The sequence below is a fragment of the Allobosea sp. P4_C6 genome (assembly GCF_056402015.1).
On record NZ_JBFUIF010000028.1, the window covers coordinates 1 to 54,388 of the forward strand.

General features: G+C 67.1%; 57 protein-coding genes and 1 pseudogene (1 of these 58 cut by a window edge). 31 read left to right on the top strand and 27 right to left on the bottom strand.

The features are described from left to right. Positions 1-402: 402 nt before the first annotated feature. Together AC1DVA_RS18895 and AC1DVA_RS18900 are read left to right on the top strand one after the other, a co-directional pair. Complete coding sequence (locus tag AC1DVA_RS18895) at positions 403-2,424, top strand: peptidoglycan DD-metalloendopeptidase family protein (RefSeq protein ID WP_476806887.1); 2,022 nt, start codon at positions 403-405, stop codon at positions 2,422-2,424. A gap of 115 nt (positions 2,425-2,539) precedes the next feature. Then, positions 2,540-3,457, top strand: a complete 918-nt coding sequence (locus AC1DVA_RS18900; RefSeq protein WP_265050857.1) for an AEC family transporter — start codon at positions 2,540-2,542, stop codon at positions 3,455-3,457. 5 nt (positions 3,458-3,462) lie between these two features. Here the strand turns inward: AC1DVA_RS18900 and gluQRS are convergent, their stop codons facing one another. Continuing rightward, positions 3,463-4,359 (bottom strand): tRNA glutamyl-Q(34) synthetase GluQRS, encoded by an 897-nt coding sequence (gene gluQRS, locus AC1DVA_RS18905; protein ID WP_265050858.1) that lies wholly within the window; start codon positions 4,357-4,359, stop codon positions 3,463-3,465. 74 nt (positions 4,360-4,433) lie between these two features. Here gluQRS and AC1DVA_RS18910 point away from each other — a divergent pair, with 74 nt between their 5' ends. Further along, a complete protein-coding gene (locus AC1DVA_RS18910) occupies positions 4,434-5,093 on the top strand; it encodes a DNA-3-methyladenine glycosylase family protein (RefSeq protein ID WP_476806929.1) in 660 nt (219 codons plus the stop codon). Positions 5,094-5,102: 9 nt separating this feature from the next. Here the strand turns inward: AC1DVA_RS18910 and AC1DVA_RS18915 are convergent, their stop codons facing one another. Further along, complete coding sequence (locus AC1DVA_RS18915) at positions 5,103-5,882, bottom strand: HpcH/HpaI aldolase family protein (RefSeq protein WP_476806888.1); 780 nt, start codon at positions 5,880-5,882, stop codon at positions 5,103-5,105. Between the two features lie 278 nt (positions 5,883-6,160). Then, positions 6,161-6,484, bottom strand: coding sequence for a DUF1476 domain-containing protein (locus tag AC1DVA_RS18920; protein ID WP_265050861.1), 324 nt, complete (start codon positions 6,482-6,484; stop codon positions 6,161-6,163). A 321-nt stretch (positions 6,485-6,805) separates the two neighbouring features. On the opposite strand from AC1DVA_RS18920, the gene purC reads away from it, so the two are divergent. The 4 genes from purC to purQ all read left to right on the top strand — a co-directional run bounded on the left by purC (position 6,806) and on the right by purQ (position 9,252). Further along, complete coding sequence (gene purC, locus AC1DVA_RS18925) at positions 6,806-7,600, top strand: phosphoribosylaminoimidazolesuccinocarboxamide synthase (protein ID WP_199092193.1); 795 nt, start codon at positions 6,806-6,808, stop codon at positions 7,598-7,600. A gap of 41 nt (positions 7,601-7,641) precedes the next feature. After that, the gene (locus AC1DVA_RS18930; RefSeq protein ID WP_265050862.1) at positions 7,642-8,226 is read left to right on the top strand and encodes a hypothetical protein; all 585 of its coding nucleotides are present in this window, start codon (positions 7,642-7,644) and stop codon (positions 8,224-8,226) included. A gap of 84 nt (positions 8,227-8,310) precedes the next feature. Beyond that, the gene (gene purS, locus AC1DVA_RS18935; protein ID WP_257735086.1) at positions 8,311-8,553 is read left to right on the top strand and encodes a phosphoribosylformylglycinamidine synthase subunit PurS; all 243 of its coding nucleotides are present in this window, start codon (positions 8,311-8,313) and stop codon (positions 8,551-8,553) included. Between the two features lie 3 nt (positions 8,554-8,556). Beyond that, positions 8,557-9,252, top strand: coding sequence for a phosphoribosylformylglycinamidine synthase subunit PurQ (purQ, locus tag AC1DVA_RS18940; RefSeq protein WP_476806889.1), 696 nt, complete (start codon positions 8,557-8,559; stop codon positions 9,250-9,252). Between the two features lie 98 nt (positions 9,253-9,350). Here the strand turns inward: purQ and AC1DVA_RS18945 are convergent, their stop codons facing one another. The 4 genes from AC1DVA_RS18945 to AC1DVA_RS18960 all read right to left on the bottom strand — a co-directional run bounded on the left by AC1DVA_RS18945 (position 9,351) and on the right by AC1DVA_RS18960 (position 11,243). After that, positions 9,351-9,944: a DsbE family thiol:disulfide interchange protein gene (locus AC1DVA_RS18945; protein ID WP_476806890.1), complete on the bottom strand. Its 594-nt coding sequence runs from the start codon at positions 9,942-9,944 to the stop codon at positions 9,351-9,353. Further along, on the bottom strand, positions 9,941-10,129 hold the full coding sequence (ccmD, locus tag AC1DVA_RS18950) for a heme exporter protein CcmD (RefSeq protein ID WP_476806891.1): 189 nt from the start codon (positions 10,127-10,129) through the stop codon (positions 9,941-9,943). Before ccmD ends, AC1DVA_RS18945 begins: the two co-directional genes overlap by 4 nt. Then, on the bottom strand, positions 10,126-10,887 hold the full coding sequence (locus AC1DVA_RS18955; protein WP_476806892.1) for a heme ABC transporter permease: 762 nt from the start codon (positions 10,885-10,887) through the stop codon (positions 10,126-10,128). Before AC1DVA_RS18955 ends, ccmD begins: the two co-directional genes overlap by 4 nt. Positions 10,888-11,003: 116 nt before the next feature. Further along, complete coding sequence (locus AC1DVA_RS18960; RefSeq protein WP_265050867.1) at positions 11,004-11,243, bottom strand: hypothetical protein; 240 nt, start codon at positions 11,241-11,243, stop codon at positions 11,004-11,006. A 211-nt stretch (positions 11,244-11,454) separates the two neighbouring features. Between AC1DVA_RS18960 and AC1DVA_RS18965 the strand changes: the two genes are divergently transcribed. Next, positions 11,455-11,682: a hypothetical protein gene (locus AC1DVA_RS18965; RefSeq protein WP_476806893.1), complete on the top strand. Its 228-nt coding sequence runs from the start codon at positions 11,455-11,457 to the stop codon at positions 11,680-11,682. Between the two features lie 2 nt (positions 11,683-11,684). Here AC1DVA_RS18965 and ccmB read toward each other — a convergent pair whose 3' ends face one another. Together ccmB and ccmA are read right to left on the bottom strand one after the other, a co-directional pair. After that, on the bottom strand, positions 11,685-12,353 hold the full coding sequence (gene ccmB / locus AC1DVA_RS18970) for a heme exporter protein CcmB (protein ID WP_476806894.1): 669 nt from the start codon (positions 12,351-12,353) through the stop codon (positions 11,685-11,687). Then, the gene (gene ccmA, locus AC1DVA_RS18975; RefSeq protein WP_476806895.1) at positions 12,350-12,973 is read right to left on the bottom strand and encodes a heme ABC exporter ATP-binding protein CcmA; all 624 of its coding nucleotides are present in this window, start codon (positions 12,971-12,973) and stop codon (positions 12,350-12,352) included. The genes ccmB and ccmA overlap by 4 nt, the downstream gene beginning before the upstream one ends. 219 nt (positions 12,974-13,192) lie before the next feature. On the opposite strand from ccmA, the gene acnA reads away from it, so the two are divergent. The 11 genes from acnA to AC1DVA_RS19030 all read left to right on the top strand — a co-directional run bounded on the left by acnA (position 13,193) and on the right by AC1DVA_RS19030 (position 23,802). Next, entirely contained in the window at positions 13,193-15,892 is a 2,700-nt protein-coding gene (gene acnA / locus AC1DVA_RS18980) for an aconitate hydratase AcnA (protein WP_476806896.1), read from the top strand. Positions 15,893-16,098: 206 nt separating this feature from the next. Continuing rightward, complete coding sequence (locus tag AC1DVA_RS18985) at positions 16,099-16,380, top strand: acyl carrier protein (RefSeq protein WP_476806897.1); 282 nt, start codon at positions 16,099-16,101, stop codon at positions 16,378-16,380. A gap of 131 nt (positions 16,381-16,511) precedes the next feature. Next, the gene (locus tag AC1DVA_RS18990) at positions 16,512-16,976 is read left to right on the top strand and encodes a 3-hydroxyacyl-ACP dehydratase FabZ family protein (RefSeq protein ID WP_265050872.1); all 465 of its coding nucleotides are present in this window, start codon (positions 16,512-16,514) and stop codon (positions 16,974-16,976) included. Continuing rightward, positions 16,973-18,118, top strand: a complete 1,146-nt coding sequence (locus tag AC1DVA_RS18995) for a beta-ketoacyl-ACP synthase (protein ID WP_476806898.1) — start codon at positions 16,973-16,975, stop codon at positions 18,116-18,118. The genes AC1DVA_RS18990 and AC1DVA_RS18995 overlap by 4 nt, the downstream gene beginning before the upstream one ends. An 11-nt stretch (positions 18,119-18,129) precedes the next feature. Then, positions 18,130-19,410, top strand: coding sequence for a beta-ketoacyl-ACP synthase (locus AC1DVA_RS19000; RefSeq protein WP_476806899.1), 1,281 nt, complete (start codon positions 18,130-18,132; stop codon positions 19,408-19,410). Continuing rightward, positions 19,407-20,153 (top strand): SDR family NAD(P)-dependent oxidoreductase, encoded by a 747-nt coding sequence (locus AC1DVA_RS19005; RefSeq protein WP_476806900.1) that lies wholly within the window; start codon positions 19,407-19,409, stop codon positions 20,151-20,153. Before AC1DVA_RS19000 ends, AC1DVA_RS19005 begins: the two co-directional genes overlap by 4 nt. Before the next feature lie 56 nt (positions 20,154-20,209). Then, a complete protein-coding gene (locus AC1DVA_RS19010; RefSeq protein WP_476806901.1) occupies positions 20,210-20,458 on the top strand; it encodes a CopG family ribbon-helix-helix protein in 249 nt (82 codons plus the stop codon). Next, positions 20,455-20,739 (top strand): type II toxin-antitoxin system RelE/ParE family toxin, encoded by a 285-nt coding sequence (locus AC1DVA_RS19015; RefSeq protein ID WP_476806902.1) that lies wholly within the window; start codon positions 20,455-20,457, stop codon positions 20,737-20,739. Before AC1DVA_RS19010 ends, AC1DVA_RS19015 begins: the two co-directional genes overlap by 4 nt. Before the next feature lie 15 nt (positions 20,740-20,754). Next, positions 20,755-21,777 (top strand): zinc-binding dehydrogenase, encoded by a 1,023-nt coding sequence (locus tag AC1DVA_RS19020; protein WP_476806903.1) that lies wholly within the window; start codon positions 20,755-20,757, stop codon positions 21,775-21,777. A gap of 211 nt (positions 21,778-21,988) precedes the next feature. After that, complete coding sequence (locus tag AC1DVA_RS19025) at positions 21,989-22,969, top strand: lipid A biosynthesis lauroyl acyltransferase (protein WP_476806904.1); 981 nt, start codon at positions 21,989-21,991, stop codon at positions 22,967-22,969. 68 nt (positions 22,970-23,037) lie between these two features. Further along, on the top strand, positions 23,038-23,802 hold the full coding sequence (locus AC1DVA_RS19030; protein WP_476806905.1) for a DUF1223 domain-containing protein: 765 nt from the start codon (positions 23,038-23,040) through the stop codon (positions 23,800-23,802). A 34-nt stretch (positions 23,803-23,836) separates the two neighbouring features. Here AC1DVA_RS19030 and AC1DVA_RS19035 read toward each other — a convergent pair whose 3' ends face one another. The 3 genes from AC1DVA_RS19035 to AC1DVA_RS19045 all read right to left on the bottom strand — a co-directional run bounded on the left by AC1DVA_RS19035 (position 23,837) and on the right by AC1DVA_RS19045 (position 25,947). After that, positions 23,837-24,442: a TPM domain-containing protein gene (locus AC1DVA_RS19035; RefSeq protein ID WP_476806906.1), complete on the bottom strand. Its 606-nt coding sequence runs from the start codon at positions 24,440-24,442 to the stop codon at positions 23,837-23,839. Next, positions 24,442-25,236: a TPM domain-containing protein gene (locus AC1DVA_RS19040; protein ID WP_476806907.1), complete on the bottom strand. Its 795-nt coding sequence runs from the start codon at positions 25,234-25,236 to the stop codon at positions 24,442-24,444. The genes AC1DVA_RS19035 and AC1DVA_RS19040 overlap by 1 nt, the downstream gene beginning before the upstream one ends. A 108-nt stretch (positions 25,237-25,344) precedes the next feature. Further along, positions 25,345-25,947: a LemA family protein gene (locus AC1DVA_RS19045; RefSeq protein WP_476806908.1), complete on the bottom strand. Its 603-nt coding sequence runs from the start codon at positions 25,945-25,947 to the stop codon at positions 25,345-25,347. 126 nt (positions 25,948-26,073) lie between these two features. On the opposite strand from AC1DVA_RS19045, the gene ggt reads away from it, so the two are divergent. After that, entirely contained in the window at positions 26,074-27,810 is a 1,737-nt protein-coding gene (gene ggt / locus AC1DVA_RS19050; protein ID WP_476806909.1) for a gamma-glutamyltransferase, read from the top strand. A gap of 151 nt (positions 27,811-27,961) precedes the next feature. Here ggt and AC1DVA_RS19055 read toward each other — a convergent pair whose 3' ends face one another. The 3 genes from AC1DVA_RS19055 to AC1DVA_RS19065 all read right to left on the bottom strand — a co-directional run bounded on the left by AC1DVA_RS19055 (position 27,962) and on the right by AC1DVA_RS19065 (position 30,491). Beyond that, the gene (locus AC1DVA_RS19055; protein WP_476806910.1) at positions 27,962-28,441 is read right to left on the bottom strand and encodes a hypothetical protein; all 480 of its coding nucleotides are present in this window, start codon (positions 28,439-28,441) and stop codon (positions 27,962-27,964) included. Between the two features lie 5 nt (positions 28,442-28,446). Next, the gene (gene rlmN, locus AC1DVA_RS19060; RefSeq protein WP_476806911.1) at positions 28,447-29,676 is read right to left on the bottom strand and encodes a dual-specificity RNA methyltransferase RlmN; all 1,230 of its coding nucleotides are present in this window, start codon (positions 29,674-29,676) and stop codon (positions 28,447-28,449) included. 215 nt (positions 29,677-29,891) lie between these two features. Next, on the bottom strand, positions 29,892-30,491 hold the full coding sequence (locus tag AC1DVA_RS19065) for an invasion associated locus B family protein (RefSeq protein ID WP_476806912.1): 600 nt from the start codon (positions 30,489-30,491) through the stop codon (positions 29,892-29,894). 180 nt (positions 30,492-30,671) lie between these two features. On the opposite strand from AC1DVA_RS19065, the pseudogene AC1DVA_RS19070 reads away from it, so the two are divergent. After that, positions 30,672-31,644: pseudogene (locus tag AC1DVA_RS19070) on the top strand (NADPH:quinone oxidoreductase family protein). Between the two features lie 6 nt (positions 31,645-31,650). Here the strand turns inward: AC1DVA_RS19070 and AC1DVA_RS19075 are convergent. Continuing rightward, positions 31,651-31,986 (bottom strand): YkvA family protein, encoded by a 336-nt coding sequence (locus AC1DVA_RS19075; protein ID WP_476806930.1) that lies wholly within the window; start codon positions 31,984-31,986, stop codon positions 31,651-31,653. A gap of 217 nt (positions 31,987-32,203) precedes the next feature. Here AC1DVA_RS19075 and AC1DVA_RS19080 point away from each other — a divergent pair, with 217 nt between their 5' ends. Further along, entirely contained in the window at positions 32,204-32,989 is a 786-nt protein-coding gene (locus AC1DVA_RS19080) for an SDR family NAD(P)-dependent oxidoreductase (RefSeq protein WP_476806913.1), read from the top strand. A gap of 3 nt (positions 32,990-32,992) precedes the next feature. Here the strand turns inward: AC1DVA_RS19080 and AC1DVA_RS19085 are convergent, their stop codons facing one another. From AC1DVA_RS19085 to ftsY, 4 genes are all read right to left on the bottom strand, one after another. After that, positions 32,993-33,706: an RES family NAD+ phosphorylase gene (locus tag AC1DVA_RS19085; protein ID WP_265050890.1), complete on the bottom strand. Its 714-nt coding sequence runs from the start codon at positions 33,704-33,706 to the stop codon at positions 32,993-32,995. Then, a complete protein-coding gene (locus AC1DVA_RS19090) occupies positions 33,703-34,116 on the bottom strand; it encodes an MbcA/ParS/Xre antitoxin family protein (protein ID WP_476806914.1) in 414 nt (137 codons plus the stop codon). The genes AC1DVA_RS19085 and AC1DVA_RS19090 overlap by 4 nt, the downstream gene beginning before the upstream one ends. 200 nt (positions 34,117-34,316) lie before the next feature. After that, entirely contained in the window at positions 34,317-34,952 is a 636-nt protein-coding gene (locus tag AC1DVA_RS19095) for a septation protein A (protein ID WP_476806915.1), read from the bottom strand. Then, a complete protein-coding gene (gene ftsY, locus AC1DVA_RS19100) occupies positions 34,949-36,223 on the bottom strand; it encodes a signal recognition particle-docking protein FtsY (protein ID WP_476806916.1) in 1,275 nt (424 codons plus the stop codon). The genes AC1DVA_RS19095 and ftsY overlap by 4 nt, the downstream gene beginning before the upstream one ends. A 157-nt stretch (positions 36,224-36,380) precedes the next feature. On the opposite strand from ftsY, the gene AC1DVA_RS19105 reads away from it, so the two are divergent. Further along, positions 36,381-37,040, top strand: a complete 660-nt coding sequence (locus tag AC1DVA_RS19105) for an RluA family pseudouridine synthase (RefSeq protein ID WP_476806931.1) — start codon at positions 36,381-36,383, stop codon at positions 37,038-37,040. A gap of 86 nt (positions 37,041-37,126) precedes the next feature. Here AC1DVA_RS19105 and AC1DVA_RS19110 read toward each other — a convergent pair whose 3' ends face one another. The 4 genes from AC1DVA_RS19110 to AC1DVA_RS19125 all read right to left on the bottom strand — a co-directional run bounded on the left by AC1DVA_RS19110 (position 37,127) and on the right by AC1DVA_RS19125 (position 39,971). Then, complete coding sequence (locus AC1DVA_RS19110; protein ID WP_265050894.1) at positions 37,127-37,423, bottom strand: 4a-hydroxytetrahydrobiopterin dehydratase; 297 nt, start codon at positions 37,421-37,423, stop codon at positions 37,127-37,129. Continuing rightward, the gene (thpR, locus tag AC1DVA_RS19115; RefSeq protein ID WP_476806917.1) at positions 37,420-37,992 is read right to left on the bottom strand and encodes an RNA 2',3'-cyclic phosphodiesterase; all 573 of its coding nucleotides are present in this window, start codon (positions 37,990-37,992) and stop codon (positions 37,420-37,422) included. Before thpR ends, AC1DVA_RS19110 begins: the two co-directional genes overlap by 4 nt. A 206-nt stretch (positions 37,993-38,198) precedes the next feature. Continuing rightward, positions 38,199-39,254, bottom strand: a complete 1,056-nt coding sequence (locus AC1DVA_RS19120) for an aldo/keto reductase (RefSeq protein WP_476806918.1) — start codon at positions 39,252-39,254, stop codon at positions 38,199-38,201. 81 nt (positions 39,255-39,335) lie between these two features. Beyond that, complete coding sequence (locus AC1DVA_RS19125; RefSeq protein ID WP_476806919.1) at positions 39,336-39,971, bottom strand: arylesterase; 636 nt, start codon at positions 39,969-39,971, stop codon at positions 39,336-39,338. A 153-nt stretch (positions 39,972-40,124) separates the two neighbouring features. Between AC1DVA_RS19125 and AC1DVA_RS19130 the strand changes: the two genes are divergently transcribed. The 4 genes from AC1DVA_RS19130 (at position 40,125) to AC1DVA_RS19145 (ending at position 45,067) form a co-directional block, all read left to right on the top strand. Beyond that, positions 40,125-40,826, top strand: a complete 702-nt coding sequence (locus tag AC1DVA_RS19130; RefSeq protein ID WP_476806920.1) for an ABC transporter ATP-binding protein — start codon at positions 40,125-40,127, stop codon at positions 40,824-40,826. Between the two features lie 2 nt (positions 40,827-40,828). After that, entirely contained in the window at positions 40,829-43,414 is a 2,586-nt protein-coding gene (locus AC1DVA_RS19135) for an ABC transporter permease (protein WP_476806921.1), read from the top strand. 219 nt (positions 43,415-43,633) lie between these two features. After that, a complete protein-coding gene (locus AC1DVA_RS19140) occupies positions 43,634-44,407 on the top strand; it encodes a Bax inhibitor-1/YccA family protein (protein ID WP_265050899.1) in 774 nt (257 codons plus the stop codon). A gap of 108 nt (positions 44,408-44,515) precedes the next feature. Beyond that, positions 44,516-45,067 (top strand): N-acetyltransferase family protein, encoded by a 552-nt coding sequence (locus AC1DVA_RS19145; protein WP_476806922.1) that lies wholly within the window; start codon positions 44,516-44,518, stop codon positions 45,065-45,067. A gap of 10 nt (positions 45,068-45,077) precedes the next feature. Here the strand turns inward: AC1DVA_RS19145 and AC1DVA_RS19150 are convergent, their stop codons facing one another. Then, positions 45,078-45,446 (bottom strand): DUF2794 domain-containing protein, encoded by a 369-nt coding sequence (locus tag AC1DVA_RS19150; RefSeq protein ID WP_265050901.1) that lies wholly within the window; start codon positions 45,444-45,446, stop codon positions 45,078-45,080. A 360-nt stretch (positions 45,447-45,806) separates the two neighbouring features. Continuing rightward, positions 45,807-46,355 (bottom strand): peroxidase-related enzyme, encoded by a 549-nt coding sequence (locus tag AC1DVA_RS19155; RefSeq protein WP_476806932.1) that lies wholly within the window; start codon positions 46,353-46,355, stop codon positions 45,807-45,809. A gap of 178 nt (positions 46,356-46,533) precedes the next feature. On the opposite strand from AC1DVA_RS19155, the gene AC1DVA_RS19160 reads away from it, so the two are divergent. Together AC1DVA_RS19160 and AC1DVA_RS19165 are read left to right on the top strand one after the other, a co-directional pair. Further along, positions 46,534-51,381 (top strand): NAD-glutamate dehydrogenase, encoded by a 4,848-nt coding sequence (locus AC1DVA_RS19160; RefSeq protein ID WP_476806923.1) that lies wholly within the window; start codon positions 46,534-46,536, stop codon positions 51,379-51,381. A gap of 14 nt (positions 51,382-51,395) precedes the next feature. Then, on the top strand, positions 51,396-51,590 hold the full coding sequence (locus tag AC1DVA_RS19165; RefSeq protein WP_265050903.1) for a Trm112 family protein: 195 nt from the start codon (positions 51,396-51,398) through the stop codon (positions 51,588-51,590). 175 nt (positions 51,591-51,765) lie between these two features. Here AC1DVA_RS19165 and AC1DVA_RS19170 read toward each other — a convergent pair whose 3' ends face one another. After that, positions 51,766-53,013 carry a ubiquinone biosynthesis hydroxylase gene (locus AC1DVA_RS19170; RefSeq protein ID WP_476806924.1) on the bottom strand — a complete coding sequence of 416 codons (1,248 nt, stop codon included), beginning with the start codon at positions 53,011-53,013 and terminating at the stop codon, positions 51,766-51,768. A 119-nt stretch (positions 53,014-53,132) separates the two neighbouring features. Here AC1DVA_RS19170 and tesB point away from each other — a divergent pair, with 119 nt between their 5' ends. Continuing rightward, positions 53,133-53,999, top strand: coding sequence for an acyl-CoA thioesterase II (gene tesB, locus AC1DVA_RS19175; protein WP_476806925.1), 867 nt, complete (start codon positions 53,133-53,135; stop codon positions 53,997-53,999). 238 nt (positions 54,000-54,237) lie between these two features. Continuing rightward, on the top strand, positions 54,238-54,388 hold the 5' portion of the coding sequence (locus AC1DVA_RS19180; protein ID WP_265050906.1) for a P-II family nitrogen regulator. Its footprint extends 188 nt past the window's final position; only the first 151 of its 339 coding nucleotides appear in the window; its start codon is at positions 54,238-54,240; its stop codon lies off the right edge, out of view.

Genomic DNA, 54,388 nt, shown 5'->3' on the forward strand with positions numbered 1-54,388 from the left:
TGGCGACTTTTCGGTGCTTTTGCAGATTCCCTTCGACACAGGGCTCGGCTCCCCGCTTCGGCCCCGCGTCGGGAGATTGCCTCTCGCGACGCCCACATGGAGAATTGAGCAATCGCCTCTTCGGACAGCGCCGTAGTTCGAGCTGGATGTCGCTTGGATTGATTGAAAAGCGCGCGCTTGCGTACGCGTGTCGCGAAGGGGAGCCCACGCAGCGCTTCCCAAAACAGCCGCAATCTGCCCGCACAGGAGATCGTCCACGGCTGAACGGATTGATTCCCGCTGCCGGCACGGGCATGGTCTTGGCGCGCTTTCGTCAGGACGCGTTCAAGGCATCTTCGCTGTGGCGGAGTTCGCTATCGAGGTTTCAAGACACCCCGCACGCAGCATAGCCCGCTCCGAGACATGAACGCCCATCCCGAGTTCGCACAGCCGCTCGAGCCGCTCTCCCCGGAGTCAGCGGCCCTGCTCGTCGATCTCGGCATCGAGCCGCCGATCCAGCCGGTCGATTCGCGCCATCAGCCGCTCGACCGACGGGGCGTCTCGCTGCGCTGGCTCTTCGCCTGCGCGCTCGTCGGCTCCTGCGGCGCGGCCTTGCTGGGCGCGGCGATCCTCGTCGCCATGCGGGGCGACACCAGCTACCCCGAGCAGCCCGAAACCGTCGCCGTCCGCTCATCCTCGGCGGCGGGGGAAGGCGGCGGCGCGCGCAAGGCTGACAAGTTGGTCGCCGATCAGCCGATCATGTCGGCGCGCCATACGCTGCGTGCACCGATGTCCCAGAAGGTCGGCAACCGCGAGGTTATCCGCGTGCGCCCCTTCGTCCGACTTGCATCGGACCTGTCGCTGACCACCGGCGTGTATGCGAGCAACATCCCGCCCTTCAATCCACTTCGCCTTTTCGCCGAAGGCGGACAGCCGGAAGAGCGGTATGCCGAGCCGGCCCAGGATATGCCCGACGCCGACGTCACCATCGTCAAGCGCGATCTCGGCGACATTGTCATCCCCGCGGGCAAGCCGCAGCTGAGCGACACCGACGTCATCTCCCAGATCGAGGAAGAGCGCGCGAACCTGGCCAATTCGGGCCGCCAGCGCGCCCTGCCGATCCCGCCGCAGCTGATGCTCAGCCGCACCCTGACCGGCGGAGCTGTCGGTGGCGGCGATATCCTCGCCTATGCGCCGGCAACCGATACGCGCTTTTCCGGCATCGAGGTCCGCGTCGTTCCCGAGAACGTCACCAACGCGCCGAAGACGCCGATTCCGGCCTCCCGCGAACCGCTCGTCGAGGACAAGCTGGTGATGGCCAAGCGCGGCGAGAACTTCGAGCAGGTCATGCGCGGCACCGGCGCCACGCCCGAGCAGATCCGCACCATGATCACGGCCTTCGGCGGCAAGGTCCGGACCACCGCCCTGCCCGACGGCCAGGTCCTTCAAGTCCTCTACGCACCCGGTCCGCGCCCCGGCGATGCGCGCCAGATCATGCGTGTCTCGCTGCTGAGCAACGGCCAGCCGGATGGCATGATCGCCATGAACGACAAGGGCGCCTTCGTCGCCGTCGACCTGCCGCGTCAGAATCTGGCCATCCCGCGGCCGCAACGGCAGGAGACCGAGGAAGAGGACGAGAATGAGGGCGCCGGTGGCGCACGACTCTATGAGAGCCTCTACGAGACCGGCGCGCGCCACGATCTCCCGCGGCCGCTCATCGACGAGCTCGTCCGCATCTTCTCCTACGATCTCGATTTCCAGCAGCGCGTCCATGGCGGCGACAATCTGGAGGTGATCTTCACCGAGGAGGACGAGGGCGAGCGGGCCGAGATCCTTTCCGCGTCGCTGACGGTGAATGGCGAGACGCGCCGGGTCTTCCGCTACCAGGCGCCGGATGACGGGCTGATCGAGTATTTCGACGACGAGGGCAAATCGCTGAAGAAGTTCCTGCTGCGCAAGCCGATCGCCGATGGCGAGCTGCGCTCGGGCTTCGGCATGCGCTACCACCCGATCATGCGCTACTCGAAGATGCATACCGGCATCGACTGGGCCAACCGGATCGGTACGCCGATCCTCGCTGCCGGCAACGGCGTCGTCACCAAGGCGGGCTGGTCCTCAGGCTACGGCAAGCACACCGAGATCCAGCACGCCAACGGCTACGTCACCACCTATTCGCACCAGTCGAACTTCGCCTCCGGCATCGTGCCCGGCGCCAAGGTCCGCCAGGGCCAGATCATCGGCTATCTCGGCTCGACCGGCCTCTCGACCGGCCCGCATCTGCATTACGAGGTGCTGGTCAACGGCAACTTCGTCAATCCGATGAAGATTCGCGTGCCCCGCGGGCGTGAGCTGCAGGGTCCGACCCTCGGCGAATTCAAGCGCCAGCGCGACGAGATTCGCGGCCTCATCGAGAAGGCGGGCGGAGCTGTCGCACAGTTGCGCTGAGCGCATGCCCGCCTGGCAATCGGGCGCTCGCCACGCTTCTGCCGCTTGACACCATCGCCTTGAGACGACACCGCCTGATCAGGCGCCTTTCTCTCGTGATGCGGGTCCCCCGCCGATGCTCGCTTCCCTTCTCGTCGTCCTGCCCGTCTTCGGACTGATCGGCCTCGGCTATGTCGCGCGCTGGACGAAGCTCCTGCGCGAAACGACGGGCGAGGGCCTGTCCGATTTCGTCTTCGTGCTGGCCGTTCCCTGCCTGCTGTTCCGGACGCTGGCCAAGGCGGACATTCCGGTGACCCAGCCCTGGGGCTACTGGATCGCCTATTTCGCGGGGCTCGCGGTGGTCTGGGCGCTGGCGATGCTGATCGCCAGCAAGTTCTTCGCGCGGAAGGGGCCGGAGCTGGTGGTCTCCGGCTTTGCCGCCGCGCAGTCGAACACGGTTTTCGTCGGCGTCCCGATGATCCTGAAGGCCTATGGCGATGCCGGCGCGGTGCCGCTCGGCCTTCTGCTCGCCATCCATCTTCCCGTGACGATGACGGTCGCGACGCTGTTGGCCGAAGGCCGCTCCGCCTCGGTGCCGCAGCTGATCAAGCGGCTCTTCACCCACCCGATCATCATCGGCATTCTCCTCGGCTCCGCCGTGCGCCCTTTCATCGGCCTGATTCCGGAGCCGGCCTGGACGCTGGTCGATCTGCTGGCGGGGGCGGCCGTTCCCTGCGCGCTAATCAGCCTCGGCATCGCCATGCGCCGCTACGGACTGGAATCGGGCCTCGCCCTCCCGGCCGTGCTGAGCGGGCTGAAGCTCGGCCTGCACCCGCTGCTGGTCTACTGGCTCGCGACGAAGGTCTTCGAGATGCCGGCCCATTGGTCCGGCGTCGCCGTGCTGTTCGCGGCCTGTCCCTGTGGCATCAACGCCTATCTCTTCGCCGAGCGCTACCGGCAGGGCGTCGCCGATGCGTCGAGCGCGATCACGCTTTCGACGCTGCTGTCGCTGTTCACGACCGCGGCGTGGCTGACCTACCTCGGCGTCGGCTGATTCGTTCAGGCGAAGCCGAGCCGCCGCCGGATTTCGGCCGGCCCGACGCCATCTGCTCTCAGCTCCGCGAGGCTTTCCGACCGCCGGCTCTTGGCGAGCTTGCGCCCGTCATCGTCGAGCAGCAGGCGATGAAAATGATAGAGCGGGGTCGGCAGCCCGAGCACGCGCTGCAGCACGACATGGATATCGGTCGCGGCTTCGAGGTCGCGGCCGCGCACGACATGCGTCACGCCCTGCAAGCCGTCGTCGACGACGACCGCAAGGTGATAGCTCGTCGGCACGTCCTTGCGCGCGAGCACGACATCGCCCCAGCGCCCGGGCCTGGCCGGTGCGACCTGGCTGGAACCTGCAGCGTCGAAAACCGTGTAGCTCAACTCCTCTCCGGCCAAAGCGATGGCGCTGGACATATCGAGGCGCAGCACATGCGGCTCGCCGGCCGCGACGCGCATGGCTGCTTCGTTTGGATCCAGTACCTTGCAACGGCCGGGATAAAGGGGCGCGCCATCGGGATCGAGTGGCCAGGGCGGCCCGGATGCCGCTTCGCGCTCCATCACTTCGGCACGAATCTCCTGCCGCGAGCAGAARCAGGGATAGACCAGCCCACGCGCCTGCAGGACACCGAGAGCCTCCGCGTAATCGTCGAAATGCTGCGATTGCCTGCGGACATCCGGCTCGAAGGCGATCCCGAGCCAATCGAGGTCCGCGACGATCCCTTCGACGAATTCCGGCCTCGAGCGGGTGAGATCGATATCCTCGATCCGCAGCAGGAGATGCCCGCCCACCTGCCGGGCAAGCGCCTCGTTGGTCAGCGCCGAAAGGGCATGGCCGAGATGCAGCCTTCCGTTCGGGCTCGGCGCGAAGCGGAAGACCGGCTTGCCGGAATCGGGTGGAATGGACGCCATCGACCCTGTCTAGGGATTGCCATGCCGCGCGCCAAGCGGCTCCCTCGCTGCTGACGCAACCCGGCTCCTGCGCCATCAAGGCTCTCGTCATGACCGAACGAATCACCTGCGACAGCGACCTCGAAGAAGGCATGGCAGCTCTGGCCGCGATGCATCCGCATTGGAACGCCATCGTCGCGCGCACCGGCCTGCCCCCGCTCAGGTTGCGCGAAGGCGGCTTCCCCGGCCTCGCCGCCATCATCGTCTCGCAGCAATTGTCGGTCGCGAGCGCCCGCGCCGTCTGGAACCGCTTCGAAAGCGTCTTCGTCCCGTTGACGCCGGAACGGGTGCTGGCTGCGACCGACGACGATATGCGCCTCTCCGGCCTGTCGCGGCCGAAACAGCGCACGCTGCTCGCCCTCGCCGCCGCGCTTGCCGAGAAGCGCTTCGCCTTCGAGGCGCTCGAGCTGGCAACGCCGGAAGAGGTCCACGCCCGGATGACGGCGATCTCCGGCATCGGCCCGTGGACGTCCGATGTCTATCTGCTGTTCTGTCTCGGCCATCGCGACGGCTTCGCTGCCGGCGATCTCGCCATTCAGGAAGCCGCCCGCCATGCCTTCGGCCTCGCGGAGCGGCCGAAGCCGGTGGAGCTCCAGGCCATGGCGGAGGCCTGGCGGCCCTGGCGCGGCGTCGCGGCGCGATTGCTCTGGGCCTATTACGCCGTCCTGAAGCGCCGCGAGGGTATCAACGCCTGATAGCGCGCTCTAGCTGCGCACGATCTTCAGGGCCGTCTGCGTCGCCGCGCGCAGCAGGGCCGAATCGCTCATCACCGTGACCATGCGCGCGCCCATGGCCAGACCCTGCTTGGCGCGCTCGGCCGTCGCCGCATAGAGCGCGACCGGCTTGTCGACGGCGGAAGCCCGGGCGACGACGTGCTTCAGCGCCGCGTCCACTTCGGGCGCAGTCGCATCGACTTGCGCACCGCCGGACAGCGCGATCGACAGATCGGACGGTCCGACAAACAGGGCGTCGATGCCGTCCAGAGCGAGGATGTCGTCGACGATCGCCATCGCCTCGCGCGTCTCGATCATCGCGAAGGTCATGGAGAAGCCGTTGGCCGCCTTGAGATAGGCGTTCTGGTCGAGGCCGGAGGCGATCAGGCCGCCATAGCTGCCCCAGCTGCGCTCGCCCATCGGCGGATATTTGGCATAGGCGGCGAAGCGGCGCGCATCCTCCATGGTGTTGATCATCGGCGCGATCACACCGGAAACGCCGGAATCGAACAGCTTCGAGACGTTCTGGAACTCGCCGACCGGAATGCGCGCAAGCGCCGGCTTGCCGGCCGCATTGATCAGCGGGATCGCGCGGATGACTTCGCCCAGCGTGATCGGCCCGTGCTGCATGTCGAGCGTGATCGCGTCGAAATCCTCCTGCGCCAGGATCGCCGAGATCGAGGGATCGGGCAGGCCGCACCAGGCCGAGACGACGCTGTCGCCCTTGGCGAAGCGGTCGGCGAGGGAAGAGAGGACGGTGGGTTTGGCCATGGTGCGTTCATCCGTTCAAAGCCCGCGCTTCAGACGGCGCGGCGGCTGATGCACGTTGGACCGGCCCGGCCCGGAAATGCAAACGGGCGCCCATGCGCCCGTTTCAGAGACGTCCTGCGTCTGCCGGGATGCGCCCGGAGCCCGATTGAGAATTCGCTGCGGAGAGACAAATGGCGGCGTCTTCGAGAACCGGAGCGGAGCGTACCGGAGTACGTGAGCACCGGAAGCGCAGAAAACGCCGTCAGTTGGCCGCCGCAGTAGAATTCTCGATCAGTCTCTCAGCGCCCGGCCTGAATGTCCTCGGCCGCCTTGATCAGCAGCTCGGTCATCACCGTGCGGATCTCGGTGTCGGACGCGTTGACGTTGGCCAGCACGAAGTCGTTCTTGACCTTGCGCACCACATCCTCGTCGCCGGCCTCCTCGAAATCGGCAACGACGACAGACTTGGCATAGGCATCCGCATCGGCACCGCTCTTGCCGAGCTTCTCGGCGGCCCAGAGCCCGAGCAGCTTGTTGCGCCGGGCGGTCGCCTTGAAGCGCAGCTCCTCGTCATGGGCGAACTTGTTCTCGAAGGCGTCCTTGCGCTGATCGAAGGTCGTCATGCGGCGTCCATATCCTCTCGCGGGCGGGAATTCCTGTATGTCCGACCATATAGGGTGTCGGCGCGGCGAGAGCCAGCCTCCCCGCCGGTTTCAGCCGCGCTTAAGCCTTCTGGAGCCTCCGAAAGGCGTTTTGTTGCGTTTGCGGCCGAGACACTCCATATAGCAGGCGCTGCGGGTGCCTTCGGGCACCCTATGCACAACCGGCGCCTGTGCCGGCCCGAAGATCGATCCCCATGGGATCGCCGGGTTGTGCTACAAGACCGACAGTTCAGGGGCCAAGATCCCGCCGCGACCTCATCGCGTCCAGAGAAGGGCCGACCTTTGGATTTCCTCAAGCCACGGTACATCCCCATGAATCGCCGCCGTCGCATCTACGAAGGCAAGGCGAAGGTCCTCTATGAAGGACCCGAGCCCGGTACGCTGATCCAGCATTTCAAGGATGACGCGACCGCCTTCAATGCCAAGAAGCATGAAGTGATCGATGGCAAGGGCGTGCTCAACAACCGCATCTCCGAGCACATCTTCTCGAATCTGAACGATATCGGCGTGCCCACGCATTTCATCCGCCGGCTGAACATGCGCGAGCAGCTCATCCGCGAGGTCGAGATCATCCCGCTCGAAGTCGTGGTGCGCAACATCGCCGCCGGCTCGCTGGCGACCCGCCTCGGCCTCGAGGAGGGCACGCAGCTGCCGCGCTCGATCATCGAGTTCTACTACAAGAACGATGCGCTCAACGACCCGATGGTCTCGGAAGAGCACATCACCGCCTTCGGCTGGGCCACGCCGCAGGAGATCGACGACATCATGGCGCTGGCGATCCGCGTCAACGACTTCCTCTCCGGCCTCTTCCTCGGCGCCGGCATCCGCCTCGTCGATTTCAAGATGGAGACCGGCCGGCTCTGGGAAGGCGAGATGATGCGCATCGTCGTCGCCGACGAGATCAGCCCGGATTCGTGCCGGCTCTGGGACATCAAGTCGAAGGACAAGATGGACAAGGACCGCTTCCGCCGCGACATGGGCGGCCTGATCGAGGCTTACTCGGAAGTCGCCCGCCGTCTCGGCATCCTCGGCGAGAACGAGAACCCCGGCCCGACCGGACCGCGCCTGGTGCAGTGAGCGTCGTCACCCGGCCACAATCGCAGATGAAGCGGGAGCGCATGCGCTCCCGTTTTCATGTCGCGACCCTGATTCTCGCTGCCGGCCTGCTGCTCGCCGGCTGCACGAACCAGTTCGGCGCCGGGATCGCCGACCTGCCGGCCTCGGAGGGCTGGAACCGGCTGCCGATCGGCTCCTGGGTGCTGAATGACGGGCTGGAAGCCCGCGCGATGGTTTTCTGCCCGCGCGAAGCTTGTGTCCAGCAGGGCTTCGCCGCGGTGATCGCCCTTGAAGGTGAACAGGCCAGGCAGATGGAGCAAGCCCTGTCCGAAAGCCCGGCGCGCCTTGGACAGGCCTTCGCCCAGATGGCGGCAGCGAAGGCGGCCGAACGCCGCAAGGCCCAGCGGAACCAGAAGAGGAAGGCCGAGCCGAAGGCGGCCCGCAGCGCGACGGATGTCGCCCGGTTCGATTCGGCGGAAGCGCGCGGCATCCTCGTCACCATCCGCTCGCTCGATACGCCCGGCCGAGAGGCCGTCACCGCCATCCTCTATGCCCGCGAGGCCGACAAGCTGGTCGTCGCGCTCGCCATAAGCGACAGGGCGGACGCCGCCCGCCGCGACGCGGAAGCCGCCTGGCGCAGCCGCTGATTCACGTGAAACGGCGGGAAACGGTTGAGCCCGCCCCGATTCATCGTTAAGGCACGCCCCAACAACGCTCGTCCGGAGATCCCCATGAAAGCCCGCGTCACCGTCACCCTGAAGAACGGCGTGCTCGATCCGCAGGGCAAGGCGATCGAAGGTGCGCTGAAGTCGCTCGGCATCGACGGCGTCGATTCGGTTCGCCAGGGCAAGGTCTTCGACATCGAGCTCTCGGGCTCGGACAAGGCCGCCGCCGAGGCCGCGCTCAAGGCAGCCTGCGACAAGCTCCTCGCCAACACCGTGATCGAGAACTATCGCGTCGAGATCGGAGCCTGAGCGATGAAGGCCGCCGTCATCACCTTTCCCGGCTCCAACCGTGACGGCGACGTCGCCAAGGCGCTGAAGCAGGCCGGCGCCGAAGTCGCCCATGTCTGGCACGGCGATACCGAGCTGCCGGCCGGGACCGATCTGGTCGTGCTGCCGGGAGGCTTCTCCTATGGCGACTATCTGCGCACCGGCGCCATCGCCGGCCGCGCCCACATCATGGACGCAACCCGCGCCCACGCCGCCCGCGGCGGCTATGTGCTCGGCATCTGCAACGGCTTCCAGATTGCCTGCGAGGCGGGCCTTCTGCCCGGCATCCTCGTGCGCAACGCGCATCTGAAATTCGTCTGCAAGCGCCAGCACCTCACGGTCGAGCGCAACGACACGCCCTATACCCGCGCCTATGCCAAGGGGCAGGCGATCGATGTCTGCATCGCACATGGCGAGGGTAACTACATCGCCGATGCCGAGACGCTGGCACGCCTTGAGGGCGAGGGCCTCGTCGCCTTCCGCTACGCCGATGCCGACGGCAAGGTCACGGCCGAAGCGAACCCGAACGGCTCGCTGAACAACATCGCCGGCATCTATTCACCCAGCTTCAACGTGCTCGGCCTGATGCCGCATCCCGAGAATCTGATCGATTCGCTGGTCGGCGGCACCGATGGGCGCGGCCTGTTCGAGAGCCTCGTCTCCAGCCGCAAGGCGGCCTGAAGAGCGTCATTCTCGGGCTCGCCCCGAGAATTTCTTCCAGAAGAGACCGCCTGTTTCGGCATGAGATGCTCGGGTCGAGCCCGAGCATGACGCGCTGATCAACGCGCCTTCAGCGCCCGCGCGAGCAACTTCGCCGCAGCCGCCTGGTCGAGCGGGCCGACATGCTTGTCCAGGATGCGCCCGTCCGGCCCGATGACGAAGGTCTCGGGCACGCCGTAGACGCCCCATTCGATCGCCGACCGCCCGCTGCGATCCACGCCGACGGCCGAGAACGGGTTGCCGAGCGCGCCGAGGAAGCGGCGGGCATTCTCCGCCTCGTCCTTGTAGTTCATCCCGACCAGCGCGACCTTGCCCTGCTTCACGGCGTCCGTTTCGGCGAGGCCAACGAGCACGGGATGCTCGACCCGGCAGGGCGCGCACCAGCTCGCAAAGACGTTGACCAACGTCGCCCGCCCCTTGGCCAAGTCGGCATTGCCGAAGGCCGGCACCGGCTGCCCGTCGCGCTGCAGGCCTTCCAATGGCGTGAGCGTGATCGCGGGGGCGGCGCGCCCGACCAGCGCGGACGGAACCTTGCTGGCATCGCCCGAGAACAGGCCGATGCCGAAGACGATCGCCAGCGCGCCGAAGATGATCAGCGGCACGAGGAAGACGAGCGGCGAACGGCGCGGAGGCAGGGCCTCGATCTGGCTCATGATGCCTCCCGGCCCGAGCGGCGGCGGCCAGCTCCGCGCTGCTCCAGCGCGTCGAGCGCGCGCTTCTGGGCGCGGTGATCGCGCAGGATCGCCAGCGTCAGCCCGGCGAGGATGATCACGGCCGCGCCATAGGATGCGAGGATGAAGCCGACATGCGGCCCGAGGCTGTCCGTGAGTGCGGTCATGCCGGCACGCCCTGCGATGCGAGCCGGTCGAGCCGCTCGGCTTCGAGGATCGTCAGCGTCCGCACGCGCCGGCGCATGATCTCGGCGCGCATCGCGACCATATGCAGCGCCAGCGCGAAGAGGGTGAAGCCGACGGCGAGGATCAGCAGCGGCCACAGCATGGAGGGATGGATCGTCGGCCCGCCCAGTCGCAGCACCGACGCGGGCTGGTGCAGCGTGTTCCACCAATCGACCGAGAACTTGATGATCGGCACGTTGACGAAGCCGACCAGCGTCAGGATCGCGACGGCGCGGGCAGCCCGCGACGGCTCGTCCAGCACGCGCCAGAGCGCGATGATACCGAGATAGACCAGCAGCAGCACGAGGACGGAGGTCAGCCGCGCATCCCAGACCCAGTATGTGCCCCACATCGGCTTGCCCCAGAGCGCGCCGGTGATCAGGCAGACCAGCGCGAAGCAGGCGCCGATCGGCGCCGCCGCCTTCTGCGCGACATCGGCAAGCGGGTGGCGCCAGACCAGCGTGCCGAGCGCCGAGAGCGCCATCAGCGAATAGAACATCATCGCCAGCCAGGCGGCCGGCACATGGATGAACATGATCCGGATCGTCTCGCCCTGCTGGTAATCGGCTGGCGCCACGAACCAGGCGAGATAGAGACCGACACCGATCAGCAGCAGCGACGCCCCCGCCACCCAAGGCAGGACCATTGTGGAAAAGCGCATGAAGCGCGTCGGATTGGCCAGATCGATCAGGCGTTGCATGGCGTCGCGGAGCGTCGTTATCGCAGGAAACCGCGTCGAGCGGACGCGGCCCTGATCTAGCAATCGCCTCGGTCCCGCGCAATCGGCCGCATCGGCGCTGCGACAATCGGGCTGAATCAAGCCTCTTCGTCGGACGAAGCTTCAGCTCCCCGGCGGTCGACAATGCCGAATTCCTGAGAACGGACACCTTCGCCCGCGAGGTCGAAGCCCTCGGCCGCGAGCCCGCGCCGCAACAACTCACGCACGGCCGCAGCTCTGCTCGGCATGCGCTTTTCGAAGCGCCAGTTTTCCAGCGCTCGCAGCTCTTCCTGGCTCAGCATCACCTGCAGACGCTCGGCGCGTTCGTCTTCCATCATCTTACTGCGACCACGTCGAATGAGTAAGTGATGTTAACAACGCAGGCGGCGTGGATGCAAGCGCTGACGCTTGCGGTGCGCCCGCCTCAGTCGGCGCCGATTCGGCCAGTTTCTAATTTTGCTAAGTTATTGAATATAATGATTTGTTGTCAGTTCTTGGCTTGCTTGGCGGACCTGTCTGGGCTAAACCTCGCTCGTTAGGAGAGCGATGATGTTGATCAAACTGTCGGATGACATGCAGCGCGCCGTGGAGCTGAAGGTGCGCAGCCGTATCGACGAGACACCCGTGCTCGACGTGAACGCCACCGCCGAGGAAATCCGCATGATTTTCGCAGAGCGCAACGTGGCGCGTGAGGACATAGCGGCCTCCGTCGCTCAGTTCGCAACGCAATGCGGCTTCCCGATCGCGTTCGTGGCGCTGGCGCCGCCCCGCGACTGAGCCTACTCGCTCGATCTCAGCGCCGCAGCCGCGGCGACTGTGCCAATCACGACAGCCGCGAGCGAAATCGCGCACAGGATAAGGAAGGGCGTCAGGAACGGCACCGTGCCGCCCTGCGCCGCGTTTGCCGCCGAAACCGCGAAGATGAGCACCGGCACGGTCAGCGGTGCCACCAGCACCGGCACGATCAGCCCCCCGCGCCTGAGGCTTGCGGCGAGCGCGGCGCCGGCAGCGCCGATGAAGCTGAGCGCCGGCGTGCCGACCAGCAAGGTCGCGATCAACGGCAGCACGCCCTCGCCCGGTAACGCCACGAGCAGGCCAAGCAGCGGCGAGACCAGCGCCAGTGGCAGCCCTGTCGTCAGCCAGTGCGCCAGCCCCTTGGCCAGCACCGCCAGTTCGAGCGGCAGCGCCGAGGCACGGATCAGGTCGAGCGAGCCGTCTTCCTCGTCGCTCTGAAACAGCCGGTCGAGCCCGATCAGCACCGAGAGCAGCGCGCCTAGCCAGAGAATCGCCGGCCCGATCCGCGACAGCAGATTGAGATCGGGCCCGAGCGCGAAGGGGACGAGCACCACCAGAGTCAGGAAGAAGACGAGCGCCAGCTCGCCCCCGCCGCCGGCCCGCGACGCCAGCGCAAGATCGCGCCTGAGGATGGCAAGGAAGGCGCGGTTCATGCGCCGATCCTGAGTTCGCGCGCGCCGTCGAGGCCGAGCGGACCGTGCGTCGCCGCGAGGATAGCGCCGCCCGCGAGCAGATGATCGCGCATCAACCGGGCAAGCATGGTCTGGGAGGCCGCATCGAGCGCCGACATCGGCTCGTCGAGCAGCCAGTAGGGCCGGCGCGAGACCAGAAGCCGCGCCAGCGCCACGCGCCGCCTTTGCCCCGCCGACAGGTAACCGACGGGCAACTCGGCCGCGTGAGCGAGGCCGACCGTCGCCAGCGCCTCCCTGGGCGTCAAGGCATCGTCGCCGAGCACCGCCTGGGCGAATACGAGGTTCTCCTGCGCCGTCAGCGCCGTCTTGAGTCCGTCGCGGTGGCCGACGAGATGCGAGACCTCGGCCAGATCGGGCTCCTCATCGCCACCCTCGAGCCGGATGCTCCCGCCATCGGGCCGCAGCCGGCCGCACAACATCGCGATCAGGCTCGACTTGCCGGCGCCGTTGCGGCCGGTCAGCGCGATCGCCTCTCCGGGACCGAGATCGAAGCTCAAGCTCTCGAAGATCAGCCGGCCGCCACGGCGGCAAACGAGATTCTCGGCGCGAAGGCGTGTCGGAGGGAACGAATCTTGCGTCAAGGCAGCTCTGCCGCCCATGCATGCGACCACATTTCGTTCATCTAGCGCGCTTCTTGGAATTGCTCTATAGAACCCGCGGCTACGCCGCACGCCGATCCGGCGCGGGGCTCGGGCACTCCCGAGGCGGCGCGCGCGTCATGCGCATTAGGCCTTCGAACGGCGCTGTCCGCAAGGGCATGCCGGTCGCGACCGCAACCCCTTGATCAGGATCAAGCCCGAATGGCCTCGCTCGACTCATTCAAAGCCCGCAAGACGCTCACCGCCGGCGGCAAGACCTACACCTATTATTCCCTTCCCGATGCCGAGAAAAACGGCCTGCCGGGCATCTCGAAGCTGCCCTTCTCGATGAAGGTGCTGCTCGAGAACCTGCTGCGCTTCGAGGACGGCCGCTCGGTCACGAAGTCCGACATCGAGAACTTCGTCGGCTGGCTCGACGACAAGGGCAAGGCCGGCAAGGAGATCGGCTTCCGCCCCGCCCGCGTGCTGATGCAGGACTTCACCGGCGTGCCGGCGGTGGTCGACCTCGCCGCGATGCGCGACGGCGTCAAGGCGCTCGGCGGCGACCCGCAGAAGATCAACCCGCTCGTCCCGGTCGACCTCGTGATCGACCACTCGGTTATCGTCGACGAGTTCGGCTCGCCCAAGGCCTTCGCCCGGAACGTCGAGCTCGAATACGAGCGCAATGAGGAGCGCTACAAGTTCCTGAAATGGGGCCAGGGCGCCTTCGACAATTTCCGCGTCGTGCCGCCCGGCACCGGCATCTGCCACCAGGTCAATCTCGAATACCTCTCCCAGACCGTCTGGACACGTAACGAGACGATCGACGGGCAGGAGGTCGAGGTCGCCTATCCCGACACCCTCGTCGGTACCGATTCGCACACCACCATGGTCAACGGCCTCGCCGTTCTCGGCTGGGGCGTCGGCGGCATCGAAGCCGAGGCCGCGATGCTCGGCCAGCCGCAGTCGATGCTGCTGCCCGAGGTGATCGGCTTCAAGCTGACGGGMTCGCTCAAGGAAGGCATCACCGCCACCGACCTCGTGCTGACCGTCACCCAGATGCTGCGCAAGAAGGGCGTCGTCGGCAAGTTCGTCGAGTTCTTCGGCCCCGGCCTCTACAACCTGACGCTGGCCGACCGCGCCACCATCGSCAAYATGGGCCCGGAATATGGCGCMACCTGCGGCTTCTTCCCGGTCGACACCGAGACGCTGGACTACCTGACGACGACCGGCCGCAAATCCGACCGCATCGCGCTGGTCGAGGCCTACAGCAAGGCGCAAGGGCTGTTCGCCACCCCCGAGACGCCCGATCCGGTGTTCACCGACACGCTCGAGCTCGATCTCTCGACGGTGCAGCCCTCGATGGCCGGCCCGAAGCGTCCGGAAGGCCGCGTCGATCTCGGCGCCGTCGCCAAGGGCTTCGCCGCTGCGATGGAGACCGACTACAAGAAGGGCGCCGAGCTTTCGCGCCGCGTGCCGGTCGAAGGCGAGGATTTCGACCTCGGCCATGGCGACGTCGTCATCGCCGCGATCACCTCCTGCACCAACACCTCCAACCCCTCGGTGCTGATGGCGGCGGGCCTGCTCGCCCGCAAGGCCGTCGCCAAGGGCCTGACGGTGAAGCCCTGGGTCAAGACCTCGCTGGCGCCCGGCTCGCAGGTCGTGGCGGAGTATCTGGCCAAGGCCGGCCTCCAGGAGGACCTCGACAAGCTCGGCTTCAACCTGGTCGGCTTCGGCTGCACCACCTGCATCGGCAATTCCGGCCCGCTGCCGGCGCCGATCTCGAAGACGATCAACGAGAAAGGCCTGATCGCGGGCGCCGTCATCTCCGGCAACCGCAACTTCGAAGGCCGCGTCTCGCCGGACGTGCAGGCGAACTACCTGGCGTCGCCGCCGCTGGTCGTCGCCTATGCGCTCGCCGGCTCCGTCCAGATGGACCTGACGACTCAAGCCATCGGCCGCGGCTCAGACGGCAAGGACGTGTTCCTCAAGGATATCTGGCCCTCCAACAAGGAGATCCAGGACTTCATCCAGCAGAACGTCACCCGCGCGATCTTCGAGGCCAAATATGACGACGTCTTCAAGGGCGACGAGCATTGGCAGGCCGTGAACGCGCCGACCTCCGAGACCTATGTCTGGGACGACGACTCGACCTATGTGCAGAACCCGCCCTATTTCCGCGGCATGGGCAAGCAGCCGGCGCCGATCACGGACATCAAGGGCGCCCGCATCCTCGGGCTGTTCGGCGACAAGATCACCACCGACCACATCTCTCCGGCCGGTTCGATCAAGGCGGCCTCTCCGGCCGGCGCCTATCTCACCGAGCATGGCGTCGCGGTTGCCGACTTCAACCAGTACGGCACGCGCCGCGGCAACCATGAGGTTATGATGCGGGGCACCTTCGCCAATATCCGCATCCGCAACCACATGCTTGGCCCGAACGGCCGCGAGGGCGGCTACACCATCCACAACCCGTCGAAGGAAGAGCTGCCGATCTACGACGCCTCCATGCGCTATCAGGAGGAGAAGGTCCCGCTGGTGATCTTCGCCGGCGTCGAATACGGCAACGGCTCCTCGCGCGACTGGGCGGCCAAGGGCACCAACCTGCTCGGCGTCAAGGCGGTGATCGCCCAGAGCTTCGAGCGCATCCATCGCTCGAACCTGGTTGGCATGGGCGTGGTCCCCTTCACGCTGGTCGAAGGTACGAGCTGGGCCTCGCTCGATCTCAAGGGCGACGAGTTCGTCACCATCCACGGTTTGGCGAACGTCAAGCCGCGCCAGATGATGGAAGCCGAGATCACCTATGCCGACGGCACGGTGAAGAAGGTCCCGATCCTCTGCCGCATCGATACGCTGGACGAGATCGATTACTACAAGAATGCCGGCATCCTGCATTACGTGCTGCGCGGCCTCGCCGCCTGAGCACGATCACACGGCACTGAAACGGATCATGGCCGGCGCAAGCCGGCCATGACGCATGGGGCCTTGGCCCCGGTTGTCCTCGCGCCCGCTGCAGTGTAAGGGGGCGGTCCAGTCATCCACGGCGGAGGCTTGGGGCAGGCGCTGGCGATGTAGCCGCGCTCGGATGTCGTCCGCCATCATCGACAAGAGACGGGAGCACCCGCAGCATGTCCGCCAYGTTCGAGACGGTCGCCGGCATCATTTCCGAAACCTGCGATATTCCGCGCGAGAAGATCACGCCGCAGAGCCACGCGATCGACGATCTCGGCATCGATTCCCTCGCCTTCCTCGACATCGCCTTCGCGATCGACAAGGCTTTCGGCATCAAGCTTCCGCTCGAGCAGTGGACGCAGGAGGTCAACGAGGGCAAGGCGCCGGCCGAGCAGTATTTCGTGCTCGAGAACCTCTGCAAGCGCATCGACGACCTGGTCGCCGCCAAGAAGGCGTAAGGCCGAGGTCGAGGCTGCCGGACTTGAGCCGGCGCCCCGCTCCCGATAGAGCATAGGGCCGCTGTGCGGATCGTTCCGATCCGTACCGCGGCCGCGTGCCGTTCTGGCGCGCCCAGCTGGTCAAGGATCGCATGCGCCTCGAATATTTCGACATGATCGACAGGGTCGTGACCTTCGATCCGTCGCAGAAGCGCATCGTCACGCGCTCCACCGTGCCCACGCAGAGCCCGGTCTTCGAAGGACACTTCCCGGGCCACCCGCTGGTGCCGGGCGTGCTGCTGACCGAAACCATGGCGCAGGCTTCGGGCTATCTCCTGCTCGGCCTCAACGGCCTCACGCAGATGCCGTTCCTGATGACCGTCGACAAGGCCCGCTTCCGCACCTTCGTCGAGCCGGAAACCGAGCTGGAAGCCAGCGCCGAACTCGTCATCGAGGGTTCGGGCTATGCGGCGACCAAGGCGAAGCTGACGAGCGGCGGCAAGCCGATCTGCGATGCCGAATTGCGCTTTCGCCTGATGCCCTTCCCCGCCGATATGCGCGCGCTCATGCAAAGCCGCATCGACGCCATCGGCCTGACGCCGGAGCCTGCGCGATGACCAGCGCCCTACCCCGCCGCGATGTGGTCATCACCGGCATCGGCATCGCCTCCAGCCTCGGCGAAGGCGTCGAGGCCCATGCCGCCGCGCTCGCTGCCGGCGGCCCGCCGGTCGTCGAGACCGAGGCGTTCAAGCCATATCCGGTCCATTCGCTGAAGGCGCTGGAGCTGGACAAGCAGATCCCGAAGAAATCCGACCAGCGCCAGATGGAGCCCTGGCAGCGCCTCGGTGTCTATACCGCCGGGCTCGCGCTCGATTCCGCCGGTCTGAAGGACGATCCCGCGGCCAAGAGCGAGCTGCAGGTCATCGTTGCCGCCGGTGGCGGCGAACGCGACCATGCCGTCGATTCCGCCATCCTGAGCGGCCTGCGCGGTGCCAACGAGCCGGGCGCCTTTCTCAACGAGCGGCTGATGGGCGATCTCAGGCCCACGCTCTTCCTGGCCCAGCTCTCGAACCTGCTGGCCGGCAACATCGCCATCGTCCATGGCGTCACCGGCGCCTCGCGCACCTTCATGGGCGAGGAACAGGCCGGCGTCGACGCGATCCGCACCGCCCATGCCCGCATCGCATCGGGCCAGTCGGACGTGATGCTCGTCGGCGGCGCCTACAACGCCGAGCGCCGCGACATGCTGCTGCTCTTAGAGCTCGGCGGCTATTTGCGCCATGGCAGCTTCGCCCCCGTCTTCGAGCGGGGCGACGCACCGGGCCTCATCTCCGGCAGCGCCGGCGCCTTTCTCGTGCTTGAAGCAGCCGAGCGGGCCGCGGCGCGCGGCGCCAAGGCCTATGCCAGGCTGAGTCATGCTGGCGCCGCCCGCAGCCGTCGCGCAGCGGGCACGGTCGAATCCGCTTTGACGAAGCTCGTCGGCGAGTTCGGCACCATTGGCCCCGACAGCCTTGCCATCTCCGCCGCCACCGGCTGCGCGGACATCACGGGCGAAGAGGCGGCAGCGCTCGTCAAGGCGGCTCCCTCCGCCAGACGCATCGCCGCCGGCGACCTCGTCGGCCATGGCATCGAGGCGGCCTTCCCCGTCTCGGTCGCGCTGGCGGCAATCGCCCTGTCAGCCGGACAGGCGAAGGAAGCCGTGGTGACCGGGGCCGGTCACTGGCGCGGCGAAGGCGCCGCGCGCCTGGTTCAAGCGTAGAGGTCGAAGCCATGAGCACGCATCGTGACGCCAAGGGTCGCCCGCTCGTCGCCGTCACCGGCCTGGGCATCGTCACCTCGCTCGGCCAGGGCAAGGACGCCAACTGGCAGGCGCTGACGGCCGGCAAATCCGGCATCCACCGCATCGAACGCTTCCCGACCGAGGCCCTGCGCACCACGATCGGCGGCACCGTCGATTTCCTGTTCGATGGCTCCTTTACTGCCCCCCAGCTCTCCGAGAAGCTCGCCACATTGGCGGCCGAGGAGGCTGTCGGCCAGAGCGGCATCGCAAAGGCCGGCGATTTCCCGGGCGAGCTCTTCATGGCCGTCCCGCCCGTCGAGATGGAATGGCCTCAGAAGCAGGAGCTCGCCCAGTCCATTGACGGCGAGGTCGACTATGACGGCCTGCTGCGCACCGCCGCCACCGGCAAATACGCCGCGATGCACGAGCTCTTCGTGTTCGGCGGCGTCGCCGACCACATCGCCGACCGTTTCGGCACCAGGGGCTCGCCGATCTCGCTCTCGACCGCCTGCTCCTCCGGCGCGACAGCGATCCAAATGGGCGTCGAGGCGATCCGCCGCGGCGAAACTGAAGCCGCTCTCTGCATCGGAACCGACGGCTCGATCCACGCCGAGGCGCTGATCCGCTTCTCGCTGCTCTCGGCGCTCTCGACCCAGAATGACCCCGCCGAAGGCGCGGCCAAGCCCTTCTCGAAGAACCGCGACGGCTTCGTCATGGGCGAAGGAGCCGGCGCGCTGGTGCTGGAGGATTACGACCACGCGCTGGCGCGCGGCGCCACCATCCTCGGCATCGTCGCCGGCTGCGGCGAGCGTGGCGACGGCTTCCACCGCACGCGTTCGAGCCCGGACGGCAAGCCCGCCATCCTCGCCATGCAGGACGCGCTGGCGGATGCGGGACTGACGCCCGACGATGTCGACTACATCAACGCCCACGGGACATCGACGCCCGAGAACGACAAGATGGAGGCGATGAGCTGCGCCGCCGTCTTCGGCGAGCGCATGGCGAAGCTGCCGATCTCCTCCAACAAGTCGATGATCGGACACACGCTGACGGCGGCGGGCGCGGTCGAGGCGGTGATCTCCTTCCTGACCATCGCCAACGGCAAGATTCCGCCGACGATCAACTATGCCAATCCCGACCCGGCGATCACGCTCGATGTCGTGCCGAACACGGCCCGCGACGCCAAGGTGCGCACCATCATCTCCAACTCCTTCGGCTTCGGCGGCCAGAACACCTGCCTCGTGCTGACGGCGCCCCCGGAGGCGGCATGACCAGGATCCTCGTGACGGGCGGCGCCAAGGGTGTCGGCGCCGCGATCGTGCGCGCGCTGGCCACAGCCGGCCACGATGTCGATTTCACCTTCCGCTCTTCCGCCGACCAGGCGAAGACGCTGGCGAAGGAGATCGCGACGGCCCATCCCGGCCGCACGGTGACCGCGCTGCCGCTCGATCTCTCCGACAAGGCGGCGCTCGACACCTTCTGCGAGGAGCGCGAAGGCGAGAGCTATTTCGGCCTGATCCATAATGCCGGCCAGCCCTATGATTCGCTGGCGGCGATGATGGCGCAGGACAAGGCCGAGGCCGCGATGCAGGTCAATTTCTGGGCCTTCACCCGCCTGGCCAAGAGCCTGATGCGCAACATGATCCGCGCCAGGGCCGGGCGCATCGTCGCCATCGGCTCGGTCGCGGCGCTGCGCGGCAACCCCGGCAACGCGGCCTATGCCGCCTCCAAGGGCGCGCTGATCTCCTATGCGAAGACTCTTGCCGTCGAGACCGGCAAGCGCGGCGTCACCGTCAACGTCATCGCTCCGGGCTTCGTCGACACCGACATGATGGCGCCCTACGCCGCCTATCGCGACAAGATGCAGGCGCAAATCCCGGCCGGCCGCTTCGCCAAGCCGGAGGAGGTCGCGGGCCTCGCCGCCTTCCTGATGAGCGAGCCCGCCGCCTATATCACCGGCACCGTGCTGCCGATCGACGGCGGCGTGACGGCGCATCTCGGCGTGCATCGCTAAGTTCGACTTGCACGGGCAGTTCTGCTAGGTTCATGATGAACCGGAGAGAACCATCCATGACGGCTGCCTTCACTATCCGCCTCGACGACGAAATGCTGGCCAAGCTCGATTCGCTTGCCGCCGATACGGATCGCTCGCGCAACTGGATCGCGGCGAAGGCGATCGAGAGCTATGTCGAGCTGAATGCCTGGCAGATCGAGCAGATCAAGGCCGGCCTTGCGGAAGCCGATCGCGGTGAGTTCGTCAGCGAGGCCGATCTTGATGCGATCGAAGCCGAGATTCAGGCCAAGATCGACCAGCAATGAATATTGTCTGGACACCGAGAGCCCAGCGTAACCTGCGCGATACGGCACGCTATCTGACGCAGTTCAATCCATTCGCAGCGTTGTCCGCGATCCGCACGATTCGCATCGCGCCGAAGCAACTTCTGCATCACCCCGCCAGCGGGCGGCCAGGACGGATTGACGGAACCCGCGAACTCGTCGTCGGCGGAACTTCGTACATCTTGCCGTACCGTGTCCATCAGGACGCCATCGAAATCCTCGCGGTTCTCCATACCTCCCGGCAGTGGCCGGACAAGCTCTGAAAGACCGATTGCCCGATGCGCTCCCTCCAGCTTCATGGTGACCGCGATCTCCGTCTGGAAGAGATCGAGCCGCCGCCGCCGCCCGCACCCGGCGAGGTGCAGATCCGCATCAAGGCGGTGGGCTTGAACTATCTCGATCTCTGGGGCTTTCGCGGCATGGCCTTCGCCAAACGCAAGATGCCGCAGGCGGCAGGCGTCGAGGCAGCAGGCGAGATCGTCTGCGTCGGCGAAGGCGTGGCCGGCTTCGCACCGGGCGACGTTGTCACCGCCTATGGCGCCGACACCTGCGGCCAGTGCAAGGCCTGCCGCGAGGGCCGCGACAATCTCTGCGAGAACGTCGCCGGCATCATGGGCTTCCATATCGACGGCTTCGCCCGCGAATTGCTGAACCGCCCGGCGCGGCTGACGATCAAGGCGCCGAAGGGCGTCTCCTTCGAGGACGCCGCCTGCGCGCCGATCGGCTTCGGCACTGTCCAGCACATGCTGTTCGACAATGCCAGGCTGGAACCCGGCGAATCCGTGCTCGTCCATGCCGGCGGCTCGGGCATCGGCACCGCCGCGATCCTGATGGCCAAGGCGATCGGCTGCACGGTCTACACCACCGTCGGAGACGATGAGAAAGGCGCGAAGGCCAAGGCGCTCGGCGCCGACCACGTCATCAATTATCGCGAGGACCGCTTCGAGGGCGTCGTCCGCAAGCTCACCGGCCGCAAGGGCGTCGATGTCGTCTTCGAGCATGTCGGCGCCGATACCTGGAACGGCTCGCTGCTCTGCCTGAAGCGCGGCGGCCGGCTCGTCACCTGCGGCGCCACCTCCGGCCCCTCGGCGACGATCAACCTGATGCAGCTCTTCCAGCAGCAATACCGCATCACCGGTTCCTTCGRCTGCCGCATCGAGAATATCGCCCAGTCGCTGGAGAAGATGGCCGGCGGCATGAAGCCGGTGATCGACTCGGTCTTCCCGCTCGCCGAATTCGAGAAGGGCCTCGCCCGGATCGAGGGCCGCAAGGTCTTCGGCAAGGTCGTCATCGCCTTCTGAACGACGCCTCCGCCCAGCCAAAGACTTGACGGCAGCGCTTTCCTGCCCCAGATCGCCCCTCTCAAGCCCGGCCTAGCTCTCGGACGGGCGAGCTAGAGCATTTTCAAGCGAAGTCGATTCCGGTTCGCGTGAAGAAAATGCGACCAAACGAAGGGACACAGCAGGTGTGCGTTGCGCAGAAACGCGGACCTGCTCTGGAGCTGGACCGACCTTGAAACGATTGAAGGCAATCGCCGCGCGCGCCGGCGCGGCGGCGATGATCGGCGTGATCCGCGCGCTGTTCGCATTCCTGCGCCTGCTCGGCCCCGAACGCTCCAGCGATGTCGGCGGCTGGCTGCTGCGCACGGTGAGCCCGCTGATCCCGGTCAACCGCGTCGCGCTCGCCAATATCCGTTCGGCCCTCCCCGAGAAGGACGAGGCGGAGGTGAAGCGCATCGCACGCGGCGCCTGGGAGAATCTCGGCCGCACGGCCGCCGAATACGCCCATCTCAAGACGCTGTTCGATTACGACCATGACAACCCCGACAGGCCCTCCCGCGTCGAGGTCGAGGGTATCGAGCACTTCATCACGCTCAAGGAAGACGACAGGCCCGGCCTGATCTTCTCGGCGCATCTCGCGAATTGGGAACTGCCGGCGATCTGCGCGGCGACCTACGATCTGGAGACGACGGCCGTCTTCCGTGCCCCCAACGATCCTGCGATTGCCGCGATCGTCCACGAAATCCGCTCCGGCGCCATGGGTGGACTCGCCGCGGCCAAGCAGGGCGCCGCCTTCGCCATGCAGGGCGTGCTGGAAAAAGGCGGCCATCTCGGCATGCTCATCGACCAGCACTTCACGCGCGGCGTTGTGGTACCTTTCATGGGCCGTCCCGCGCTGACCAATCCGATCATGGGCAAGTTCGCCCGCCGCTTCGATTGCCCGGTCCATGGCGTGCGCGTCATCAGGCTGCCGAACCAGCGCTTCCGCATCGAGCTGACGCCACCGCTCGACCTGCCCCGCGATGCCGCTGGCGAGATCAACGTTCAGGGCGCCATGGCGATGATGACGGCGGTCGTGGAGGGCTGGGTGCGCGAACACCCGGAGCAGTGGCTCTGGATGCATCGCCGCTGGCGACCCAATATGATTTCTGCCGCTGCGCTGGCCGGTTTCGATCACGCCCGCGCGACCATGCCCGTTTTCAAGGCAACGTGATTTCCCTCTGCGACCAATTGCTGGCTTTGGTAACCTCCGGAAAATAAATCGCCCTCAAAGTCGAGTTCATGTTCTCCGTCCTCAGCCAATCCGCTGCGACTATCGCGTTTCTCGTCCTCGGCATGACGATTGCCCAGGCGCAGACGGCTGCGAAATCGCCCAAGGCCGTGATCGAGCTTTTCACCAGCCAGGGTTGCTCATCCTGTCCGCCTGCGGATGCGCTGGTGGTCGAGCTGGCGAAGGACCCCGAGCTGATCGCGCTGACCCTGCCGGTGACCTATTGGGACTATCTCGGCTGGAAGGATACGCTCGGCAAGGATTCCTTCGCGAAACGCCAGAAGTTCTACGCCAAGGCGCGTGGCGACGGGCAGGTCTATACGCCCCAGGTCGTCATCAACGGCGCCGCTCACGCGATCGGCTCCGAGAAGGCGGAAATCGAGAAGGTGGTGAACCAGCTGGCCGTGACCGGCTTCGCCGCGAAACTGGCCCTGAAAGAAGAGAACGGCAGCCTTCAGATCAGGATCGCGCCGACAGGGAGCACGAGCGAGGAAAAGGCCGGCGTCTGGATCATTCCGACGACGCGCCAGGCGACGGTTCCGGTCACGCGCGGCGAGAACCAGGGCAAGACCCTGGCCTACGCGAATGTCGTGCGCGGCATGGTGCGCGTCGGTGACTGGAACGGCCAGGAAGCGACCATCACCGCGCCGCTGACGGCGTTGCAGGCACCGGAGGCCGATGGCTACGTCGTCATCATCCAGGCCGAACGGCCCGGCAAATACGGCATGATGCCGGGCGCCATTCTCGGGGCCGCCCAGGGTCTGGCCTCGCGCTGACGCTTGCGCCCGATCCTTCCGATCAGGCTGTCCCTCAGAGCAGAATGACCTTGTTCGACAGCTCGTCGACATCGCCGGGCACCGGCGGAACATGCTGCGCCAGCACCGCGCCGACCCCGTCGACCGCCTTGATCAGCCCCTCGGCCAGCCTGTCCTCGCGCGCCGCGGCCAGCAGCGGCTCGATGATGCCGCGCCAGGTATCCGCAGCGACCAGTCCGTCGATTCCACTATCCGCCAGCACCTCGGCATAGCGCTCCTGCAAGGCGATGTAGAGCAGCACGCCGGTGCGCCCTTTGGTCCGAGTCAGGCCGCGCGCCGTGAACTCCCGCAGCGCCGCCTCATGCGCCCGCCGACGCTTGACGAAGCCGGGAACGAAGCGGCCGCCACGCCCGTACCAGAGCAGCGCGCCGAGCAGCACCGCCGCGCAGAAGAGCTGGATCATGAAGATGCGCTGGGCGCTCATCACCGTCATCGAGAGCAGCGGCCACGGCACGAACAAGGCCAGCGTCAGAGCCATCATCACCGGCACGTTGCGATAGCTCGACGCCGCCCGGTCGATCACGACGACGATCTCGCCGGCCGTCTGCAATTCGGCGCGGCGCACGGCCTCCGCGATCGCATCCCTGTCCGCATCGTCCATCACCAGTCTCCCGAAGCTCCGCCGCCGCCGGAGGAGCCGCCACCGCCCGAGAATCCACCGCCGCCGGAACTCCAGCCGCCCCCGCCGCCGCTCCAGCCCGAGCCGGAACCCGTGCCCCAGCTCGTGCTCTGCGGCAGCGTCACCCACTGCCCGTTGCGCAGCCGGTGGCGACGCGCACCGCCCTGCTGGCTCAAGCCGCGCAGGAAGGCGACGATGAACAGGAAGATGAAGATCATCGCGATGATGACGGCGATATCCTCGCCCAGCGTGCTCTCGTCGGAGCGCACCTCCGCGCGGCGCTGCCATTCCTCGGCATCCCCGGCAAGGATGGTCAGGATGGCATCGACGCCCGCTTCGATGCCGCCAGCGAAATCGCCGGTCTTGAATTTCGGCGCGATGGCGGTGGTGATGATAACCTTGGAAAGCGCGTCGGTGAGCGCGCCTTCGAGGCCGTAGCCGACCTCGATGCGGACCTTGCGCTCCTTCGGCGCGACGATCAGCAGCGCGCCGTTGTTCTTCGCCTTCTGGCCGAGCTGCCAGTGGCGGAACAGGCCGTTGGCGAAATCCTCGATCGTCACGTCCTGCAGCGACGGCACGGTCGCGACCACGACCTGATCCGACGTCTTGTCCTCATGCGCCTTAAGCTTGTCCTCGATCCGCTGCCGGACATCGGGAGCGAGCAGGTTCGCGCCGTCGACGACGCGCCCCGTCAGCGCGGGATAGGTCGGCTCCGCAGCGTACGCGATGCCGCTGCACAAGATCAGGAACAGGGCTATGACCCCACGCAACGCCATCATTCTCGGGCGAAGCGCAGCGCAGACCCGAGGATCTCCGGCAGGAGATGCCCGGGTCGAGCCCGGGCATGACGTGCGAACCGATTTCACAGGCCTCTGCCACTAACCTCAGAACTTCACCGCGGGCGGCCGCTCGGCGCCGGACGTGGCCGTGAAGGTCTCCATCGGCTTGGCGCCCCAGAACAGCTTGGCCCAGATCACGCCGGGAAAGGTGCGGATCTCGGTGTTGAAGGCCTGGACCGCCTGGATGTAGTCCCGCCGCGCCACCGCGACCCGGTTCTCGGTGCCTTCGAGCTGGGACTGCAGGGCGAGGAAGTTCTGGTTCGACTTCAGCTCGGGATAGCGCTCGACCGTGACGAGCAGCCGCCCCAGTGCGCCGGTGAGCTGGTTCTGCGCGTCCTGGAATTCCTTGAATTTCGCGGGGTCGTTGATGGTCGAGGCATCGACCTTGACCTGCGTCGCCTTGGCGCGGGCCTCGACGACGGCAGTCAGAACCTCACGCTCCTGCGCCGCATAGCCCTTCACCGTCTCGACGAGGTTCGGGATCAGATCGGCGCGGCGCTGATACTGATTCTGCACCTCCGACCAGGCCGCTTTCGCCCTCTCCTCCAGCGTCGGCACGTTGTTGTAGCCGCAACCGGCGAGCGCAAGGCCCACCAGCCCCAGCGCGAGCCAGGCAAAAGGACGGCGAAGATGGGCGGAAAACGACATGCCGAAAACCCCTTTTGGCAGCGTCAGAACGGTCTCGATTCGGAACTCTACCTGCCGTGGCCCGCAGGACCAAGCTGTCAGGCCGCGGCGAATGGCCTATCCTGCCGCCGTACTCGGAGATGAGCCATGCGCCTGCCCGCCCTTCTGCCGCTGACAGTGGCCCTGCTGACCGCCCAGATCGCAACCGCCCAGACCCTCGCACCGGCCCCGGAAGCCTCGACCGGGCGCGCCGCCAAGACGCTCGGCACGGCCCAGCGCTTCATGGCGGCAGCCGCCAACCCGCTCGCCGCCACAGCCGGCCGCGATATCCTGCGCGCCGGAGGCAGCGCGACCGACGCCGCCATCGCGATCCAGCTCGTGCTCAATCTGGTCGAGCCGCAGAGCTCCGGCATCGGGGGCGGCGCCTTCCTCGTCCATTGGGGCGAGGCCGCCCGCAAGGTCACTACGCTCGACGGCCGCGAGACGGCGCCCGCCGCGGCAACGCCCGAGCGCTTCATGCTGGACGGCAAGCCGATGCCGTTCCGGGAGGCAGTGGTGGGGGGCCGCTCGGTCGGCGTCCCCGGCACGCTGAAGCTGCTGGAGGAAGCGCATCGCCGCTGGGGCAAATTGCCCTGGCCCGATGTCGTCGCGCCCGCGCTGAAGCTGGCGGAGGAGGGCTTCGCCATTTCGCCGCGTCTCAACGGGCTGCTCGCCGGTGAACGGGACCTGCCGAAGAACCCGATCGCCGCTGCCTATTTCTACGAGCCGGACGGCAAGCCGAAAGCCGTCGGCACGATCCTGAAGAACCCCGCCTTCGCGGCGACGCTGCGCGCGATCGCGGCCAGTGGCGCGAAAGCCTTCTACGAAGGAGCCGTCGCCGAAGACATCGTCGCGACCGTCACCGGGCACCCGAGCAATCCCGGCGACGTGACGCTGGCCGACCTCGCCGGCTACAAGGTCGAGGAACGCGAGCCGGTCTGCGGCGCCTACCGCATCTGGCGGCTCTGCGGCATGGGCCCGCCGAGTTCGGGCGCCGTCGCCATCCAGCAGATGCTCGGGATGCTGGAGACTCAGGATCTGCGCCGGCTCGGCCCGGGCGCCGAAGCGGCGCACTGGTTCAGCGAGGCCGGCCGCCTCGCCTTCGCCGACCGGGCGCTCTACCTCGCCGATCCCGCCTTCATCAGCGTCCCCGTGCGCGGCCTGATAGACCGCGACTATATCCGGTCACGCGCCGGCCTGATCGGGCCTGAGCGCTCCATGGGCCGCGCCAAGGCCGGCGACCCACCCCATAGGCGCGCGCAGCTTCTCGCCCCCTCCGACGGCATCGAGAACGGCACCAGCCATATCTCGGTGGTGGACACCGACGGCAATGCCGTCGCGATGACCACGACGATCGAGGACGGCTTCGGCTCGCGCCTGATGACCAAGGGCGGATTCCTGCTCAACAACGAGCTGACAGACTTCAACTTCGCCCCGGAAGAAGACGGCAAGCCCCTCGCCAACCGCGTCGAGCCCGGCAAGCGCCCGCGCTCCTCGATGGCGCCGACGCTGGTCTTCGATGCCTTCGGGCGGCTTTATGCCGTCGTCGGCTCGCCGGGCGGCAGCCAGATCATCGGCTATGTCGCCAAGACCCTCGTCGCACTGCTCGACTGGAAGATGGACCCGCAGCAAGCCGTCGATTTCGGCAACTTCGGCAGTCGCAACGGCCCGACCGAGCTGGAGAAGGGTACGGAAGCCGAAGCCTGGAAGGCCGCGCTGGAAGCTAAAGGCCACGAGGTCAGGCTGCTGGAGATGACTTCGGGCACCCAGGCCATCGTCAAGACACCCGAGGGCTTCCTCGGCGGCGCCGATGGCAGGCGCGAAGGCGTCGCGATCGGCGATTGAGCGTCATGACACGCCGTCATGCTCGGGCTTGACCCGAGCATCTCATGCCGAAAGAGGCGCTTTGATGAGCCTTGTCCCGAGAGAGATTCTCGGGTCTGCGCTTCGCTTCGCCCGAGAATGACGCGCGAGCTTCGGGCGATGCCTTTGGACCTCAGGGCTGCGCCGTGCGCTCCCCGCCGGCTCCGCGCCCTGCGATCAGCCAGTAGACGAAGCCCGTCGCCGCGCCGACCAGGAACAGCCCGGAGATGATCTGGAGCTCGGCCGGGCTCGGCGTACGCGACAGCCTGAGCATGGCGAGCGGCAGCAGCGCCGCGAGCAGCCCGGTGAAGCCGGCCTGGAGCAGCCCGCTGCGCAAACGGAACAGCTCCGAGCCGATCGCGACCAGCACGACGGGCGCGACGATGATCGCAAGCCCCAGCCGTCCGATCAGCCCGAAGGCCGCCTGCGCGGCCGGCGCCGGATCGATGCCGCTCTCGGCCAACCCGAACAGGATGTCCAATAGCCGCTCGATGCCGCCGCCGATCAGCAGAGCCACGGCCGGCGAGGCGACGCTCGCCATCGCCAGGAAGAACAGGCCCGCCCCCATCGCGACGAGACAGGCGAAGGGGATCAGCAGAATCCAGCGCAGCAAGCGGCTCACTCCGCCGCGACGGCCGGCACGGCTTCCGCCTGATCTTGATCCAGCATCAGCCGGGCGCGGGCGGAGAGCTTCTCCGTCTCGCTCTTGAGCTGACCGCAGGCGGCGAGGATGTCGCGCCCGCGCGGGGTGCGGACCGGCGAGGCATAGCCGGCACGGAAGACGATATCGGAGAAGCGCTCGATCCGGTCCCAATCCGAGCACTCGTATTTCGTGCCGGGCCAGGGATTGAACGGGATCAGGTTGATCTTGGCCGGGATGCCCTTGAGCAGCCGGACCAGCTCGCGCGCCTCGGCGTCTGAATCGTTCACGCCCTTGAGCATGACGTATTCGAAGGTGATCCGCTTCGCGTTGGAGAGACCCGGATAATTCCGGCAGGCCTCGAGCAGATCCTTGATCGGGTACTTCTTGTTGAGCGGCACCAGCTCGTTGCGCAGCTCGTCGCGCACCGCATGCAGCGAGATCGCCAGCATCGTGCCCATCTCGCCGCCGAGCGGGCCGATCTGCGGCACCACGCCCGAGGTCGAGACGGTGATGCGCCGGCGCCCGATCGAGAGCCCCTGGTCGTCGGACATGATGGCGATGGCATCGCGCACGCCGTCGAAATTATAGAGCGGCTCGCCCATGCCCATGAAGACGATGTTCGTGACCAGGCGCCCGCCATCGTTCGGCACGAAGGCGCCTTCCGGCGGCTTGCGGTTGGGGAAATCGCCGAGACGCTCGCGCGCCACCATCAGCTGCGCCACGATCTCCTCGGCCTTGAGGTTGCGGACGAGACGCTGCGTGCCGGTGTGGCAGAAGGTGCAGGTCAGCGTGCAGCCGACCTGGCTGGAAACGCAGAGTGTGCCGCGGTCGACCTCGGGGATGTAGACGCATTCGATCTCGGCGCCGCGGTCATGCGGCCCGGTCGAGGGCATGCGCATCAGCCATTTGCGCGTGCCGTCGGTCGAGACCTGCTCGGCCGTCACCTCCGGCAGATCGAGCGAGAAATGCGCGGCGAGCTGGCCACGCAGCCCCTTGCCGATCGTCGTCATCGCGTCGAATTCGCGCACGCCGTAATGGTAGATCCAGTTCCAGAGCTGGCCGACGCGCATGCGCCGCTCCTTCTCGGGAACGCCGATCTCGGCCAGGGCCTCGGCGAGGCCTGCGCGGGTGCGCCCGGCCAGCGACGGGCGCCGCAAAACGGTTTCAGCCGCCGGAGCGGCAGGTGCGGAAACGGACACGGTCATCGGAGCTCTGTCGTCGCCCATACGGAAAGGCGCGGGATTTCCCGCTCCCTAGCACAATTGCCGGAAAACCGGAACCCCGCCGTCATTCTCTGGCGGAGCGAAGTGCAGACCCGAGAATCTCTGGACGAGAAGGCGCCGCGAGTTTTTTCCGGCATGAGATGCTCGGGTCAGGCCGGAGCATGACGCGCCCCGGTCTCACGGCGGCGCCATGCGCCTTACTTGCAGGCGTCTTCGGCCCGCTTCACGATCTGGCTGATGCCGGCGAGCGAGTATTTGTCGCTGGTCGGGTTGCCGCGCTTCGAGGTGCCCTTGATCTCCAGCCCGGCGCCGCGCCGCATCGAGTCGAGCATGCGCGTCTCCTCGGCCGGGTTCTTCAGCCACATGTTCTGGCCCTTGGCGACCAGCGCGAAGCGGTCCGTGCCGATGAGCGCCTGATGCTCGACGCCTTCCTTGAGGTCGAAGTTCATCACGAAGCTGATCTCGTTGCGCACGCCCTCGCCCGGCCGGCTGGAGACGAAGAGCAACCCTTCGACCTCCTTGAGATTCGCAGGTATGCGGGTTTCGGCCTTGGACAGGGCGTAGCAGACCTTGGAGCGGCCTTGCTGCGACGAGAAGGCCTGCCATTTGCCGGCCGTTTCCAGCAGCATCGCCTGCCCCTGCCCGGAGGTGGCGGCAGCCGGCGTGGCGGCCGGCTTCGGCTTGGCCGGAGCGGCCTGGGCCGACAGCGCGGGCAGACCGAGCAATCCGGTCATCAGGCCGAGCGCGGCGAGGCGGAAAAGAGCGGCGTCGCGGGTACGGAGGAACGAGCTGATCATGGACCGCCATCAGTCACTAAAAATCTTAACACCGCGTTTACCACGAGTGGATCGCGCGGGACGGCGGCATAGAGTGTCACGATCCTGGCGAAAATACGAATGGCGCAGCCGCTGGCCGGTTCCGCGCCATGCGACGCCGTGGCACAGTCCGGCAGCGCGGCGGTGAATGGCGGATCGACGATGAAGGCCTTGCTCTGCGAACATCACGGCCCGGCGGCAGATCTCGTCATCCGCGATCTGCCGGAACCGTGTCCCGGACCCGGCGAGGTCGTCGTTGCCGTCAAGGCGGCCGCCCTCAATTTCTTCGACACGCTGATCATCAAGGGCCGCTATCAGACCAGGCCCGCCTTCCCCTTCTCGCCATCGGCCGAATGCGCGGGCACCATCGCGGCGATCGGCGAGGGCGTCACCGGCTGGCAGCTCGGCGAGCGCGTCGCAGCCTGGCTCGGCTATGGCGCAGCGTGAGAAGGTCGTGGTTCCCGCCGAGGCGCTGATCCGCGTACCGGAGCGGCTCGACGACGCACAGGCTGCAAGCCTTTTCGTCACCTACGGCACGGCGATGCACGGGCTGATCCAGCGCGCCCATCTGAGGGCCGGCGAGACGCTCGCGATCCTCGGTGCCTCCGGCGGCGCCGGCTTGGCGGCGGTCGAGATCGGTGCGCTGCTCGGCGCCCATGTCATCGCCTGCGCCTCCTCGCCCGACAAGCTGGCATTGGCTCGCGAGCACGGCGCGCAGGAGGAGGTCGACTATAGCCAGGCCGATATCCGCGCCGCGCTGAAGAAGCTCACCGAGGGGCGCGGCGTCGACGTGCTCTACGACACCGTGGGCGGCGAACTCGCGGAACCGGCGCTGCGCTCCATGGCCTGGGAGGGGCGCTACCTCGTCGTCGGCTTCGCCGGCGGCGAGATTCCGAAGATCCCGCTCAACCTGCTGCTGCTGAAGGGCTGCGATCTGCGCGGCGTCTTCTGGGGAGAGTTCGTCGCGCGCGAACCGGCAGCGCACCGCCGCAACATGGAACGCCTGCTCGAATGGGCGGCAGGAGACCATATCCGCGCCCATGTCCACGCGACCTTCCCGCGGGAGCGCTGGACGGAAGCCTATGCGCTGATCGGCGACCGCAAGGCCAAGGGCAAGATCGTGCTGACGCTGTGACGACGCCTAAAGCTCCGCCAGCGCCTTCCTCGCCCGCTCGCGATGCTCCACCTTGATCGAACCGGCCACCGCCGCGATGGCGGCGGCGATCACCGCCGCATCGTCGGTGAAGCCGAGAAGCGGCATGATGTCGGGAATGGCGTCGATCGGCAGCACGAAATAGCCGAGCGCGGCGAGCAGCGTCATCCGCACGCGCCGCGGCGTCGCCGGGTCCCGCGCGCAGAACCAGGCCGTCAGCAAATCCTCGGCAAACGGAATACGCTTTGCGACGCGCTTGAGCCGGGCCATGAAATCGGTCCCGAACTTCGCCTCGTCGCGCAGGCTCTTGCGGATCGCCTCCATCTCCTCGCGGCTGAAGCTTGCGCTGAACCCTTCGCTCATTCCTGTCTCTCTCCTTCGCGTCCTATGACGCCAATGATCGCGCACCGGAATCGACGCGCCATGTCGAAAGATGGTCCCGTCGCAATCCTGCACAAGAGGCCTGCCGGAAAACCCGCTTGGAGCGGCACGAAACGCCCTCTAAACCGGCTCCAGAACCAGGACGCACGGGAAACGCACCATGAAGCTCGATTCCTCCCTCGCCGCCATCGTCACCGGCGGCGCCTCCGGCCTCGGCGAGGCGACGGCTCGGATGCTCGCGAGCCAGGGCGTCAAGGTCGCGCTGCTCGACCTCAACGCCGAGCGCGGCGAGGCGATCGCGCAGGATATCGGCGGTGTCTTCTGTTCCTGCGACGTCACCAACGAGGCCTCGGTCGACGAGGCGCTGGCCAAGGCTCGCGCCGCCCATGGCATCGCCCGCATCGTCGTCAACTGCGCCGGCATCGCACCGGGCCGTCGCGTCGTCTCGAAGAAGCGCGAGACCGGCGAGCTCGTCGCGCATGACCTCGCCACCTTCGAGAAGGCGGTCGCGATCAACCTCGTCGGCACCTTCCGCGTCATCGCCAAATCGGCGGTCGCGCTTGCCGGGCTCGAGCCGGTCACCGCCGATGGCGGCCGCGGCGTCATCATCTGCACGGCTTCGGTCGCCGCCGAGGACGGCCAGATCGGCCAGGCCGCCTATGCCGCGTCCAAGGCCGGCGTCGCCGGGATGACGCTGCCGATCGCGCGCGATCTGGCTGGTGTCGGCATCCGCATCGTCACGATCATGCCAGGCCTGTTCGAGACGCCGATGTTCGCCGGCCTGCCCGACGAAGCCAAGGCCTCGCTCGCCGTCTCGGTGCCGCATCCCTCGCGCCTTGGGCGCCCGGCGGAATATGCCGCGCTCGCCCGCAGCATCATCGAGAACGACATGCTGAACGGCACGTCGATCCGCTTGGACGGCGCGATTCGCCTGGCGCCGAAATAGACGTCAGACGACGCGGTAGACCTCACCGGCGCTGCGATCCCGGTAGAGGTCCACCCGCTCGCCGTTCCAGTGATAGTCGAGATGCCGCCCCTGCACCGGCTGGCTGGCCCCATCCGGGTAGAACAGTCCAGCGCATTCGCCACCAGGGCAGCGCACGCTGGGATAGGCGATGCCGGCGGAGCCGAGTGCCCGCAAACCTATGCCGAGTGCTTGGCTCGCGGCATAGTCCGTGGGGTCGAGCACCGGGGCGGCTTCCGCCCCGAACGCCCGCACATCATGAAGGTCGGCGTCGACCTCCAGCACGATCTCGCGAAATTGCGAGGTCCATCCGGGCGGCTGGGCCGTCGCCAGCATGAAGCGGGCGTGGTGATGGATCGTCTCCAGCAACGCCACCTCGAAGCGGTCGCCGACATAGAGCACGCCGAAGCTGCCGTCGCTGAAGCGGCTCGGCCGGTCGGGGCTGACATGGGTGAAGGGCGCCATCAGCCAACTCGCACCCGGCCCCGAGACGCGCCGCTTCGCCGGCACGAGATCGAGATTGCCGATCGTCTCCATCAGGCGCGGATTGGTCTTCTGCTCGGCCGCGATCAGCAGCGGCCAGTCGGCAGGGTCGGCGATGTCCTCGAACAGGTCGATCGGCGGGAAGATGCTGCGGATTATCCGGACCGCCCCGCGCCATCTGATTTCTGTGACCGGCAGGCTCGCCGGATCGATCACCAGGCGCCCCGCTCGGCGTCGAGCAGGCGGCGCACCCGCATCAGGTCGGTGAGTTCGCCGCCAAGCATGATGTCGAGCGCCGTCCTGCCACCGAAGTCGCTGTTCGGCCGCTTGAGCCAGTCATAGCCACGCTGCGGCTCGGTGAAGATCAGCCTCAGCGCCTTGTGGATGCCCATCAAATTCGACAGCCGCGCCTTGCCGTCGCGCGAGATGCGGCCGATCTCGCCGGCTTTCCAGCGCCGGTAGGTCCTGACCGGCAGATCGATCAGCACTGCCGCCTCCTCGTCGGTGACGCGCCAGAGCCGGAACAGATTGACCGCCGCGCGGAACATCGCCGCCGCCTCGTCATCGCCGATGGGATCGGGGGCGAAATTGCGTTGAGCGGTCTCGATGCGCAGCAGGGCCGTCACGGCATCGTTCTCCATTTGGCATAAAATGGAGACAATCTTGCCAAATGGCAAGAGACATCCAAAACACCGCGTCATCCCGGACAACCCGCGTCAGCGGCGCCGATCCGGAATCCATGCCTGAACCTCTATCGGACATGCTCCGGAATGGATTCCGGGTCTTCCTTCGGTCGTCCGGGATCACGACGTGGAGGTGCTTGACCTTACTCTTCCGCCTTCGCCGGCTTGATCTCATGCTTCAGGATCAGCGGCGTCTGCGCCAGCGCAAAGGCCATGGTCAGCGGCATCACACCCCAGACCTTGAAGGCGACCCAGAAATCCTGGGTCTGCGTCCGCCAGACCACCTCGTTGATCGCCGCCAGCACGAAGAAGAACAGCCCCCAGCGGAAGGTGAGCTTGCGCCAGCCTTCCGCGTCGAGCTGCAGCACCGTCTCCAGAAGCAGCGACAGCAGCGACCGGCCGAACAGAAGCCCGCCGAGCAGCACGCTGCCGAACAGCGCGTTGACGATGGTCGGCTTGACCTTGATGAAGAAGGCATCGTCCAGCGCCAGCGTCAGCCCGCCGAAGACGCTGACGACGATGGCGTTCACGATCGCCATGCGCGGCAGATAGCCCATCAGCACTCGCGACAGCGCCAGCGCCACCAGCGAAGCGACGATGAAGATGCCGGTGGCGACGAAGATGCGCCGGTCCTCGGCGACGCCGAGCAGCCTGTCGCCATAGGAATTGGCGAAGAAGAAGATCGCCAGCGGCCCGAACTCGAGCGCCAGCTTCAGCAGCGGGCTTATCGCCTTGCCCTTGGCCGCCCCGACGGGGATTTGTCGTGTGGTGCCGCTCACGCCGCTTCTCCCAACCCCGCCACGGCGCGGGCGAAATCGCGCGCCGAGAACGGTTCCAGATCGTCGACGCTCTCGCCGACGCCGATGAAATGCACGGGCAGGCCAAACTGCGCAGCCAGCGCCACGAGAATGCCGCCGCGCGCCGTGCCGTCGAGCTTGGTCATCACGAGCCCCGTCACGCCCGCCGTCTCGCGGAAGGCCTCGACCTGGCTGATCGCGTTCTGGCCGACGGTGGCGTCGAGCACCAGCAACGCCGCGTGCGGCGCGCTCGGATCCTGCTTGCGGATGACGCGAACGACCTTGGCGAGCTCGTCCATCAGGCCCTGCTTGTTCTGAAGCCGCCCGGCCGTGTCGACCAGCAGCACGTCGGTGCCCTCAGCCTTGGCCTTCTCAAGCGCCTCGAAGGCGAGGCCGGCGGCGTCCGCGCCCTGCTGGCCGAAGACGACCTTGGCGCCGGTGCGCTCGCCCCAGACGCGCAATTGCTCGATCGCGGCAGCGCGGAAGGTGTCGCCGGCGGCGAGCATCACGGATTTGCCCTCGGCGCGGAATTTCGCAGCGAGCTTGCCGATCGTCGTGGTCTTGCCGGAGCCATTGACCCCGACCATCAGGAGCACGAACGGCTTTTTCGTGGCGTCGATCGCAAGCGGCAGCGCCACCGGAGTCAGGATCGTCTCGACCTCGCGCGCCAGGATCGCCTTCACCTCGCTCGGTTCGATCTGCTTGTCGTAGCGGCCATCGCCGACCGCCTTGGCGATACGCGCCGAGGTGGCGAGCCCGAGATCGGCCTGGATCAGGATGTCCTCGAGATCCTCGAGCGTGCCGGCATCGAGCTTGCGCTTGGTGAAGAGGTCGGTGATCCCCGTCGTTAGCGCCGAAGAGGTCCGCGACAGCCCCTCGGTCAGCCGCCGCCACCAGCTCCGCTTCGGCTGAGGCGCGGGCGCCGCAAGCGACGCCGAAGCAACCACAAGCTCGGGTAGCGGAGCGGCGATAGCTTCCAGTTCTGGTTCGGATTCTGCGACAGGCAGGGCGCCGTCGACCGGAACGGGCGGCAAAACCGCATCGGGTGCCGGCTCGGGGACCTCGACGACGGGCGCTTCCGTCTCGGCAGTTGGCGACGTGGCCGCTTCCGCTGCTTCCGGTTTGGGCTCTTCGACCGACTCTGCAAGCTGTTCATTCACCGGCTCGACAGCCGGCGCCGGCTGCGCCGTTTCGTCCTCGCGTCCGAACAGCCTCGAAAAGAAGCCGCGTTTCTTCGGTTCGGTCTCGCTCATCGCCATCCTGTCTTCGGTTCGGCGGCTGTCTCGGGTTGCGCCGCCGGGCCGGCTTCGCTAGCGCAATGCCATGGCAGCGCCGGACCGACCAGAAAATTCGCAATCCCCCGGGCAGATCGAGGCCGAACTGCCCGTGCCGGTGCTCTATCGCGACGCCATGATGCTGGTCATCGACAAGCCCGCCGGGCTCCCCTCGCATCGCGGCCCGCAGGCGAAACGCCGCGTCATTCCGGTCCTGACCGATCATCTCGACCAGCTCCGCTTCGGCCTGCCGCGCCGGCCCGAAGCCGCGCACCGGCTCGACAAGGACACGTCCGGCTGCCTCATCCTCGGCCGTCATCCGCGTGCGATGGCCGAGCTCAACCAGATGTTTCGCGACGGACGCATCGACAAGACCTATTGGGCGATCGTACGGGGCGAACCGGCTGATGACGAAGGGCTGATCGACCTCCCCCTCGCCAAGCGCTCGCCAGAGCGTGGCTGGTGGATGAAGGTCGACCCCGCCGGCCTGCCCTCGCAGACGCGCTACCAGGTGCTGGGACGCGGCCGCGACGAAACCGGCCCGCTTGCCTGGCTCGCGATGGAACCGCTGACCGGCCGGACGCATCAATTGCGCGTTCATTGCGAGGCCAGCGGCTGGCCGATGCTGGGCGACGAAATCTACGGCGACGCTCCGCGCGAAGGCGGGCCGGGCCTCCAGCTCCATGCCCGCGCCGTCACCGTGCCGCTCTACCGCAAGCGCGAACCGATCCGTGTCGAGGCGCCGCCGCCGCCGCATATGCTGGCGGCACTGAGGGCGTGCGGTTGGGGCACATAGCCCTGCTCATCTGAAGATATGCGGGTCATCCCGGACGACCGGAGGGAGATCCGGGATGACGGCGTGTTTCCCGAGGATGTCGAAAATCAGTTCCCTAGAGCGTCGACCGCCCGGGCAAGCTTGACGTCGAGCTCCGTCAGTCCGCCGGCGTCGTGGGTGGCGAGCGTCACCTCCACAGTCCGGTAGACGTTCGACCATTCCGGGTGATGATTCATCGCCTCGGCCAGCAGCGCCACCCGCGTCATCCAGCCGAAGGCCTCGCTGAAATCGCGGAAGACGAAGCGCTTGGTGATCGCCTCCCGCCCCTGCGCCAGCTTCCAGCCGGTCAGCGTCGCCAGAGCCTCGGCCTGCGCCTCCGGGGAAAGCCGCTTCGGCCGTGTCATCGGCGCATCTCCCGCGACAGGCGGTTCGGATAGGATGGGCCGAGCGGATAGGCGGCTTCCAGCACATAGGGCCCGCCGCCGGTCGAATCGCGCGACGACATCAGCGCGACGCGACGCGCCGTGAACGTGATCGGCCTGATGATCGGATGCAGGCCGAGATGATGCGCCACCTCGACCGGCGAGGTGTCGCGCAGTCGTGCCAGCGTAACATGCGGCACGAATTTGCGGCCCTCCGCCGGCAGGCCGAGGCGGCGCATCTGCCGCTCGATATCGGCCTGAAGCTCGACCAGCGCCCGACTCGGCTGCGCGTGCGCAAAGACGGCGCGCGGCTTGTCGCCGCCGAAGCTGCCGAGCGCATCGAGCGTCACCTCGAAGGGATAGGCTTGCAGGTCGGACAGCATGTGGTCGACATCGTTCGCCATGCGCCGGTCGACATCGCCGAGAAAGCGCAGGGTGATGTGGTAATCGGCCGGCTCGATCCAACGCGCGCCCGACAATCCGCCACGATGCAGCGTCAGCTCGGTCGCGACTTCGGCGGGAATTTCCAGAGCGATGAACAGCCTCGGCATGAGCGATTCCTGCCAAGTGATTGTGACTCTGGCGAGACGGTAGAGCAGGAAGCCGGCTCAAGGGAACCGGTTTTCCGCCGCGCGATGCCCGACATCCACCGTCATTCTCAGGCTTGATCCGAGCATCTCAGGAAGGAAGGGCGCTCATTTCTCGACGAGATTCTCGGGTCGAAGCATTGCTTCGCCCGAGAATGACGAGCGTTTGCTCAGGGGCAGGGATTGCCGACGAGCTGATGGATCGCGTCGATCTTGGCCTCGACATCCGCCGTCAGCTTGACGTCGATCGAGGCGATATCGGTCTTCAGCTGCTCCATCGAGGTCGCACCGATGATGTTGGACGTGACGAAGGAGCGGCTGTTGACGAAGGCCAGCGCCATCTGGGCCGGATCGAGCCCGGCTTCGCGGGCGAGCGCGATATAGCGCCTGATCGCGTCCTCGGCACCCGCGCCCTCATAGCGTTGGCCCCGATCGAACAGCGTCGTGCGGGCGCCTGCCGGGCGTGCGCCGTCGAGATACTTGCCGGTGAGATAGCCCTGCGCGAGAGGCGAATAGGCGAGCAGCCCGACATCCTCGCGAATCGCCACCTCGGCGAGCGCCGTCTCGAAGGTGCGGTTGAGCAGGTTGTAGGCGTTCTGGATCGACTGCACCCGCGGCGTGCCCCGCGTTTCGGAGTCGGTGACGAAGCGCACCGTGCCCCAGGCGCTCTCGTTGGAGAGGCCGAGATGGCGGATCTTGCCGGCTTTCACGATCTCGGCGAAGGCGTCGAGCTGCTCGGCGATCGAGGTCTCGTCGGCGGGCTTCTCATAGGCGGCTTTCGAGAAGCGCGTCGGATTCGAACCCCAGGGCATCGGCCGCTCGGGGAAATGCAGCTGGTAGAGATCGATATAGTCGGTCTGCAGCCGCTGCAGGCTCTTGTCGACTGCCTCCAGGATCTGCTTGCGCGTCAGCCGCGTCGGGCTGCCATCGTCGCGGAACCAGGTGTTGCCGCCGCGCCCGCAGACCTTCGACGCCAGGATGATCTTGTCGCGGTTGCCGCGCGCCTTGAACCAGCTGCCGATGATCCGCTCGGTCGAGCCTTGCGTCTCCGGCTTCGGCGGGATGGAGTAGAGCTCGGCCGTGTCGAAGAAGTTGATGCCCTGCTCGACGGCATAGTCCATCTGGGCATGGCCTTCGGCCTCGGTGTTCTGCTCTCCCCAGGTCATGGTTCCCAGGCAGATCACCGAGACCTTGAGATCGGTGCGTCCGAGGTGGCGATAGTCCATGGCGAAGCAACTCCGGGAGCGGGGCCGGCGGGCGGCGATGCAAGAATCGGGGATTCGTCGCGCGGAGAACCCGTGGACGGATCAGGACCTGGGCGGCAAGCTGGCGATGAAGCGCTCGACCGTCGGCAGGATGGTCCGGACGATGACGTTGACGCCCTCGGCCGTGGGGTGGAGCCCATCCGCCTGGTTCAGCGCGCGGTCGCCCGCGATGCCCTCCAGGAAGAATGGGTAAAGCACCAGCGCGTGCTTTTCCGCAAGCTCGCGATAGATCGCATCGAAGCGTTTCGCATAATCCTCGCCGAGATTGCGCGGCGCATACATGCCGGCGAGCAGGACCGGGATCCTGCGCTCCTTCAGCCGCGTGATCATCGTCTCCAGCGATTGCCGCGTCTGCGCCGGGTCGACGCCGCGCAGCGCGTCGTTGGCGCCGAGTTCGAGGATGACGCCGTCCGTCCCGTCCGGCACCGACCAGTCGAGCCGCTCTAGCCCGCCTTGCGTCGTATCGCCGGAGACGCCGGCGTTCACGATCTCGACAGCGATGCCCTTCCGGCGCAGCGCTTGCTCCAGAACGGCGGGAAAGGCGGCGCTGGCCGGCAGGTTGTAGCCCGCCGACAGCGAATCGCCGAAGGCCACGAGCTTCAGCGGCCTCGCGGCGGCCCGACTCGGGCTGGATGTCTGGGCATGGGCCATATCGTGAGAACCGGCGAGAAGCAGCATGAGGGCGACGCAAAACGCCGCAACCGATTGGACAAGCGCGAATCCGCGCCCATATGGCCGCAGACCGCCTTGCGACGCGACCCCGCCCCAATCCGGGCGCGATCCGCTGTCAGCGAGGAAGGTGTTGGATAGCGAAGTCAGGATCATGGCGTGATGAGCGAGAAGGCCGCTTCGGCGATCGAGTTGCAGGATGTCCACCTGAGTTTGGGGCGTGGCGCCGCCCGCGTCCATATCCTCAAGGGCGTCTCGGTGTCGCTGGCCGACGGCGAGGCGACCGGCCTCGTCGGCCCCTCCGGCTCCGGAAAGTCGACGCTGCTGATGACCATGGCCGGGCTGGAGCGCCCGGATTCAGGCCTTGTCAGGGTGGCCGGGCAGGATCTCGGCGCCCTCGACGAGGACGGGCTCGCCGTCTTCCGCGGCCGGCATATCGGCATCGTCTTCCAGTCCTTCCATCTCGTCCCAACCATGACGGCGCGCGAGAACGTGGCCCTGCCCCTCGAGCTCGCCGGTAGCCCAGACGCTTTCGCCCGCGCCGAGGCCGAGCTGCGCAATGTCGGCCTCGGACACCGCATGGACCACTACCCCGCCCAGCTTTCCGGCGGCGAGCAGCAGCGCGTCGCCATCGCGCGGGCCGTCGCGCCCGATCCGGCGATCCTCGTCGCCGATGAGCCTACCGGCAATCTCGACGAATCGACCGGCCGCTCCATCGTCGACCTGATCTTCGCGCTGAAGCGCGAGCGCGGCGCGACTTTGGTGCTCGTCACCCACGATCTCTCCCTCGCCGCGCTCTGCGATTCTACGGTCAGGCTGCGCTCCGGCGTGATCGAGGCTGACAGCGAGATGGCGGTCATCTGACGATGCACGCTCCCGTCAAGCCTGCCGCTACCCCACCCTCGCGCTCCCCCGGCATCGGCCTCGTCCTCCGGCTCGCCATCCGCGACCTTCGAGCGGGCCTGCGCGGCTTCGGCGTCTTCATCGCCTGCTTGGCACTCGGCGTCATGACCATCGCCGCCGTCGCCTCCGCCTCGCGTGGCCTGACCGAAGGCCTCGCCCGCGAGGGACGGCGCATCCTCGGAGGCGATGCCGCCTTCAGCCTGATCCATCGCGAGGCCTCGCCATCGGAGCTCGCCTTCCTGACGGCACGCGGCACGGTCTCCAGCATCGCTACGATGCGCGGCATGGCCAATGCAGGCGAGAAGGGCGCGGCGCTGGTCGAGATCAAAGCGGTCGATTCCGCCTATCCCGGCATCGGTACCGTCGAGACCGACCCGCAGCAGCCTTTGACCGGCCTGCTGGAAACACGCGATGGCGTCTTCGGCGCGGTCGCCGATCCCGTTCTGTTCGGCCGGCTCGACCTGAAGCCCGGCGACACCGTGACGGTCGGCGGCGCCAAATTGCAGCTGCGCGCCAATCTGGTTTCGGAACCCGACAAAATCGCCGCCGGCGTCGGCTTCGGCCCACGCCTCCTGATGTCGCAGGAGGCGCTGCGCGCCACCGGCCTGATCCAGCCGGGAAGCCTGATCCGCTGGACCTATCGCCTGCAGCTCCCGCAAGCCGCCGCTGGCGATGCCGATCTCGAAAAGGTGATCGCGACGGTCGGCAGCGAGCAACGCGATGCCGGCTGGGAGATCCGCTCCCGCGCCAACGCGGCGCCGAGCTTCCAGCGCAATCTCGAACGCTTCACCCAGTTCCTGACGCTCGTCGGCCTCACCGCCCTGCTGGTCGGCGGTGTCGGCGTCGCCAATGCGGTGCGCCGCTTCGTCGAGGCCAAGAAGCTCGACTTCGCCACGATGAAGGCGGTCGGCGCCACCGGCGGGCGCGTCGTCGCCATCCACCTGACCGAGGTGATGCTCGTCGCCGCCATCGGCACGGCGATCGGCCTCGTGCTCGGCGCCATCGCCCCCTTCGGGCTCGGCGCCATCGTCCAGAGCATCCTGCCCGTTCCCTTCGAGCCGACCCTGGCGCCGGGCGAGCTCGCCATCGCCGCGCTCTACGGCCTGCTGACGGCGCTCCTCTTCGCGATCATCCCCCTCGGCCGCGCCCACGATATCCCGGTCTCCGGCCTGTTCCGGGACCGCATCGAGCCCGATCCGCGCCGTCCCCGCGCGATCTACCTTGCCCTCTGCGCGCTGGCGCTGGCCGGGCTTGCCGGCGTCGCCATCGGCTTCGCCTATGATCGCCGCATCGCGCTGATCTATATCGGCGTGATGTTCGGCGTGTTCGTGCTGCTGCGCGCCGTCTCTCTCGGCCTGATGGCGCTCGCGCGCCGCATCCCGCGCCCGCGCCGTCCGGCCTTGCGGATGGCGCTCGCCAACAGCCACCGGCCGGGCGCGCTGACGCCCTCGCTCGTGCTCTCGCTGGGCCTGGGTGTCGCGCTGCTCTCCACGCTGTCCTTCATCGACGTCAGCCTGACGCGCCAGCTCACAGGCGCGCTGCCCGAGAAGGCGCCGAGCTTCTTCTTCCTCGATGTTCCCAGCCGCGACTCCGACCGCTTCGACGCCTTCCTCGCGGCGGAGCGCCCGGGCGCCCGGACCGAGCGCGTTCCGATGATGCGCGGCCGCATCGTCTCCGTGAACGAGACCCGCGCCGAGGACATCAAGGCGAGCGAGCAATCCGCCTGGGTGCTCGACGGCGATCGCGGCATCACCTACGCCGCCAGCCTGCCCGAGGGTTCCAGGGTCGCGGCCGGCGAGTGGTGGTCCGCGGATTATCGCGGCGAGCCGCTGGTCTCCTTCGACGCCCAGAATGCCGCGGGCATCGGCCTCAAGATCGGTGACCGGCTCACCGTCAACGTGCTCGGCCGCAACATCACCGCCCGCGTCGCCAATCTGCGCGCGGTCGACTGGCGCTCCTTCGGCATCAACTTCGTGATGGTGTTCTCGCCCAACACCTTCGCGGGCGCGCCGCACACCAACCTCGCCAGCATCGCCGCGAGCCCGGACGGCAAGGGTGCCACCGACGCCGTGCTGATCCGCCGCCTGGCGCTCGATTTCCCCGCGGTCACGGCGGTGCGGGTCAAGGACGCGCTCGAAGCGGTCAACACCATCGTCGCCCAGCTCGCCATGGCGATCCGTGGTGCGTCGGGCCTCGCCATCGCCGCGAGCCTGCTGGTGCTGGGCGGCGCGCTGGCCGCCGGGCAGAGGGCGCGGCTCTATGACGCGATGATCCTGAAGACCCTCGGCGCGACACGTCGCTTCATACTTTCGTCGTACGCCCTTGAATACGCCGTCATCGGCCTCGTCGCGGCGCTGTTCGGCGTTGTCGCGGGTACTGCGGCGGGGTGGGGCATCGTCACGCAAGTGATGCGGATCGAATTCGTCAGTGATCCCATGGGGGCGATACTGGCTGCGACTGCCGCTGTCGTGGTTACCGTCCTGTTCGGGCTCGTCGGTACGATAAAAATACTGGCGAAGGCGCCGGCTTCTCATCTCAGGAATTTATGATGACTATCTGAGAACGACTCTCGATAGACATTAAAATCCTGTAATTCTGCATGAGCGCGACGCCGAACTTCTATCGCCCGGCCCGCCTTAACCATGGCGGGCTCTTGTAAGAACCGCAAAAGCCCCTCATATTCCGGTCATCGCGCCGATCATGCGCGAGGACGGCTGGCGCGAGGGCGCTCTCCGTCGTCCGAAACAACGTCAGGGGAAACTCTCTTAATGAGCAACTTCGACCGCAATGCTCCAGTCTGGGGTGCCGGCCGCGCACAGCAGACCAGCGCCGTCGAGATGGATCAGGGCCTGCGCTCGTTCATGCTCGGCGTCTACAACAACATGGCGATCGGCCTCGGCATCACCGGCCTCGCCGCGCTCGGCATCTCGATGCTGGCCATCGCCGGCTTCACGCCCGACGGCAAGATCGCCGGGCTGACGGCGCTCGGCCAGGCGATCTATCTCAGCCCGCTGAAATGGGTCGTGATGCTCGCGCCGCTCGCCTTCATCATGCTCTTCTCGTTCAAGGCCGAAAGCATGAGCGCCGCCTCGGCGCGGACCATGTTCTTCGCCTTCGCGGCGGTGATGGGCGTCTCGATGTCGTCGATCCTGGTCGTCTTCACCGGCGCTTCCGTGACGCGGGTGTTCTTCATCACGGCCGCCGCCTTCGGCGCGCTGAGCCTCTTCGGCTACACCACGAAGAAGTCGCTGTCGGGCATGGGCTCGTTCCTGATCATGGGCCTGATCGGCCTCGTGATCGCCTCGGTGGTCAACCTCTTCCTGGCCTCGAGCGCACTGGCCTTCGGCATCTCGGTGATCGGCGTTCTGGTCTTCGCCGGCCTGACCGCCTGGGATACCCAGCGCCTGAAGGAGATGTATCTCTCTTCGGATCTGGATCCGGAATCGGCTGCGAAGCTCTCGGTGAACGGCGCGCTGTCGCTGTACCTGAACTTCATCAACATGTTCCAGATGTTGATCAGCCTGATCGGCGACCGCCGCTAAGTCCTTCGCTTCCGGGCACCACGCCTGGACAGAGCCCCGGCCGCAAGGCCGGGGCTTTTCTTTTGGCAGGCCTTTTCTTTTGGCATGCCCGTTGCTCATCATCCGGGCATGACGACGCCTTCGATCCGCCCGGCCACTCCCGCCGATATCCCCGCCATCACCGCGATCTATGCCCATGCGGTGCTGCATGGCACGGCGTCGTGGGAGCTGGATCCACCCGGCGAAGCGGAAATGCTGCGGCGCTTCGAGGCCGTGCTGGCGGGCGGCTATCCCTATGTCGTCGCCCATCGCGATGGCGAGCCGCTGGGCTATGCCTATGCTGGCGCCTACCGCCCCCGCCCGGCCTACCGCGCAACGGTCGAGAACTCGATCTACATCGCCCCGGCAGCCCAAGGCCTGGGTATCGGCGGCCTGCTGCTCGATGCGCTGATGACCGCCTGCACGCAGCGCGGTTTCCGCCAGATGATCGCGGTGATCGGGGATGGCACCGGCGCCTCGGTCGGCTCTCGCCGCCTGCATGAGAAGGCCGGCTTCCGCCTGATCGGCGTAGCCGAGAAGGTCGGGTTCAAGCATGGCCGCTGGCTCGACCAGATGCTGATGCAGAAGGAACTGGGTGAAGGCGACCGCACGCCGCCCAGCCCTGAGCCGAGCGGATCCTGAGTTTTAAGGCTCAGCTCACGACGCTCAGCTTGCGGTCGAGCACCTGGAGCACGCGGGACAGTTCGGAGCCGCGCTTGAGGATGAGGCCGGTCGCGGCCACGACGGAATAGGCGCCCTGCCGGCGCGCCAGGGCCGGATCCTTGACGATTCGGTAGAGCGGCATCTCCGAAGAGCGCCGGAACACCGAGAACTGCGCCGTGTCCTTCAGGAAATCGATGGCGTAGTCGCGCCACTCACCCGCCGCGACCATGCGGCCGTAGAGGTTGAGCAGTTCGCTGAGCTCGCGCCGATCGAAGGTGACGGTTGCGGGCCGGGCCGGCGACGGGAAATGGACGACCGCGCCGGCCGATTGCGATTGCGGCGTTTCGCTTTCGCTCATGGCGCCTCCCTGGCCGCCACTCAAGCGGACGACGGTGCGATGATGCGCCCGCACTGCTGCGCTGGCAAGGTATCGCGTTCGTTTGATCGCGTGCGCCCGCATTCGCTTTGGGTCAGCATTATCCGCAAATGCCGCATTTTCGCCGCGAACGCGCCAAGCGACCGCCAAGTTGCGCCGCTCAACTCCCCTCGTTGCCTCGACGGCCCGGTTTCGCTGAACGCCGGTTTGTCAGCCCCCCAGCCCCCCGGAGTTCGGGCGGAGCCGGGCCATCGAGTCGAGGCCAACTAGCGGCTGGCATTGCGCCGGCCGTTTTCTTTTGCGCGGTGCTCTCGCTCGAATCACGGCAGCTGCTCGAGATTTCTACCGCGCCTGCCGATGATACTCGGCGTTCGGCCGCATATCGACGGCCGAGGCCATCCGGTTCGACATGTTGTAGAAGGCCGCGACGGCGCCGATGTCCCAGATGTCGCGCTCGGAGAAACCGGCCTTGCGCAGCGCCCACCGGTCGTCCTCGCCGATCAGATGCGGGGTTTCGGTCAGCTTCACCGAGAAATCGAGCATGGCGCGATGCCGCGCCGACAGGTCCGCGGCCCGATAGTTCATCGCGATCAACTCACCGAGCACCGGATCGCCCGAGAGCTGGCGCACCGCCGCACCATGGGCGGCCAGGCAGTAATAGCAGCGGTTCACGCTCGAGACCGCGACGGCGATCATCTCGCGCTCGAGCTTCGACAGGCCGGACGGCGCCAGCATCAGGTCGTTGTAGAAGGCGGCGAAGGCCGAGAGCTTGGCGTCGTCATGGGCATAGGATGTCAGCACATTCGGCACGAAACCGAGCTTCTCCCGGCACTTCTCGAAATAGGCTTCGTTCTCCGCCGAGAGCTGTCCCGACTTCAGATCAAGCGCCATCACCTGCGGCGGCGCGTCCTGCCGCGCCGGCTCCTCGCCCAGCTTTGGTTTGTCATGCTTTGTAGCCATGGTGCATCCTGTCGGACCGAGGCGGCAATTTGCCGCTTTTTCGGGCAAGTCAAAGTTGAAAGGTTGCGCAGCCTATGCCATCGCTGCGGCAAAACAACTGGGGTGAGACATGGGCAAACGGGTGACGAACGCGACCGCCGAGGCGATCGCAGCCATCGAAGCCGCGGCCACCGGCCTCAAGAGCACGATGCCCGCCGAGTTTCCTCGCCTGCTTTATGGGCGCTCCGTCGCCGAAGATCTCGAAGCGCTGCCGCCGGAGATGCTCGCTCACGCCGCTGCGGCGGCCTACGAGCACCTGACCCAGCCCCGCAAGCCCGACACCATCAATCTCGGCTTCCGCGACGCGGAATTCGGCGAAGGCGATCGCAAGCGCCAGGTCACCATCCTGGAGGTCGTCAACGACAACAAGCCGTTCCTGCTCGACTCGACGCTCGCCGAATTGCAGGAACAGGGCCTCGAGCCGCGTCTCGTCGCCCATCCGATCCTCGCGGTGGCGCGCGATGACAAGGGCAAGTTCCTTTCGCTCGCCGGCGAGGCCACTGGCCGCGCCCCTGAAGGCACGCGGCGCGAGAGCCTGCTGCACATCCATATCCCGCGCATCGATACCCAGGACGCCCGCGAGAAGCTGCGCGCCGGGCTCGAGCAGGTCTATGCCGACGTCGCCATGGCCGTCGACGACTGGGCCGCGATGCGCGGGCGCATCACCGAGGTGATCCAGGCCTATCGCGCCAATCCGCCGCCTCTGCCGGAGGACGAGATCGCCGAGGCGCTGCAGTTCCTCGAATGGATCGCCGGCGACAACTTCACCCTGCTCGGCATCCGCGCCTATCGCTTCCCCGGCGGCGACGTCGCGGCCGATCCGATCGAGGGCTCCGGCCTCGGCATCCTGCGCGACCCCTCCGTCAAGGTGCTGCGCAAGGGCCGCGAGCTGGTGACGACCACGCCGGAGATCCGCTCCTTCCTGGCCAAGCCCCATGCGCTCATCATCACCAAGGCCAACGTCAAGAGCCGGGTGCACCGCCGCGTCCATCTCGACTATGTCGGCGTCAAGCTGTTCACGCCGGACGGGCGGCTCGACGGCGAATTGCGCATCGTCGGCCTGCTGACCTCGAACGCCTATACCGGCTCGGCCCGCGCCATCCCCTATCTCAGGCTCAAGGTCGCCCGCGTCGCCAAGAACATCGGCTTTGACCCTGCGAGCTATTCCGGCCGCTCGCTCATGAATGTGCTCGACGCCTATCCGCGCGACGAGCTCTTCCAGATCGACGTGGCCACGCTCGAGCAGTTCGCGCTCGACATCCTGCAGCTCACCGAGCGGCCGCGCATCCGCGCCCTCGCCCGGGTCGACGAGTTCGACCGCTTCGTCTCGATCCTCGTCTTCATCCCGAAGGATCGCTACGACACCACGGTGCGTCTGCGCGTCGGCGAATTCCTGGCGCGCATCTATGGCGGACGCCTCTCCGCCGCCTATCCGGCCTATCCGGAGGGGCCGCTCTCGCGCACCCACTACATCATCGGGCGCGACGACGGCAAAACCCCGCGCATCGACCGCGCCACGCTCGAATCCGGCATCAGCGCCATCGTCCGGACCTGGGGCGACGGCCTCAAGGACGTCCTCGATCAGGAGAAGGCCGGCCCCGCCGCCCGCGCGCTCGCCGAGCGTTATGCCGAGGCCTTCGGCGCCGCCTATCGCGAGCGCTTCTCGGCCGCCGACGCCCTCATCGACATCGAGATGCTCCAGCAGCTGACGCCGGAGCGGGCACGCTCCGTCAACCTCTACCGGCGCGAGGGCGACGAACCGACGCGCGCCAACCTCAAGGTCTTCTCGCGCGGCGCGCCGATCTCGCTCTCGGCGCGCGTGCCGGTGCTGGAGAACATGGGCTTCCGCGTCATCAACGAGCGGACCTACAACATCATGCCGCAAGGCAACGGCGCCAAGGGCGGCGAGAACGTCCGCGTCTGGTTGCACGACATGACGCTGGAGCGGGCCGACGACGGCACCATCGACATCGAACACCTCGATCCGACGATCGAGGCGGCGCTGATGGCGCAGTTCCGCGGCCTCGCGGAATCCGACCGCTTCGACCAGCTCGTGCTGGCCGCGGGCATGGCATGGCGCGAGGCCGCGCTGCTGCGCGCCTTCGGGCGCTATCTGCGCCAGACCGGCGCGCCCTATGCGCAGAGCTACATCGCCGACGCTCTGACGCGCCACCCCGATATCGCCGCTGGGCTCATCGCCTATTTCAACGCCAAGTTCGATCCGCGCAATCCGGCGGCTGAGCGCGAGCAGCGCATGGCGCAGAAGCGCGCCGAGATCGAGGAGGCGCTCGACGCCGTCACCAGCCTCGACGAAGACCGCATCCTGCGCCGCCTCATCAACCTGGTCGACGCTGCGCTGCGTACCAATTTCTTCCAGACCGGCCCGGACGGCCATCCGCGCCAGACCATCACCTTCAAGTTCGACTGCGCCAAGGTCGACGGCCTGCCGCTGCCGCGCCCGCTCTACGAGATCTTCGTCTATTCTCCGCGCGTCGAGGGCATCCACATGCGCTTCGGCAAGGTCGCGCGCGGCGGCCTGCGCTGGTCCGACCGGCCGCAGGACTTCCGCACCGAGGTGCTCGGCCTCGTCAAGGCGCAGCAGGTCAAGAATGCCGTCATCGTCCCGGTCGGCGCCAAGGGCGGCTTCGTGCCGAAGCAGCTGCCGCCGGCCTCCGACCGTGCGGCCTGGCTGACCGAGGGCACCGAGAGCTATCGCCTCTTCATCCGCAACCTGCTCGAGCTCACCGACAATCTCGACGGCGAGAATATCCTGCCGCCGCCGGACACGGTGCGTCATGACGGCGACGATCCCTATCTCGTCGTCGCCGCCGACAAGGGCACGGCGACCTTCTCCGACACCGCCAACGCGATCTCGCTGGAGAAGCACCACTGGCTCGGCGATGCCTTCGCCTCCGGCGGCTCGCAGGGCTACGACCACAAGGGCATGGGCATCACGGCGCGCGGCGCCTGGGAGGCGGTGAAGCGCCACTTCCGCGAGGTCGATATCGACATCCAGACGGCGCCCTTCACCGTCGCAGGCGTCGGCGACATGTCGGGCGACGTCTTCGGCAACGGCATGCTGCTGTCGCCGGCGATCAAGCTCGTCGCGGCCTTCGACCATCGCGACATCTTCCTCGATCCCGATCCGGACCAGGCTACGTCGCTGGCCGAGCGCCAGCGCCTCTTCGCCCTGCCGCGCTCGTCCTGGCAGGACTACGACAAGAAGCTGATCTCCAAGGGTGGCGGCATCTTCTCGCGCCAGGCCAAGAGCATCCCGCTCTCGGCCGAGGTTCGCGCCCTGCTCGACATCGACAAGGCGGAGGTATCCCCGCCCGAGCTGATGACCGCGATCCTGAAGGCGCGCGTCGACCTGCTCTGGTTCGGCGGCATCGGCACCTATATCCGCGCGACCGACGAGAGCGACGCCCAGGTCGGCGACCGCGCCAACGATGCCATCCGCATCACCGGCAGCGATCTCCGCGCCCGGGTCATCAGCGAGGGCGCCAATCTCGGCGTGACCCAGCGCGGCCGCATCGAGGCGGCCCGCAAGGGCGTGAAGCTCAACACCGACGCGATCGACAACTCGGCCGGCGTCAACACCTCCGACGTCGAGGTCAACATCAAGATCGCGCTGGCCGGCCCGGTGAAGGACGGACGCCTCAAGGAAGACAAGCGTAACGAACTGCTCGCGGCGATGACCGACGAGGTCGGCGATCTCGTCCTGCGCAACAACTACCTGCAGACGCTCTCGCTGTCGCTGACCGAAGCGCAGGGCATCGCGGCGACGCCGGGCCTGCGCTTCCTGATGCAGACGCTGGAGCAGGACGGCCGGCTCGATCGCTCGGTGGAGTTCCTGCCGAGCGACGCGCAGATCGCCGAACGCGAGAAGCGCAGCGAGGGGTTGACCCGGCCCGAGCTCGCCGTGCTGCTGGCCTATGCCAAGCTCGCGCTGCACGACGCGCTGCTCGAATCCACTGTGCCGGATGATCCCTACCTCGCCAGCGAGCTCGTCCGCTATTTCCCGAAGGCCCTGCGCGAGGCCTATCCGGACGCCATCGCCAGCCACAAGCTGCGGCGCGAGATCGTGGCGACGCAGCTCGCCAACGCGATCGTCAACCGCGGCGGCCCGGCGCTGGTGCCGGTGCTGGCTGCGCTGACCCGTTCGGACGCGCCGGCCATTGCCGCCGCCTATGCAGTCGCCCGCGACTCCTTCGATCTGATCGCCCTCAACGGCGAGATCGACGCGCTCGACGCCAAAATCCCCGGCAAGACCCAAATGGGGCTCTATGGCGCGGCCCAGGAGCTCGTCACCAACCGGATGAGCTGGTTCCTGCGTCGCGGCGTCGCGAAGCCCGGCACGATCGAGCAGACCATCGCCCACTACGCCAGGGGCGTGAAAGAGCTGGCGGAGGAACTCGGCAGCCTGCTGCCCGAGGCCGCATCGCAGGCGCGCCTTGCCCGCATCGCCGTGCTGACCTCGGAAGGCGTGCCGGAGGCGCTCGCCGCCCGCATCGCCAGCCTGCCCGCTTTGGCGGAGGCGACCGACATCGTCGACATCGCCGAACGCAGCGAGCGCCGGATCGGCGACGTCGCCCGCATCCATTTCAGCATCGATGCGCTGTTCGGCCTGTCGAACCTGAAAACGGCGGCTGCGGCAGTGCCTGCAACCGACGACTACGAGCGCCTGGCCCGTGAACGAGCGCTCGAGACCCTCGACGATGCGCATTCCAACCTGACCCAGGAAGTCTCCGCCTCCGGCAAGGGGCAGGGCACGCTGGAGAGCTGGCTGGCGGAGCGCGGCCAGGAGGCGGACCGGACGCGCACCACCGTCAACGCGATCGTCGGCTCGGGCCTCACCTTGCCCAAGCTGATGGTCGCCGCCGGCATGCTGGCCGATTTGCCGCGCAAGAAAAGCTGAACAGGACGAAACGAATGACCGAAACCAATGTCGGCACGCGCATAGACCCCAAGCTGCTCGAGATCCTGGTCTGCCCGCTGACCAAGGCGACGCTTGAGTACGATGCCGCAAAGCAGGAGCTGATCAGCCGGGCCGCGAAGCTCGCCTATCCGATCCGCGACGGCATTCCGATCATGCTGCCGGAAGAAGCCCGGCAGCTGGAAGACTGACCTCCGTCATTCCGGGGCAAGCGCACACGCTTGAGCCCGGAACCCATGAACACTATTCAAGCCGAAGAAACCGCAACCGGCGCAGTTTTTTCGGCATATCCGGTGTTCATGGGTTCCGGGCTCATTGCTTCGCAATGCCCCGGAATGACGGCGGCGCACGGCTGTCGCGCCGCGCTCAAAGCGCCTCGCCCCTGAGAAGCCGCGGCGGCTCGCCTGCCACGCCGGCGGCTTCGCGGATGAAGAAGCGCTTCAGCCGCGGCAGCCGGTCGACCAGCCCGAGGCCTAGATCGCGTGCCAGCCTGAGCGGCGTGGCGTCGTTCGAGAACAGCCGGTTCAACCCGTCCGTCACGGCGCCCATCGCGACCGTGTCGAAGCGGCGCGCCTTCTCGTAATCCTCCAGCACGTCGAGCGAGCCGGGATCGAGCCCGAGCCGGGCCGCATCGACGACGACCTCAGCCAGCGCCGCGACATCCTTGAGTCCGAGATTGAGTCCCTGCCCGGCGATGGGGTGAATCAAATGAGCGGCATCGCCGAGCAGCGCGAAACGCGTATCGACGAAGCGGCGGGCGACGCCGAAGCCGAGCGGATGGGCGCTTACCGGGCTTTCGAGCGCGATCTCGCCGAGTTCCAACCCGAAACGCGTCTCGATCTCGGCCAGCAGATCGTCGACATCGAGCGAAAGCAGGGCCGGCACATTCTCCGCCGCCTCGGTCCAGACGATCGATGAGCGATGGCCGAGCTTGCCGCCATCCGCCAGCGGCAGGATGGCGAAGGGCCCCGAGGGCAGGAAATGCTCGACCGCCCGCCCCTGATGCGACCGCTCATGGCCGATCGTGGCGACGATGCCCGATTGGTCATAGTTCCAGCCGACCCAGCCGATGCCGGCCTGCTCGCGCAGCCTGGAGCGCGCACCGTCGGCCGCGACCAGCAGCGCGGCCTCGCACTGTGAGCCATCGGCGAAGGTGACATCCACCTTGGCGTCCTCGGCCACGAAGCGCCGCACGCCGATCCCGCGCAGTTCGACACCGACTCGCTCGCAGGCCGCCTTGAGTTCCGTCACCAGAGCCGCATTCTCGACCATATGGGCGAAGGGCTGGCCCGGCTCGATCTCCCCATCGAAGGTCAGGAAGACCGGGCGCACGGCATCGCTGGTGCGGCTGTCGGAGACGATCATCTCCATCATCGGCTGGGCCGAGCCGGAAACCGCCTGCCAGATGCCGAGCGTCTCCAGCATCGCCCGCCCGCCCGCCGCCACCGCATAGGCGCGATTGTCCGCCCGCGGCGGCGCAATCACGGCCGGATCCGCCAATGTGACCGCAAAGGCGCTGCCGAGCGCCTGCTTCAGCGCCAGCGCCAGGGTCAGCCCCGCGATCCCGCCGCCCGCGATGACGATGCGTGCGCCCGAACCCTGCTCGGTGGCCATGCTGCTGCTCCCTCTGGCGTCTTGACGGCACGGGATGCCTCGGTGCTGATGCGAGACGAACCGGCTGTTCCTTGCGGGCCGCCGGCCGCTCCGTCAACCTGACCGCGATAGCCGCCGCCATGTCCCAGATCAGCGCCTCCCTGACGGCGATTCTCGACCTCGAGCCGCTCGAGCGCAACCTGTTCCGCGGTCGCAGCCCGAAATCGACCTGGCCGCGCGTCTTCGGCGGGCAGGTGATCGCGCAATCGCTCTATGCCGCCTGCAAGACCGTCGAGGGCCGGCAGCCGCATTCGCTGCATGCCTATTTCCTGCTGCCGGGCGACCCGGAGATCCCGATCATCTACGAGGTCGATCGCCTGCGCGACGGCCGCTCCTTCACCACGCGGCGCGTGCTCGCCATCCAGAAGGGCGAGGCGATCTTCGCCATGTCCGCCTCCTTCCAGGTCGATGAGCCCGGTTTGGAGCATCAGATGCCGATGCCGAAGGTCCCGATGCCCGAGGAGCTGCCGGATCGGGAGGAGATGGCGAAAAGCGTGCTGCCGCACATGCCGGATGCCGTTCAGGCCTATTACCAGCGCAAGCGGCCGATCGAAATCCGCCCGGTCGAGCTGGAGCGCTATCGCACCGGCGGCAAGATGGAGCCGAAGTTCAACGTCTGGATCCGGGCGATGGAGGCCCTGCCCAACGAGCCCGCTTTCCACCAGAGCGTGCTCGCCTACGCCTCCGATCTGATGCTGCTCGATTCCAGCCTGATCGCGCATGGCACGACGGTCTTCGACCAGAAGATCCAGGGCGCCAGCCTCGACCATGCGCTGTGGTTCCACCGGCCCTTTCGTGCCGATGACTGGCTGCTGTACTCGCAGGACAGCCCCTCGACCTCCGGCGCACGCGGCTTCTCGCGCGGCCTCGTATTCGATCGCCAGGGCCGGCTCGTCGCCTCCGTCGCGCAGGAAGGGCTCATTCGGCCGAGGCCCGATCTCGGCTGATGATATTTTGAGCGGCTGCTTCTCAGTTAATCTGATGCCTATTTTCTAGGCATTCTTCACTTTCCTCACCTGTGATTCCCGCCCTCTGACCTCCGGATGCCCCCTTTCGGGCTCCCGGAGCGGGTTGGCACGCGCCTTGAATTGAGCGCTCCGGTGCACTGCGGTCCGCAGGGCGCACGAGCTTCAACGAGATCGCCGGGGCTGACGACCGGGCGGCGCAGACGGGGAAACCCAGCACATGAAAATCGTGATGGCGATCATCAAGCCGTTCAAGCTGGAGGAGGTGCGCGACGGGCTCACCGCCATCGGCGTCCACGGCCTGACGGTGACCGAGGTGAAGGGCTACGGCCGCCAGAAGGGTCATACGGAAATCTACCGCGGCGCCGAAT

What these genes read in the sequence shown, in the direction of transcription:
- AC1DVA_RS19165 (WP_265050903.1), top strand. Translation starts at nt 51,396, where the DNA reads ATGACCGAAACCAATGTCGGCACGCGCATAGACCCCAAGCTGCTCGAG.
- rlmN (WP_476806911.1), bottom strand. Translation starts at nt 29,676, where the DNA reads ATGACCGTGTCCGTTTCCGCACCTGCCGCTCCGGCGGCTGAAACCGTT.
- AC1DVA_RS19140 (WP_265050899.1), top strand. Translation starts at nt 43,634, where the DNA reads ATGAGCAACTTCGACCGCAATGCTCCAGTCTGGGGTGCCGGCCGCGCA.
- AC1DVA_RS18895 (WP_476806887.1), top strand. Translation starts at nt 403, where the DNA reads ATGAACGCCCATCCCGAGTTCGCACAGCCGCTCGAGCCGCTCTCCCCG.
- AC1DVA_RS18960 (WP_265050867.1), bottom strand. Translation starts at nt 11,243, where the DNA reads ATGATGGAAGACGAACGCGCCGAGCGTCTGCAGGTGATGCTGAGCCAG.
- AC1DVA_RS18900 (WP_265050857.1), top strand. Translation starts at nt 2,540, where the DNA reads ATGCTCGCTTCCCTTCTCGTCGTCCTGCCCGTCTTCGGACTGATCGGC.
- AC1DVA_RS19155 (WP_476806932.1), bottom strand. Translation starts at nt 46,355, where the DNA reads ATGGCGCTTGATCTGAAGTCGGGACAGCTCTCGGCGGAGAACGAAGCC.
- AC1DVA_RS18955 (WP_476806892.1), bottom strand. Translation starts at nt 10,887, where the DNA reads ATGCAACGCCTGATCGATCTGGCCAATCCGACGCGCTTCATGCGCTTT.
- AC1DVA_RS19130 (WP_476806920.1), top strand. Translation starts at nt 40,125, where the DNA reads ATGAGCGAGAAGGCCGCTTCGGCGATCGAGTTGCAGGATGTCCACCTG.
- AC1DVA_RS19065 (WP_476806912.1), bottom strand. Translation starts at nt 30,491, where the DNA reads ATGATCAGCTCGTTCCTCCGTACCCGCGACGCCGCTCTTTTCCGCCTC.
- ccmD (WP_476806891.1), bottom strand. Translation starts at nt 10,129, where the DNA reads ATGACCGCACTCACGGACAGCCTCGGGCCGCATGTCGGCTTCATCCTC.
- ccmB (WP_476806894.1), bottom strand. Translation starts at nt 12,353, where the DNA reads ATGAACCGCGCCTTCCTTGCCATCCTCAGGCGCGATCTTGCGCTGGCG.
- AC1DVA_RS18920 (WP_265050861.1), bottom strand. Translation starts at nt 6,484, where the DNA reads ATGACGACCTTCGATCAGCGCAAGGACGCCTTCGAGAACAAGTTCGCC.
- AC1DVA_RS19170 (WP_476806924.1), bottom strand. Translation starts at nt 53,013, where the DNA reads ATGGCCACCGAGCAGGGTTCGGGCGCACGCATCGTCATCGCGGGCGGC.
- thpR (WP_476806917.1), bottom strand. Translation starts at nt 37,992, where the DNA reads ATGCCGAGGCTGTTCATCGCTCTGGAAATTCCCGCCGAAGTCGCGACC.
- AC1DVA_RS19000 (WP_476806899.1), top strand. Translation starts at nt 18,130, where the DNA reads ATGAGCACGCATCGTGACGCCAAGGGTCGCCCGCTCGTCGCCGTCACC.
- AC1DVA_RS19030 (WP_476806905.1), top strand. Translation starts at nt 23,038, where the DNA reads ATGTTCTCCGTCCTCAGCCAATCCGCTGCGACTATCGCGTTTCTCGTC.
- AC1DVA_RS19105 (WP_476806931.1), top strand. Translation starts at nt 36,381, where the DNA reads ATGATGCTGGTCATCGACAAGCCCGCCGGGCTCCCCTCGCATCGCGGC.
- AC1DVA_RS19010 (WP_476806901.1), top strand. Translation starts at nt 20,210, where the DNA reads ATGACGGCTGCCTTCACTATCCGCCTCGACGACGAAATGCTGGCCAAG.
- ftsY (WP_476806916.1), bottom strand. Translation starts at nt 36,223, where the DNA reads ATGAGCGAGACCGAACCGAAGAAACGCGGCTTCTTTTCGAGGCTGTTC.
- AC1DVA_RS19035 (WP_476806906.1), bottom strand. Translation starts at nt 24,442, where the DNA reads ATGGACGATGCGGACAGGGATGCGATCGCGGAGGCCGTGCGCCGCGCC.
- AC1DVA_RS19135 (WP_476806921.1), top strand. Translation starts at nt 40,829, where the DNA reads ATGCACGCTCCCGTCAAGCCTGCCGCTACCCCACCCTCGCGCTCCCCC.
- tesB (WP_476806925.1), top strand. Translation starts at nt 53,133, where the DNA reads ATGTCCCAGATCAGCGCCTCCCTGACGGCGATTCTCGACCTCGAGCCG.
- AC1DVA_RS19075 (WP_476806930.1), bottom strand. Translation starts at nt 31,986, where the DNA reads ATGGAGGCGATCCGCAAGAGCCTGCGCGACGAGGCGAAGTTCGGGACC.
- AC1DVA_RS18990 (WP_265050872.1), top strand. Translation starts at nt 16,512, where the DNA reads ATGCGCCTCGAATATTTCGACATGATCGACAGGGTCGTGACCTTCGAT.
- AC1DVA_RS19125 (WP_476806919.1), bottom strand. Translation starts at nt 39,971, where the DNA reads ATGCTGCTTCTCGCCGGTTCTCACGATATGGCCCATGCCCAGACATCC.
- AC1DVA_RS19045 (WP_476806908.1), bottom strand. Translation starts at nt 25,947, where the DNA reads ATGTCGTTTTCCGCCCATCTTCGCCGTCCTTTTGCCTGGCTCGCGCTG.
- AC1DVA_RS18930 (WP_265050862.1), top strand. Translation starts at nt 7,642, where the DNA reads ATGCGCTCCCGTTTTCATGTCGCGACCCTGATTCTCGCTGCCGGCCTG.
- AC1DVA_RS18945 (WP_476806890.1), bottom strand. Translation starts at nt 9,944, where the DNA reads ATGAGCCAGATCGAGGCCCTGCCTCCGCGCCGTTCGCCGCTCGTCTTC.
- AC1DVA_RS19145 (WP_476806922.1), top strand. Translation starts at nt 44,516, where the DNA reads ATGACGACGCCTTCGATCCGCCCGGCCACTCCCGCCGATATCCCCGCC.
- AC1DVA_RS18965 (WP_476806893.1), top strand. Translation starts at nt 11,455, where the DNA reads ATGTTGATCAAACTGTCGGATGACATGCAGCGCGCCGTGGAGCTGAAG.
- AC1DVA_RS19080 (WP_476806913.1), top strand. Translation starts at nt 32,204, where the DNA reads ATGAAGCTCGATTCCTCCCTCGCCGCCATCGTCACCGGCGGCGCCTCC.
- AC1DVA_RS18915 (WP_476806888.1), bottom strand. Translation starts at nt 5,882, where the DNA reads ATGGCCAAACCCACCGTCCTCTCTTCCCTCGCCGACCGCTTCGCCAAG.
- AC1DVA_RS18995 (WP_476806898.1), top strand. Translation starts at nt 16,973, where the DNA reads ATGACCAGCGCCCTACCCCGCCGCGATGTGGTCATCACCGGCATCGGC.
- AC1DVA_RS19160 (WP_476806923.1), top strand. Translation starts at nt 46,534, where the DNA reads ATGGGCAAACGGGTGACGAACGCGACCGCCGAGGCGATCGCAGCCATC.
- AC1DVA_RS19040 (WP_476806907.1), bottom strand. Translation starts at nt 25,236, where the DNA reads ATGGCGTTGCGTGGGGTCATAGCCCTGTTCCTGATCTTGTGCAGCGGC.
- purQ (WP_476806889.1), top strand. Translation starts at nt 8,557, where the DNA reads ATGAAGGCCGCCGTCATCACCTTTCCCGGCTCCAACCGTGACGGCGAC.
- AC1DVA_RS19110 (WP_265050894.1), bottom strand. Translation starts at nt 37,423, where the DNA reads ATGACACGGCCGAAGCGGCTTTCCCCGGAGGCGCAGGCCGAGGCTCTG.
- AC1DVA_RS19150 (WP_265050901.1), bottom strand. Translation starts at nt 45,446, where the DNA reads ATGAGCGAAAGCGAAACGCCGCAATCGCAATCGGCCGGCGCGGTCGTC.
- AC1DVA_RS19015 (WP_476806902.1), top strand. Translation starts at nt 20,455, where the DNA reads ATGAATATTGTCTGGACACCGAGAGCCCAGCGTAACCTGCGCGATACG.
- AC1DVA_RS19120 (WP_476806918.1), bottom strand. Translation starts at nt 39,254, where the DNA reads ATGGACTATCGCCACCTCGGACGCACCGATCTCAAGGTCTCGGTGATC.
- ggt (WP_476806909.1), top strand. Translation starts at nt 26,074, where the DNA reads ATGCGCCTGCCCGCCCTTCTGCCGCTGACAGTGGCCCTGCTGACCGCC.
- purS (WP_257735086.1), top strand. Translation starts at nt 8,311, where the DNA reads ATGAAAGCCCGCGTCACCGTCACCCTGAAGAACGGCGTGCTCGATCCG.
- AC1DVA_RS19005 (WP_476806900.1), top strand. Translation starts at nt 19,407, where the DNA reads ATGACCAGGATCCTCGTGACGGGCGGCGCCAAGGGTGTCGGCGCCGCG.